Source organism: Burkholderia mayonis, assembly GCF_001523745.2.
GTDB classification, from domain to species: domain Bacteria; phylum Pseudomonadota; class Gammaproteobacteria; order Burkholderiales; family Burkholderiaceae; genus Burkholderia; species Burkholderia mayonis.
The window spans coordinates 1,486,378-1,543,621 of the sequence record NZ_CP013386.1 but is presented as its reverse complement, the minus strand read 5'-3'; the positions used below and the strand labels follow the sequence as shown (position 1 = coordinate 1,543,621).

Sequence of the window (57,244 nt, the reverse complement as noted above, 5' to 3'; positions counted from 1 at the left end):
CACTCGACCTTGCCGCCGAGCTGCACGGCCATCGTCTGCATCCCGTAGCAAATGCCGAGCACCGGCACGCCAAGGTCCCACACCGCCTGCGGCGCGCGAAGCTGCTGGTCCTCATAGGTGCTCGCGTGGCTGCCGGACAGGATCACGCCCTTCGGTGCGAATTCGCGGACGAAGTCGTCGGTGACGTCGTTCGGGTGGATCTCGCAGTAGACGTGCGCTTCGCGGACGCGCCGCGCGATCAGTTGGGTGACTTGCGAACCGAAGTCGAGAATCAGGATTTTGTCGTGCATGGCAGCGGACGGGAAAAAGAACAATGGAATAACAAAAGCAGCGCCCAAGGCGCTGCATCGAATACGTATTCGGGCGATCGTGCGGCCGCGAAGCGCGGCGGCCTGACAGTCGGGAGGACCGGGCCGCTCACGGTTGCGACGGCGGTCGCGCCGCGTCGCCGACGTCGCTCGTCACGGCGCCTGCGCGCTCGGCCGACACCGCGCTCGCCGCGCCCGCTCCCGCCGGCGGCGGCGCGCTCGCGCCCGTTGCCGATGCGGCGCTCGTCGCTCCGGTCGCAACGCCTGCGCGCGACACGCTCGGCTCGATTCGCGCGGCGGCGGACGGCGTCACGGCCGGTTCCGCGGCGCGCTTCGACGCGACGCGCGCATCGGCCGCCTGCGCCTTCTCGCGCCGCCGCACCACGGCCGCGAGCCGCACGCCGCCGAAACCGATCACGAGCAGCACGGCGCCCGCGACCACCGACACGAATTGCCCGAACGCCGACAACTGCGGCGAACGGATCGCGAGCAGCCAGACGAGCGTCACGACGCCCGTCAGCCAGTTCACGTGCCCGACCGCGCGCGCGACGCCCGCGGTCAGATCGCCGTTGAAGGCCGCGTGCATCGACAGCCACGCGAGCCCGAGGAGCGCGATGCCGAACGCCTGCCCGACCATCGCGGGATCGACGGTGACGAGTTGCAGCGCGTCGTACAGCGCTTTCCACGGCGTCAGCACGAACAGGAGGCCGAAGCCGGCAAGCAGTACGGCATCGATGAGAAGAACGGCGCGCAGCAACGGTTTCATCGGCGATCAGTCCACGTGATAGTTGGGGGCTTCCTTCGTGATCTGCACGTCGTGCACGTGCGACTCGCGCATGCCGGCTGCGGTGATCTGGACGAATTCGGCCTTGTCGTGCAGCTCGGCGATCGTCTTGCAGCCGCAGTAGCCCATGCTCGCGCGCACGCCGCCGATCAGTTGGAAGATGATCGCGTTGACCGAGCCCTTGTACGCGACGCGGCCTTCGATGCCCTCCGGCACAAGCTTGTCGATGTTCGCGGAGTTGTCCTGGAAGTAGCGGTCCGCCGCGCCGTCCTTCATCGCGCCGACGGAACCCATGCCGCGGTACGACTTGTACTGGCGGCCCTGATACAGGAACACGTCGCCCGGCGCTTCTTCGGTGCCGGCGAACATGCTGCCCATCATCACGGCGTTCGCGCCGGCGGCGAGCGCCTTCGACACGTCGCCCGAGAAGCGGACGCCGCCGTCGGCGACGCACGGCACGCCCGTGCCGCGCAGCGCGTCCGACACATTCGCGATCGCGCTGATCTGCGGCACGCCGACGCCCGCGACGATCCGCGTCGTGCAGATCGAGCCCGGGCCGATGCCGACCTTCACCGCATCCGCGCCGTATTCGACGAGCGCCTTCGCGGCGGATGCCGTCGCGATGTTGCCGCCGATCACCTCGACCTTCGGGAAATTCTGCTTGACCCAGCGCACACGCTCGAGCACGCCCTTGCTGTGGCCGTGCGCGGTGTCGACGACGATCACGTCGACGCCCGCCTGCACGAGCAGCTCGACGCGCTCTTCGTTGTCCGGACCGACGCCGACCGCCGCGCCGACGCGCAGCTTGCCGTGTTCGTCCTTGCATGCTTCCGGGTGCTCGGTCTGCTTCGTGATGTCCTTGACCGTCATCAGGCCGCGCAGCTCGAACGCCGCGTTGACGACGAGCACGCGCTCGAGGCGGTGGCTGTGCATCAGCGCCTTCGCGTCCGCGAGCGGCGTGCCTTCGGCGACCGTCACGAGGCGCTCGCGCGGCGTCATGATCGACTTGACCGGCTCGTCGAGGCGGGTTTCGAAGCGCAGGTCGCGGTTCGTCACGATGCCGACGAGCTTCGGCCCCTCGACAACCGGAAAGCCCGAGATGCCATGCTGGCGCGACAGCGCGATCACGTCGCGCACCTTCATGCTCGGCGGAACCGTGATCGGATCGCGCACGACGCCGGATTCGAAGCGCTTGACCTTCGCGACTTCGCGGGCCTGCTCGACGGGGGTGAGATTCTTGTGGACGATGCCGACGCCGCCTTGCTGCGCCATCGCGATCGCGAGGCGACCTTCGGTGACCGTGTCCATCGCGGCGGACACGAGCGGCATGTTCAGGGAGATGTTGCGGGTCAGTTGGGTCTTGAGGCTGGTGTCGCGCGGCAGAACGTCGGAGAACGCCGGGACGAGGAGCACGTCATCGAACGTGAGTGCTTTTTGGATCAGACGCATGGCAAATCCTATAGGCGCAAAAGCGAATTATACGCGAAGCTCGGTTAATTTTCACAACACGAACAACAGCTTAGGCGTTTTCGGGCAGTTGGGGCCCCGAATCGTTCGGATCCCGGTTCGAGTCCTTTTCGATCCGGTTTCGTTTCGCGCGGGCGCGCGTCCGTTCGCGCCGGGCCCGGCCACGCGGGGACAGCGGCACGGCGGGCGGCGCGCGATGCGGCGCGAGTGTCCGTGTCGGCGGGCGGGCGGCGCGTCCTCGCCATGCTGTTGCCGGGCGCTCGCAAGCCCGTCGTGTGGCCCGATGACTCGGTGGTCCTGCAGTCCTAGTCCTTGCAGCCTCCGCGCCCCGTTGCCCCGTTGCCCCCGCAACCTCTGCCGACTCCCGAGCCTCGTCCGCGTCAGCCCCGCCGGCAACGCGCCGCGCAAGCGCCCTGCCCGCCCTCGCCCGGCGCCGCCCACATCGCATGGCGTCATCCGATCCCGACCGCTCGCGCAATCAAGATCACCCCCGCCCCGACGATGACGCTCCCGGCGGCTCGCGCAGCACGCTCGCCGGCCGGCGCGAGACGTTCGACGGCGATGGCAGCCGTCACGGCGGCCATCGCACGCAAATCCATGATCCCGATGACGAGCAGGCTCGCGGTGAGACCCGCGCTGCTGCAGCAGCAGTGAAAACCAAAACGCGCACCCTGTCGCCACGCCGCGCCGACGCGCTCAGGCAACGCGCCGCAGCGCCCCGGCGCCGCGCGACAGCACGCCAGATGGCGGGCCTTCCACGCGGTGAACTGAAACGCACCGGCGCTCAGCACGACCGCACCGGCCGCGACCGGAACGGCGCGCGAAAGCGCCGGCGCGCGCATCACGACCGCCGCCAATGCGGCGCCGATCGCGTAGACGACGATGCCCGCCGCGGTCCACACGAAGCCATACCCGGCCGCGACCGACGCGGCCCGCGGCCAGGCGCGCGCTTCGCGCATCCAGCCGGCCGCCCGCGCGCAGCGCCACAGCATCGGCGCGACCGACGGCAGCATCATCGCCGTCATCATCGCGATCCACATGCCGACGAACGACGCCGCCGCGCCGGCCCACGTCCGCCCGCACATCCGCGTCCACACCGCCGACATCGTCCAGCCGCCCGGCATCGGCATCTCGCCCATCGCGGGCATCGACGCAAGCCATGCGACCGCCACCGCGGCACCGGCCGCGAAGACGAGCGCCAACGCGCCCCCAAGGGCTCCCCGCGCACCGCGCGCGGAAATCGCATGCAGCGCGATCCCGCGTTCGTGGCCGCGCCGGCGCCGGCCGCGCGCAGGCTCAGCGCCCGCCGTACTCGTCATGGCGGCGCCACCAGACGCCCGTTTCGTTGCGCCCCTTCGGCGCGCGATCGAGCCACTGGTACATGCCCCAGAGCCCATCGAGCCCGCGCGCGTACGTCGAATACGTGTGATAGACGACACCGTCCTCGAGCACGAACGCGCTCATGCCCGGCCGATCGCGTACGTACGTACGTGCGTCGGTCCCGCAAGCGGCAGCGAACTCGGCGACGGGTGCAGGCGCGGACGTCAAGTCCATCGCATGGCCGCTGCGCCGGTAGTTGTATTCGACGCTCCCGTCGCGCTGCTGCGCGTCGGTGAACGACACGTTGAAGTCGTAGTTGAAATCGCTGTCGAGCGACGATGCCCACGGAAACGTCCATCCCATCCGCTTCCTGTACGTCTGCAGCTTCGCGAGCGGCGCGCGCGACACCGCCGACAGCGTGGCGTCGTGATGCGCGAGATGAACGACGAAGCCGTCGAAGCCGTCCGCGATCGCCGAGCACGACGGGCATCCCGCCGTGTAGTCGGGCCCGAACATGAAGTGGTAGACGAGCAGTTGCGAGCGGCCGCGGAAAAGGTCCGCGAGCGACGCGCTTCCTTCGTCCATCTCGAATCGATACGCCTTGTCGACGCGCACCCAAGGCAGCGCCTGACGTCGCCGCGCGAGCTCGTCGCCGCGCCGCGTGTGCGCTTTCTCCGCATCGAGCAGTTCGAGCCGCGCAGCGAGCCATTCTTCGCGCGTCCCGGTCATATGTGTCGCCATCGCCCGTCCCTCCTTTCCGTGTCGCACGCCGGTCGCTCGATCTCCGATCCCGCGCGCGGGTTGCGTGATCGTGGTGGTAGATTAGTGCCGGGTTTCGAACGGTGGGAGTGACAAGTGTGGCGGGATTCCGATGGACTCGCTGATCACCGCCGCGGCGCGCGCGCTCGCGGCAGGTGATCCGCTCGGCGCGCTGAACCGGGTCGCGCTGCGCGACGACGCGCCCGCGCTCGCGCTGCGCGGCATCGCGATGGCGCAGCTCGGCGATTTCGTCCGCGCGAAGGCGCTCGTGAGGCGCGCCGCGCGCGCGTTCGGCGCGAAGGAAGCCGTCGCCCGCGCGCGATGCGTCGTCGCCGAGGCCGAGATCGCGCTCGCGTCGCGCGAACTCGGCTGGCCCGAAAAGGCGCTCGACGCCGCGCGCACGACGCTCGAAGCGCACGGCGACCGCATCAACGCCGCGCATGCGCGATATCTCGAAGTGCGGCGCCTGCTGCTGATCGGCCGCCTCGACGAAGCCGAGCGCGCGCTCGCCGCGCTCGACCCCGACGCGCTCCCGCCCGCATTGCAGGCCGCGCACGAGCTGATCGTCGCGGGGATCGCGCTGCGGCGCCTCCGGACGCAGACCGCACGCGCGTCGCTCGCGCGCGCCGAACGCGCCGCGCGCGCGGCCGGCATCCCCGCGCTGACGGCCGAAGTCGAACACGCGTCCCGCATCCTCGACGCGCCTGCGGCGCGCCTGATCGCGCGCAGCCAAGAACGGCTGCTGCGGCTCGACGACGTCGAAGCATGGCGCGCGTCGGAATCGCTCGTCGTCGATGCGTGCCGCCACGTCGTGCGCGACGCGCACACGACGGTCTCGCTCGCGAAGCGCCCGGTGCTGTTCGCCCTTGCGCGCGCGCTCGGCGAAGCGTGGCCGGACGACGTGCCGCGCGACGCGCTCGTCGCGCGTGCGTTTCGCGCGAAGCATGCCGACGAATCGCATCGCGCGCGCCTGCGCGTCGAAATCGGGCGGCTGCGCGCGATGCTCGGAACGCTTGTCGATATCCACGCGACGAAGCGCGGTTTCGCGCTGACGCCGCGCCACGCACGCGACGTGGCCGTGCTCGCGCGCCCGGTCGAGGACGCGCATGCGGCGGTGCTCGCCCTCCTCGCCGACGGCGAGTCGTGGTCGAGCTCGGCGCTGGCGCTCGCGCTCGGCGCGAGCCAGCGCACCGTGCAGCGCTCGCTCGACGCGCTCTCGACCGCGGGCAAGGCGCAGTCGTTCGGCCGCGGGCGCGCGCGGCGCTGGACGAGCCCGCCCGTCCCCGGATTCGCGACGACCTTGTTACTCCCGGCCCCGCTGCCGGGCGATTAGGATGGCACCATCGAGCCACCGGGAGACGAAGACATGAAACGAACCGCAGCCGACATCATTCAGGAATACGGCCCGTTTCCGGGCGTCGACGGCGTGCACGGCGTCACGTACGACGGCCGGCAAGTATGGTTCGCCTCGGGCGACAAGCTGAACGCGCTCGATCCGGCGAGCGGGACGACACTGCGGTCGATCGACATCGCCGCGCACGCGGGAACCGCCTATGACGGCCGACATCTGTATCAGATCGCCGAGAACCGCATCCACAAGATCGACCCGGACACGGGCCGCGTGCTGTCGACCATCCCGGCGCCCGGCGGCGGCGCGGACTCCGGGCTCGCGTGGGCCGAGGGCACGCTGTGGGTCGGACAGTATCGCGACCGCAAGATCCGTCAGGTCGATCCCGAAACGGGCGCGATTCTTCGGACGATCGAGTCGAATCGCTTCGTCACCGGCGTCACGTGGGTCGACGGCGAACTCTGGCACGGCACCTGGGAAAGCGACGAGAGCGAATTGCGCCGCATCGATCCCCGGACGGGCGACGTGCTGGAGGCGCTCGCGATGCCGGCCGGCGTCGGCGTGTCGGGGCTCGAGTCCGACGGCGGCGACCGGTTCTTCTGCGGCGGCGGAAACAGCGGGAAAGTGAGAACCGTCCGCCGCCCCGCGCGAAGCGCCGCGGCACAAGACGGCATCGGGCGCGCAGCCGGTTCCTCCGACGAGTAGCCGCGGGCGGCCCGCGCCCGCCGAAAGGACCCGCGGCGCGTTGCGCGAGGACGCGAAGACGCTCCGCGCCGCCCGCCGTCGAACGACGGCGCCGCAGCATCGATACGAAACGAGCACCCGCCCTGCCGAACAAGCTCGACGCGCGTGCCGGCCGTGCATTTGCCGCCGCCCGCGCCCCTTTCCGACCCAGTGCAGGAATGAACAAGACAAACGCCGCCGTACGTCGCTAAGATGCGCGCTCGTCAGTGAAATAAACGGTCGGAGAACGCGATGCAGCGCGGTGTAGCGTACGGAGTGTTGGCAGGCGCCCTATGGGGCATGGTGTTTCTCGTGCCGCGGGTTCTGACCGACTTCTCGCCGTTGTTGCTGAGCGTCGGCCGCTATGCGATGTACGGCCTCGTGTCGCTCGCGGCCGCGTTGCCGGCCGCCCGCTCGCTCGCCGCGCGCCTCACGCGCGAAGATCTCGTCGCGCTCGTCAAGCTCGCGCTCGTCGGCAACGTCGCCTACTACATGCTGCTGTCGAGCGCGGTGCACCTGATCGGCATCGCGCCCAGCTCGCTGATCGTCGGCGTACTGCCCGTCACGGTCACGCTCGCCGGCCTCGGCGATCACGGCGCGGTGCCGCTCAAGCGGCTCGCGGGCCCGCTCGCGCTCGTCGTCGCCGGCATCGCATGCATCAACGTCGATCTGTTCACGTCCGAGGCCGCGCATGCGACGACGCTCGCCCAGAAGCTCGTCGGCATCGCGTGCGCGACGGCCGCGCTCGCGAGCTGGACGTGGTACGCGGTCGCGAACGCCCGCTACCTGCAGCGCCATCACCGGTTCGACGGCAACGAATGGTCGGTGCTGTGGGGCGTCGTCACGGGCCTGATCGGCGGGCTGTGCTGGATCGGCATCGCCGCGCTCCCGGCAGGCACGCTGCAGCCGGCGCTGCCCGCGTCGCGCTGGCAGTTGTTCTGGCTGCTGAATCTCGGCCTCGCGATCGGCGCGTCGTGGCTCGGCAACGGGCTGTGGAACGCGGCGTCGAAGCGGCTGCCGCTCACGCTGTCGGGCCAGTTGATCGTGTTCGAAACCGTGTTCGCGCTGCTGTACGGCTTCGTCTTCGATCATCGGCTGCCGCGCGCGCTCGAGATCGCGGCGCTCGTGCTGCTGCTTGCTGGCGTGTACGGATCGGTGCGCCGGCACGGTGGCGACAAGCGCGCGGCCGACGATCCGCTCAACGCGAACCTCGGCGCGCACTGAGCGCGGCGTTTCGTCGGATGAATCGTGCGCGGCCCGCGCCGCTCAGCGCGAATCCTTCGGCAGCCACTTGCGGCCTTCGATCGAGCCCTCGCGGCGGGTCTTGTCGACGCGGCGCTGCCGCGCGACCTTCGGATCGACGATGAGCGGACGGTAGATCTCGACGCGATCGCCGTCGGCGACGGCCGCGTCGAGCGCCGCGAGCTTGCCGAAGATGCCCGTCTTGAGCTTCGCGAGGTCGATGTCCGGATAAAGCGCGAGCACGCCGCTCGCGTCGATCGCGTCGCGCACGGTCGCGCCAGCCGGCACGTCGACGGCGACGAGCGTCTGCCGCTCCGGCAGCGCATAGCAGACCTGGACCTTCGGCATGTGCATCACCCCTTGCCGTAGCGCTGGTCGGCGCGCTTCACGAACGATTCGACGAACGTGTTCGCGATGTGCGTGAATACGGGCCCGATGATCTTCTCGAGGATCACGCTCGAGAACTCGTAGTGCAGCGCAAATTCGATCTTGCACGCGTCCGCGCGCAGCGGCGTGAAGCGCCAGTAGCCGGTAAACTTGCGAAACGGCCCATCGGTAAACTCCATGTCGATCCGGGTCGGGCGCTGCTGCGTGTTGCGGGTCGCGAAATGCTGCCTGATGCCCTTGAAGTTGATGTCGATCCGCGCCTCCATCCCGGTTTCGTCGCGACGGCGAATCTCGACGCCGCCGCACCACGGCAGGAAGTTCGGGTAATCGGCCACGTCGGTGACGAGGTCGAACATCTGTTCCGCCGAGTGGCGGATCAATACGGTTTTCTGGACATCTGCCATAAATCGCGCGGCATCGCAAAGGTAAACGAGCAAGCCGGGCCAACGCCGCCCCGCTTTGCTAAAATTGTGATTTTAAACGAGTTGGCCATTTCCCTTCATGAGCATCATCGACAATAGAAAAGCGTTCTTCGATTACCACATCGAAGAACGCTACGAAGCGGGGCTCGTGCTCGAGGGGTGGGAGGTCAAGGCGCTGCGCGCCGGGCGCGGACAGATCAAGGAAGGCTACGTCGTCGTGAAGAACGCGGAGATCTACCTGATCGGCACGCACATCAGCCCGCTGCCCGAAGCCTCGACGCACATCAAGCCCGATCCGGTCCGCACCCGCAAGCTGCTGCTGCACCGCGACGAAATCAAGAAACTGATCGGCAAGGTCGAGCAGCGCGGCTATACGCTCGTGCCGCTGAACTTCCACTACAAGGGCGGTCGCGTGAAATGCGAGATCGGTCTCGCGAAAGGCAAGAAGCTCCACGACAAGCGCGAAACCGAAAAGAAGCGCGATTGGGAACGCGAGAAAGCGCGAATCATGCGTTCTGCAACATAACGCGCGGCGCTTTGCCGCACGCCGTCAGCGCAGGCCGCGCCCGATGCGCCGCAATCGAAACGGCCCGCTTCGAACGATTCGGAGCGGGCCGTTTCTTCATCGGGCGACGCGTGACGCTCAGCCCTTGCTCGCGCCCGAGGCGACGCCCCCCGGCGCGGCGCGGTTGACGATCGTCAGGGCCGACGCGATCGCGGTGCTCAAGTCCGACATGTTCGACGGCACGATCAGCGTGTTGCCCGCCTTCGCGAGATTGCCGAACGCGCCGACGTACTGCTCGGCCACCTTCAGGTTCACCGCATCCATCCCGCCCTGCGACTGGATCGCCTGCGCGATCTTCTGGATTGCCTGCGCGTTCGCCTCGGCCACCGCGAGGATCGCGGCCGCCTCGCCCTGCGCCTGGTTGATCGCCGCCTGCCGCTCGCCTTCCGACTTCTGGATCGCCGCCTCACGCGCGCCCGACGCGAGGTTGATCTGCTCCTGCTTGCGGCCTTCCGATGCGGCGATGAGCGCCCGCTTCTCCCGCTCCGCGGTGATCTGCGCCTGCATCGCATGCAGGATTTCCTTCGGCGGCGTCAGATCCTTGATCTCGTAGCGCAGCACCTTGACACCCCAGTTCGCGGCCGCTTCGTCGAGCGCCGACACGATGCTGTGGTTGATGAAGTCGCGCTCCTCGAAGGTCTTGTCGAGCTCGAGCTTGCCGATCACCGAACGCAGCATCGTCTGCGAGAGTTGGGTAATCGCGAGCACGAAGTTGCTCGAGCCGTACGACGCCTTCATCGGGTCCATCACCTGGAAGTACAGCACGCCGTCCACCTGCAACTGCGTATTGTCACGCGTGATGCAGATCTGGCTCGGCACGTCGAGCGGAATCTCCTTCAGCACGTGCCGGTACGCGATCCGGTCGATGAACGGCAGCACGATGTTCAAGCCCGGCGACAGCGTCGCGTGATAGCGGCCGAACCGCTCGAGCACCCACGCATGCTGCTGCGGCACGATCTTCACGGTCTGCGACACGAGCACGAACACGATGATGAGCAGCACCGCCCAGACGATCAATGAATCCATGAAGCTGGTCCTCCTTGTTGGAATTTGAAGACAAACGCGCCGAGGGCGGTCACTTCGCGGATTTCGCCGCGACAACGAGACAATTGCCGCGCACCGAACGCACTTCGTACAGATGCGCGTCCTCGCGCTCGCCGGCGGCGAGCTCGACGTCCCACTGCGCGCCGCGATACTGCGCGCGCGCCCGGCGGTCGTGCCAATGCTTGACCGCGATCGTCGCGCCGATGTCGAGGTTGATGTCGGGATTCGCCGACGCGTCGCGTTTCTGCTTGCGGCCGAGCCCCGAGCGCCTGAGCGCGATCACGGCGACGATCGCGACGAGCGCGGCAGCGGCAAACTGCCAGGCGGCGGGCGCGCCCGCGAGATGCACGAGGCCGCCCGCGAGGAAGCCGAGCGCGATCATCAGCAGGTAGAACGTCCCCGTCAGCAGTTCCGCGACGACGAACACGCCGACGCCGATCCACCAGAAAAACTGCCCTGACACCATCGCCCCTCCCGTTGCACAAAGAAAAACACCCCGGCGTTACCGGGGTGTTTATAGCACGAACCTTGCAATTTGCCTTCATTTGGACGGCGATTCGACGACCGCCGTCCGAACGGGCGATTACCGCCGATTACTGCTTCGACGCAAGCGCCTGCCACGTGGCGATGACCGTGTCCGGGTTCAGCGAGATCGACGCGATGCCTTCGTCGGCGAGCCACTTCGCGAAGTCCGGGTGATCGGACGGGCCCTGGCCGCAGATGCCGACATACTTGTCGAGCTTGCGGCAGGTGTCGATCGCACGCTTCAGCATGAACTTCACGGCCGGATCGCGCTCGTCGAAATCGACGGCGAGCAGTTCCATGCCCGAGTCGCGGTCGAGGCCGAGCGTCAGCTGCGTCAGGTCGTTCGAGCCGATCGAGAAGCCGTCGAAGTGCTGCAGAAATTCTTCGGCGAGGATCGCGTTCGACGGCACTTCGCACATCATGATGAGGCGCAGGTCGTTGTCGCCGCGCTTCAGTCCGAACTTCGCGAGCAGGCCGACGACACGCTCCGCCTGCTTCACGGTGCGCACGAACGGCACCATGATCTCGACGTTCGTGAGACCCATCTCGTCGCGCACGCGCTTGAGCGCGATGCACTCCATCTCGAACGCCTGAGCGAAGTCCTCGGCGATGTAGCGCGACGCGCCACGGAAGCCGAGCATCGGATTTTCCTCGTCCGGCTCGTAGCGCGAACCGCCGATCAGCTTCTTGTACTCGTTCGACTTGAAGTCGGACAGACGCACGATCACGGGCTTCGGATAGAACGCCGCCGCGATCGTCGCGATGCCTTCCGTCAGCTTGTCGACGTAGAACGCTCGCGGCGACGCGTGGCCGCGAGCGACGCTCTCGACCGCCTTCTTCAGATCCGGATCGACGTTCGGATACTCGAGGATCGCCTTCGGATGCACGCCGATGTTGTTGTTGATGATGAACTCGAGGCGCGCGAGACCGACGCCCGCGTTCGGCAGCTGCGAGAAGTCGAATGCGAGCTGCGGGTTGCCGACGTTCATCATGATCTTGACCGGCACGGGCGGCAGCTCGCCGCGCTGCACCTCGGACACTTCGGTCTCGAGCAGGCCGTCGTAGATCTTGCCTTCGTCGCCTTCCGCGCACGACACGGTGACGAGCGCGCCGTCCTTCAGCACGTCGGTCGCGTCGCCGCAGCCGACGACGGCCGGCACGCCGAGCTCGCGCGCGATGATCGCCGCGTGGCAGGTGCGGCCGCCGCGGTTCGTGACGATCGCGGACGCGCGCTTCATCACCGGCTCCCAGTTCGGATCGGTCATGTCGGCGACGAGCACGTCGCCCGGCTGCACGCGTTCCATTTCCGACGGGTCGTGGATCACGCGCACGGGGCCCGCGCCGATCTTCTGGCCGATCGCGCGGCCGGTCGCGAGCACCTGCGACTGGCCCTTCAGCTTGAAGCGCTGCTCGACCTTGCCGTGCGCCTGGCTCTTCACCGTCTCGGGACGCGCCTGCAGGATGAAGATCTTGCCGTCGCGGCCGTCCTTGCCCCATTCGATGTCCATCGGACGCTGGTAGTGCTTCTCGATGATGACCGCGTACTTCGCGAGCTCGATCGCGTCTTCGTCGGTGATCGAGTAGCGGTTGCGCTGCTCGTGCGGCACGTCGACCGTCTTCACGCGGCCCGGCTCGCCCGGCTGCGTGAACTCCATCTTGATCAGCTTCGAGCCGATTGAGCGGCGGATGATCGGGTACTTGTCCTGCGCGAGCGTCGTCTTGAACACGTAGAACTCGTCGGGGTTCACGGCGCCCTGCACGACCGTTTCACCCAGGCCGTAGCTCGCCGTGATGAAGACGGCGTCCTTGAAGCCCGATTCGGTGTCGATCGTGAACATCACGCCGGCCGCGCCGACGTCCGAGCGGACCATCCGCTGCACGCCGGCCGACAGCGCGACTTCGGCGTGCGTGAAGCCCTTGTGCACGCGGTACGATATCGCGCGATCGTTGTAGAGCGACGCGAACACGTGCTTCATCCGGTCGAGCACCTCTTCGATGCCGACGACGTTCAGATACGACTCCTGCTGGCCGGCGAACGATGCGTCGGGCAAGTCTTCGGCGGTCGCCGACGAGCGCACGGCGAACGACAGCTCGCCGGGCGAGCCGTTCTTCAGGATCTCGAACTGCGCGCGGATTTCCTGCTCGAGGCGCGACTGCATCGGCGCGTCGACGATCCACTGGCGGATCTCGGCGCCGGCTTCGGCGAGCGCCTTCACGTCGTCGATGTCGAGCGACTCGAGACGCTGCGCGATGCGTTCGGTGAGCTTGTTGTGTTGGAGGAAGTCGCGGAAGGCAAGCGCAGTCGTCGCGAAACCGGTGGGCACGCGTACGCCTGCCTCAGCCAGCTGACTAATCATTTCGCCAAGCGACGCATTCTTGCCGCCGACGATTTCGACATCGCTCATTCGCAACTGCTCGAACGGAATTACATACGCCTGATCCTTTGCGACGTTTGCTGCGTTAGTCATACAAGCCCCTAAGTGTGAAAAAAATGCTCGATCGTGCAACGGGCTCGAGCGCGGCCGCTTGCAAAAAGCGGGCGCGCATTGCACAACCTGTCGGATAAGCCTTCGCGGGAGCCGGACGATTCCGGCGCGCTTGCAAAAATCCCGGCAGAAAGGCGAATAAAGCAGACAAATCGCCGAACTTGCCGGGAATCCGTAGCGCATCGCGATCAAAGGCGCGGCCGCGCCGCGCTTCTGCCGCAAGGGCTTATCCAACAGGTTCCCGCTATTCTACCGTGCCGGCCAGCGGATGTGGCGCAACCCGCTCGCAATGGGGCTCTAGCGCGCGGTTTCGACGCGGTGGGCGGGCCGTGATGCCTTGCCCGTACGGGCTTGCCGATCTGTCGCTTTCTGCCGGGGCGTTCCGGCACTCCGACACTCCCGCGGCGCCCCGAGCGTCCGGCGGCTATCCTGCCGCGCGATCTCGCGTCGTCGGTCCGGCGTCTTCGTGAACGCATGCCGGGCACGCAGGCCCGCGCCGGGCCGGAATGCCGATGCCCCGCGCGTCAGCGCCCTCCCGCCGGCCCGTCGATCAGCACGTAGCCGCGGCTGCGGCCGCCGTTGTCCGCGTCGGCCGTGTTCATCGCCGCGTACAGATCGGCCGTCTTCACCCAGACAGGCGGATATTTGTAACGGGACACGTCGAGAATCAGGAAGCTGTCGGCCGCGGCGTCGTACGCGCCGAGCGGCGAGATGTGGCCGCCCGTCTGCTGGCCGAGCCGGCTGCGCAGGTAGTTGACGAGCACGTAGCGCCCCGGACGGCCGAGATGCGCGGCCGCGTCCGCGCGAAACGCGTCGACCGACACGTCCGACGCATGGCGCACGTCTCCGCTCGCGCCGAGCGCGTTCGCGAGCGCGCCGAGCTGATCGAGCGTCATTCCGCGCTGCTCGATCTGCGCCCGCGGGCGAATCTGCTCGGTCGTGTCGTTGAGCACGTTGTCCTGCGTGAAATAGTGGAACGGCGGATATTGCGCGGCGGCGGGCGCCGGCACGCGCAGCGCGTTCAGCACCATCACGAGCGACGCGACGCCGCAATAGCGCTCGGTCTTCTGCGTAACGAAATGACTGCCGAGCGGCACGTATGCGCTGCGCGCGCCGCTCTCGGCGAGCATGCGTTCGCCGGCGCCGCTGCCGAGGTCAATCAGGCTGCCGGGCAACGGCAAGGTTTGCGCGGCCGCGCGGCCGATCAGCGCGAGCGCGACGAGCACGACGCCAACGAGTCTTTTTGTCACGATCGTTCCTTGGTCGTTTGACGAGCGGAGCGCCGCGTGCGGGCGCCCGCACGAGCATAGCGCGAAGCCGGCGGCGACGCCGCGCGAGGTGAACGACGCGAACGAGGTGCGCGAGGCGGCACGAAGAGGCGCGTCCCGCCCGCGCCGCCGCCCTACGACGCGCGTCGCGCCGCCGCCCACGCGCCGCGACTCAACGGGCGAAGTCCGCCGTTTTCTTGACGAATGCGGACAGATTCCCGATGTCGAAGCTGCCGAAGCCCGTTACCGGATCCCAGCCGGCACCCGCCTTGTAGCCGTAGCCGCCCGAGCCGTTGTTGCCGGATTTCACGTCGTGCACCAGTGCACCGTTGGACGGAACGTAGCGATAGAGACTCGCGAGCGGAAAGCCGAGCCGATTGCCGTTGTCGGATTGCATGCGCGCCCAGATGCCGGCGAAGATCGGCGCCGCGAGGCTCGTGCCGCCCCACTGCTCGGTCTCGCCGTTCACGTAGACGTGCGCGCCGCTGCGGCCGTCCGCATCGAACGCGACGTCGGGCACCGCGCGCGTCTTGCTCGACGTGCCGAGCACGCCTCGCTGCCAGGCCGGCACCGCTTCGTTCTTGCTGTAGCCACCGCCCGTCGCCCACAGGCGCTGCGTGCCGTCGTAGCTGCCATACGGGTCGTACACGCCGATCGGCTGCAAGCCCTCATTCCACGCGACTTCGCCGGCGTACGCGCCCGTCGACTTGTCTGTCGACAGCGTCGTGCCGCCAACCGCGACGACGTACGGCGACGTCGCAGGCTCGCTCACCGAATAGTCCGACCGCGCCGGCACGCCCTGCCCACCGGAAATGCGGCTCACGCTGCACTCGTACGCACCGGCGTCGCCCGCCGCGACGACGAACGTCTGCCCCTGCGCGACGGCGCTCTTGAAGATCCGGTCATCGGCCGCCTGCGTGCCGGACGAGCGCGCACCCGCCTCGCATACGCCGAGCGACACGTTGATCACCTTCGCGACGTTGTCGACGACCGCGCGGTTGTACGCCTCGGTGATGTCGGTCAACAGCATCGACGGCGCCGCGTAGAACACGAGCCCCTTCACTTCGCCGCCCGCCGCGCCGACGATCGCCTGGCTGTCCATGTCCCACTCGCTCAGGCCCGCGTTGTCGCTGTAGTCGCTGCCGGGGGGCCCGGTGCGCGTGACGGTCGCCGCCACGCGCGCGAGCCCCGCTTTCGCCGTGAACGCATCCAGATCTCGCACCACGGGCCTCGCGTCGCCCGCCATGATGACGCCGACCGTCGTCTGCGACGCCGTCGGCGTCGAGCCCGCGCGATAGATCCGCGAGAACTCGAGCGGATCGTGGCCCGTCAAGACGGGCGTGCCGCTCGCAGCGGCGGTCGCTTCGCTCGCGCGCGCGGCGAGCGACGCCTTCGCGCCGCCGACGGCGCCCGTCACGGCCGCCTGGCGGTTGTACGTGTGTGCGAGCGTCGCGCTGTCGAGCCCGAGCACGGCGCCGACGATGCCGCCGAGTTCGGCCGGCACCTGAGCCGCGTCCTGGTTCGCATACACGCGCCGGCCTTCGAGCGTGAAACTCTTGAGCCGCGTGTTGAACGCCGTCCGGACCGCCTCGGCGGTTCCCGTCGCCGAGATCAGCAGCCGATTCGGCGACACCTGGATGTCGCGAAACCCGGATTTGCGCAAATGCGCTTCGACGAGCGCGACCTGCCGTTGCGTCGGTGCATACTGCGCGGCGAATTCGGCCGGCGTCAGATGCTTGCCGTACGCAGCGCTGCTGGGCGTATGCAGATCGCGCAGAAAGCGGTCGAGCTTCGCCTCGTCGTTGAGATTGAGACTGACGACGACCCGCACCGGCTGGCCGGGCGCCGTATCGATCGCCTTTCCGGCCGCGGACGTTGCCGCGAACGCCTGCGAAGCGGCGAGCGCCTGCTGCGGAAAAGCCGGATACGCGCGGGTCTGCGTGTCGACCCACGCCGACGCCGCGGCGTGCGCCGTCAGCGTCGTCGCGGCTAAAAACGTCGCCGCGTAAATCGCATGCTTCGATTGCGAAGCGCGAGGATTGGCCCATCTTCTTGACGTCATTTCGTCGTTCCTCATTTGATTTGAATAAAGTCAAAACACAATGAAATCGAACCGCCGAACTGCCCGAGCATCACTGCCGCCACGACTGCTGTCCGCACGCAGGAAGGCCCGCTCTCCCGGCCCTGCCTGCGCGACGGCAAGCGAACGCACGCGCCCGACCCTCGGCACTCGCTCCGGACCGATCCGTCGATTCGCTCATTAAGAAGGATTCCGAATCGATTGACGCAATTGAAACGATTCGTTTCACTGAACACCGATACGAGAACAATCGCTTGACGATACGAATCCGGTCAGCGCCGCCGTCTTTCGAACAACATTACGGAATATTACAGATCATTTCAATGAATGCGCGCGTCGACTATTGCTTAATCCGCAAATGCTTATCGTTCAATCCGGATTAATCGTTCGCCGCGAGCGCCGACGGCAGGACGTTTCGTCATCGGCCGCCCCGCGCCGTCATCGCGCCGAACGGCGCGCCCGCGCCTGCTAGAATGGCCGCTTCGGCCGCGCGCGGCCGCCACGCACACGCTCGACGCTTCGATTCATGCTTCCAACCGTATTCATCGTCTCCGACGGCACCGGGATCACCGCCGAAACCTTCGCGCATTCGATCCTGTCCCAGTTCGACCAGAAATTCCGGCTCGTGCGCGTGCCGTTCATCGATTCGCTCGAGAAGGCGTACGGCACCGTCCAGAAGATCAACGACGCCGCGCAGCACGACGGCCGCCGGCCGATCGTGTTCACGACGCTCGTCGACGGCGAATCGAACGAGATCGTCAAACGCTCGGATGCGCTCGTGCTCGACATGTTCCAGCGTTTCGTCGAACCGCTCGAGCAGGAACTACAGTTGAAGTCGAGCCATGCGATGGGGCGCGTCCACCAGAACGCGGACACCGAGGAATACAAGACGCGGATCGAAGCGATCAACTTCTCGCTCGCGCACGACGACGGTCAATCGAACCGCAATCTCGCCGACGCCGACGTGATCCTGATCGGCGTGTCGCGCAGCGGCAAGACGCCGACGAGCCTCTACCTCGCGATGCAGTACGGCGTGAAGGCGGCGAACTATCCGCTGATTCCGGAAGACTTCGAGCGCGGCAAGCTGCCGACGCCGCTGCACCCGCATCGCGACAAGCTGTTCGGGCTGTCGATCGATCCACTACGGCTCTCCGAGATCCGCAACGAGCGCCGCCCCGGCAGCAAATATGCGGCGCCGGAGAACTGCCGCTACGAAATCAACGAGGCAGAAGCGATGATGCGGCGCGAAGGAATCAAATGGCTGTCGTCGACGCACAAGTCGATCGAGGAGATCGCGACGACGATCCTGCAGGAAATCAAGCTCGAGCGGCAGTCGTATTGACGCCGGACCGCGATGCGCGTCACCCGCCGCACAGCCGATCAAAAGCGCGACACCGACTTCACCTGGCATTGCGCCCCGAGCCGTGCGCCGCGCCCACTCGAAACAAAGAAGGAAAATGAAGCGTGCGAGCGTCACGCGCCGTGCACGCGTTGCTGCCGGCACTGCTCGAAAAGACAAATTGCCGCCGCAGCAGCCACGTTCAACGATTCCATCCCGCCCGGCTGCGGAATCGTCACGCGATGCGTCGCCGCGTCGCGCCAGCGCGCGGACACGCCCGCCCCTTCGTTGCCGAACACCCACACGACCGGCCCGGAAAGGTCGCATTCGTAGATTGCGCGCGCGCCATGCGAATCGGTCAGCGCGACCGGAACCGCGAGCCGCTCGATTAGCGTATCGGCGTCGACGTTCTCGTGGATGTCGAGCAGGAAATGCGCGCCCATCGCCGAGCGCAACACCTTCGACGACCACGCGTACGCGGTCCCCGGCGCGCAGAACACCTGCTGCACGCCCGCCGCGGCCGCGCTGCGCAGGATCGAACCGACGTTGCCCGCATCCTGCACGCCATCGAGCACGACCGACGTGTCCGCGACGCGCTCGGGCAGCGCGGGCGCCGGCCGCTCGACGAGCAGCAGCAGGCCGACGCCGTTGACGACGTTCGACAGTTGTCCGAACAACGCATCGGGCAGCGTGACGAGCCGCGCCGGCTCGACGCGCCCGACGATCTCGCGCGCCTCCGCGTGCGCGAGCGCGCCGTCGGTGACGACGCACAGCTCAGGCTGCCCGGCCGCATCGAGGTACGCGCTCGCGAGATGAAGCCCCTCGAGGAGCGCCTGGCCGCCGCGGCGCTGCTGATGGGTCGAGCCCGCGAGCGCCTTCAGACGCTTGTACAGCGGATTGTCACGGGACGTGATCGCTTTCATCGAATCAGATCGAGTGCCTCGCGCACCGGCGCGAACGAACGGCGGTGATGCTCGCACGGACCGTGCTCGCGCAGCGCCGCGAGATGTCGCGGCGTGCCGTAGCCGGCGTGCACGTTGAACCCGTACATCGGGAATAGTTCATGCAGATCGACGAGCATCCGGTCGCGCGTGACCTTCGCGAGAATCGACGCGGCCGAGATGCTCGGCACGAGCGCGTCGCCGCCGACGATCGCCTCGCTGCGAATCGACAGCGTCGGGCAGCGGTTGCCGTCGATCTTCGCGAGCGTCGGCCGCACCGCGAGTCCTTCGACCGCGCGCTTCATCGCGAGCATCGTCGCGTGCAGGATGTTGAGCGTATCGATCTCGTCGACGCTCGCCGATGCGACGCAGTACGCGAGCGAATGCGCGACGATCTCGTCGAAGAGCCGCTCGCGCTTCTTCGCTGACAGCGCCTTCGAATCGTCGAGCCCTTCGATCGGCGCCGCCGGATCGAGCACGACCGCCGCCGCGACGACCGGCCCGGCAAGCGGGCCGCGCCCGGCTTCGTCGACGCCGCAGACGATCTCGCCCGGCGCGTCGAAATCGAGCGCCGGCTGGGCCGTCGCACCGGCCGCGGCCTCACGTGGCTTGCGAGTCGCGGCCATCAGCGCGGCTTCCTGGCTTCGATCACGCGCGCAACGGCCTCGGCCGCGCGCTGCGCGGTGTTCTGGCGCAACGCAAGATGCATGTCGGTGAAGATTTCGGTGAGCGTACGGCGGTTCGCATCGTCGCGCAGCTGGGTGAGCGTCGCGTCAGCGAGTGCGTCGGGCGTCGCGAAATGCTGCAGCAGCTCGGGCACGACGAAGCGGCCCGCGAGAATGTTCGGTAGTCCGACGTACGGCAGATAGCCCTGGCGGCGCATGATCTGCCCCGTCAGCCAGGGCACCTTGTACGAGATCACCATCGGCTTCTTGAGGAGCGCCGCCTCGAGCGTCACGGTGCCGCTCTTCACGAGAATCGCATCGGCCGCAGTCATCGCGACTTGCGCGCGGCCCTCGGTCAGCGTGACCGACAGTTTCGGATGCGCATCGACGAGCGGCTGCAGCAGCTCGCGCAGCGCGGGCGTCGCGGCCGGCACGATGAAGCGCACGCCTGGCTCGCGCTGCTGCATCAGCTCCATCGCCGCGAAGAACGTCGGGCCGATCAGCTCGATCTCCGAGCGGCGGCTGCCCGGCAGCACCGCGATCACGGAGCCGCTTTCCGGCAGGCCGAGCGCGATCCGCGCGCCGTGCATGTCGGGTTCGAGCGGAATCTCGTCGGCGAGTGGATGACCGACGAACGTCGCCGCGACGCCGGCCTTCTCGAGCAACTCGGGCTCGAACGGGAACAGGCACAGCATGTGGTCGACGGCCTTGACGATCTTCTTGATGCGTCCGCCGCGCCACGCCCAGATCGACGGGCACACGAAGTGGATCGTCGGAATGCCGGCGCCGCGCAGCGCCTGTTCGAGACCGAAGTTGAAATCGGGCGCGTCGATGCCGACGAACGCGTCGGGCGGCTCCGCGAGCAGTTGGCGCTTCAGCTCGCCGCGAATGCGCAGGATCTCGGGGATGTGCTTGAGCGCCTCGATGTAGCCGCGCACCGCGAGTTTTTCCATCGGCCAGTGCGCGTCGAACTCGACGGCGGTCATGCGCGGCCCGCCGATCCCGTAATAGCGGGACGATGCGGGCAGCTGCGCGTGCAGCCCGCCGAGGAGCGACGCGCCGAGCAGATCGCCCGACGGCTCGCCCGCGACGAGCGCGACGCGCAGCGGTGTGGGTTGGAACGCCATCGCGTCAGCGAATGATGCCGCGCTGCGACGTTTCGACGAAGTCGACGAGCGCCTTGACGGCCACATCGCCGTCGCCGCCCGCTTGTGCGAGCTCGCGCAACTGGACCTTCGCCTCTTCGAGCGACAGACTGTTCTTGTACAGGATCCGATACGCACTGCGCAGCGCGGAAATCGCATCCGGCGAGAAGCCGCGGCGGCGCAGCCCCTCGACGTTGACCCCGTGCGGCTCGGCCTTGTTGCCCGCAGCGATCACGAACGGCGGAATGTCCTGCACGAGCGCCGACGCGCCCCCCAGCATCGAATGCGCGCCGATCCGCACGAACTGATGGACCCCCGACATCCCGCCGACGATCGCCCAGTCGCCGATTTCGACGTGGCCCGCCATCTGCGCGTTGCTCGACAGGATCACGTGGCTGCCCACGCGGCAGTCGTGGCCGATGTGGACGTACGCCATGATCCAGTTGTCGTCGCCGAGCGTCGTGACGCCCGCGTCCTGCACGGTGCCCGTGTGGATCGTCGTGAATTCGCGAATCGTGTTGCGATCGCCGATCACGAGCTTCGTCGGCTCGCCCTGGTACTTCATGTCCTGCGGGCGGCCACCCACCGACGCGTAATGGCCGATGCGATTGTCTTCGCCGATCGTCGTATGGCCTTCGATCACGCTGTGCGAACCGACCGTGGTCCGCGCGCCGATCGTCACGTTCGGACCGACGACCGCATACGGGCCGATCTCGGCCGTCTCGTGGAGCTGCGCGCCCGGCTCGATGACCGCCGTGGGGTGAATCCTGCTCATGCGCCGTTGCCTCTCAATGTGTGTGTCGCGTTGCGTAGCCGTTGCGTGCCGCGCGCGCTCAGGGCGCCGCGTCGGCCGTCTTGACCGTGCACATCAGCTCGGCTTCCGCCGCGACCTTGCCGTCCACTTCCGCGACGGCCTTGAACTTCCAGATGCCGCGAATGTAACGCTCGAACGTCACGTTCAGGATCAGCTGGTCGCCCGGCTCGACGACGCGCTTGAAGCGCGCGTTGTCGATGCCGACGAAGTAATACAGCGTGTTCTCCGGATCCTTCGGTTCCGCCTCGGCGAACGTGAGGAGCGCGGCCGCCTGCGCGAGCGCCTCGATGATCAGCACGCCCGGCATCACCGGCCGCTTCGGAAAGTGGCCCGTGAAGAACGGCTCGTTGACCGTCACGTTCTTCAACGCTTTGATGGACTTGTGCGGTTCGAGTTCGAGCACGCGATCGACAAGCAGAATCGGGTAGCGATGCGGCAGCAGCGTGAGGATCTTGTGGATGTCGAAGTTGATTTTTTCAGTGCTCATGATGGTTCGTCTCACGCAATGGCTGCGCGGTGATGACTGCAAATGCTGATGCGGGCCGCATCGGGGAAAGCGGCGCGCGGTTCGGTCGATCGGCGCGCCGGGCAGCCTGCGAGCGCTGCCCGGCGCTGCCCGGTCGACGTGAAATCATGCGCCGTCGGCGCCGCCGTCCCGTGCGGTCAGCGCAGTTTCGAGCGCCTTGATCCGATCGCGCAACTTGTCGAGGTTGCGCACGAGCGCCGCGCTCCTGTTCCAGTCGCCGTGCTCGACGGCCGGAAACGCGCTCGTATAGATACCCGCCTTCGGCAACGACTTCGATACGCCCGACTTCGCGGTGACGATCACGTCATCGCCGAGCGTCACGTGCCCGGCGATGCCGACCGCGCCGCCGATCATGCAATGCCTGCCGATCGTCGTGCTGCCCGCGATGCCCGCGCAGCCAGCGATCACGGTGTACGCGCCGATCCGGCAGTTGTGGCCGATCTGCACGAGGTTGTCGATCTTCACGCATTCCTCGATGACGGTGTCCGCCATCGCGCCGCGGTCGATCGTCGTGTTCGCGCCGATCTCGACGTCGGGACCGACCTTCACGCCGCCGACCTGCGGAATCTTGACCCAGGCGCCCGTGCGCGCGTCGCCTTCGCCGACGAAATCCGGCGCGAAGCCGAAGCCGTCGGAGCCGATCACGGCGCCCGAATGGACGATCGCGCGCGGCCCGAGCGTGCAGCCGTAATAGATCGTGACGTTCGGATACAGGTGCGAGTCGTCGCCGATCCGCGTGCCGCGGCCGACGAACGCGTTCGCGTCGAGCTGCACGCGTTCGCCGATCACGGCGCCCGCCTCGACGGTCACGTGCGGGCCGATCACGGCGCTCGCCGCGATTTGCGCGGCGGGATCGATCGTCGCGCTCGGATGCACGCCCGCGGCGCGCTGCGGCGCGGCGAGATCGATGAACATCTGCGCGACGCGCGCGAAATAAGCGTAGGGATTCGGCGTGACGATGAAATGGCGGCCGTTTGCGGCCGCGCCGAGCTTCTCGAGATCGCGCGGCGCGATCAGCACCGCGGCGGCGCGCGTCGTCTCGACCTGCGCCAGATACTTCGGATTCGCAAGGAACGCGAGCTGCTGCGGGCCCGCCTGATCGAGCGGCGCGAGACCGCCGACCTCGCGCCGGCCGTCGCCGACGATCTCGCCGCCGAACCGCGCGACGAGCGCCTCAAGCGTCAATGCCATTCGACGTTCGCTCCGTTCAGTTCGACAGGCTGGAAGGCGATGCGAGCGCCTTCAGCACCTTGTCGGTGATGTCGATGCGCGGACTCACGTACACTGCTTCCTGCACGATCAGATCGTAGTTCTGCTGCTCGGCGATCTGCTTGATCACCTTGTTCGCCTTGTCGAGCACCGCCGCGAGCTCTTCGTTGCGGCGCTGGTTCAGATCCTCGCGAAACTCGCGCTGCTTGCGCTGGAAATCAGTGTCGAGCTGCGAGAGATCGCGCTGCTTCTGTGCGCGGTCGGCGGCCGACATCGCCTGGCCGTTCTTGTCGAGCGAATCGGACAACGACTTCAGGCGCGCGGCCATGTCCTGCAGATCCTTGTCGCGCTTCGCGAACTCGGCCTCGAGTTTCGTTTGCGCGGCCTTCGCGGGCGCCGACTCGCGCAGGATCCGGTCCGAATTGACGGCCGCGATGCGCGCGACGTCCTGCGCATGCGCGACCGTCGCGCCGAGCGCGGTGGCAAGCGCCAGCGCGCACATCACTCGTTTCGAAAACTTACCGGTAAGCAAGATTACCCTCTCGATGCTGTAGTCAGTGCCTGATCGATCAGAACGCCGTCCCGATCTGGAACTGGAATTTTTGATATTGATCGCCTTCGTGCTTCTGCAGCGGGAAACCCAAGCTCAGCTTGAGCGGCCCGATCGGCGAAATCCACGCGAGACCGATACCGTAGCCGTAGCGCAGGCCGTTCGCGCCCGTGCTCGTGCCGCCCGGGGCATTGCCCCAGACGTTGCCGCCGTCGAGGAACGTGAACACGCGCAGCGTACGGTCGTAGCCCGTGCCCGGCAGCGGGAACGTCAGCTCGATGTTGCCGACGATCATCTTCGAGCCGCCGATCGGATCGTTCGTCTTGGTGTCGCGCGGGCCGAGCGAGCTCGGCTCGTAGCCGCGCACGGAGCCGATACCGCCCGCGTAGTAGTTCTTGAAGATCGGGTACGGATTGCCGATGCCGTTGCCGTAACCGCCTTGCAGGTTCAGGCCCAGGATGAAGCCGCGCGCGAACGAATAGTAGTACTGCGCCTGCACGTCCGCTTTGTAGTACTGGATCTTGCCGACCGGCACGCCATATTCGATGTTCGCCTGCGTGAAGTAGCCGCGGCTCGGGATCAGCGCGCTGTCGCGCGCGTCGCGCGACCACGCGACGGTCAGCGGCACCGTGTTCGACACGCGGCCGAACTGCTGCACGTAGTCCTGATACGACTGCGGCGTGTTCGAATCGACATCGAGACGGTTCTGCTCGAAGCCCGCGCCGAAGTACACGGTGTCGGTTTCCGAGAACGGGATGCCGAACTTCAGGTTGCCGCCCGCCGTGATGATCCGGAAGCTCGAATTCGTCGAGTAATAGAGCGGCTGGTACGTGCGGTAGAACACATCGGTGATCCGCTTGATGCCGTCGACCGTGAAGTACGGGTCGACCTGCGTGACGGTCAGCGTGCGGTAGCTCTTCGCGGTGTTCACGTTCACCGAGAGGCTCGTGCCCGAGCCGAACACGTTGTCCTGCGAGATGCCGGCCGACAGCACGACCTTGTCCGTCGACGAGAAGCCCGCGCCGAGCGTGATCGCACCCGTCGGCTTTTCGGCGACCTTCACGTTCACGTCGACCTGGTCGTTCGTGCCTTCGACGGGCACCGTCGTCACGTCGACGTCGGTGAAGTAGCCAAGACGATTGATCCGGTCCTTCGACAGCGCGAGGCGGCCCGAATCGAACCACGAGCTCTCGAGCTGACGCATTTCGCGGCGCACCACTTCGTCGCGCGTGCGCGTGTTGCCGACGATGTTGATCCGGCGCACGTACACGCGCCGGCTCGGATCGACGACGAGCGTGAGGCCCACCTTGTGCGTCGCCTGGTCGATCTCCGGCTGCGCGTTCACTGTCGCGAACGCATAGCCGTATTGACCGAGCTTGTCGACGATCGCCTTCGTCGTCTGCTGCAGTTTCTCCGCCGAGAAGCGGTCGCCCGGCTTGACCTTGACGAGCTTCTCGAGCTCCGCCTGGCGGTCCAGCAGATTGCCCGCGAGCTTCACGCTCGATACCGTGTACGGCTCGCCTTCGTGCAGCGTCACCGTCAGGTACATGTCCTTCTTGTCCGGCGAGATCGACACCTGAGTCGACTCGATGTTGAACTCCAGATACCCGCGGTTCAGGTAGTACGAGCGCACGTTCTCGAGGTCGCCCGTCAGCTTTTCCTTCGAGTACAGATCGTTCTTCGTGTACCACGAAAACCAGTTCGGCGTCGACAGCTGCATCTCGTCGCGCAGCGTACCCGTGCTGAACGTCTTGTTGCCGATGAAGTTGATCTGGCGGATCTTCGCGCTCGGGCCTTCGGCGACCGCGAACAGAATTGACACGCGGTTCGCGTCGACCGGCGTGACCGTCGTCGACACTTCCGCCGCGTAGAAGCCGCGCGTCAGGTACTGGCGCTTCAGCTCCTGCTCCGCCTTGTCGACGAGCGCCTTGTCGTAGTAGCGGCCCTGCGACAGGCCCACGGCCCTCAGCGCCTTGTTCAGGTTGTCCTTGTCGAATTCCTTGATGCCGGTGAAATCGATCGAGGCGATCGCAGGACGCTCCTGCACCTGGACGATCACGACGCCGCCCTGCGTCGCGATCCGCACGTCGTTGAAGAAACCCGTCGCGTACAGCGCGCGAATCGCTTCGGATGCCTTGTCGTCGGTGAACGTGTCACCCTGCTTGATCGGCAGGTACGCGAACACGGAACCCGCTTCGACGCGCTGCAAGCCTTCGATCTTGATGTCCTGCACCACGAAGGGCGCCGTTGCGTGTGCCGCGAGACCATGCGCGGCGAGCGCCGCGGCAGCAACCGTCTTAGGTACGAAGCGATGAGGTTTGAACAACATGCATCCCCAGTGTTTAAGCTTGCATCAGATCAGGCGGCCGCCCTTGCGGCTGCCGCCCGACGCGTCAAAAATGAATTAACCGAGCCAGATCGTTGAACAGCGCGATCGCCGACAATGCGACGATGCAGATCAATCCCGCTCTTTGCAGAATCAGTTGCCAGCGCTCCGATACAGCCTTGCCGGTCGCGGCTTCAACCAGATAATATAACAGATGCCCCCCGTCCAAAACGGGAATCGGCAGCAAGTTCAGCACGCCGAGGCTAATGCTGACAAGGGCGAGAAACGATAGGAACGCCGACCATCCGAGCCGCGCGCTCTTGCCTGCATAGTCCGCGATCGTCACCGGCCCGGACAGATTCTTCAGCGACGCTTCGCCCGTCACCATCCTGCCGAACATCTTCAGCGAGTACACCGCGATGTCCCACGTGCGCCGTGCGCCGAGCTCCACGCTCTCGAGCGCGCCGTAGCGCACGTCGACGGATGGCGTCCTCAATGCGAGCGCCGCGCCGATGCGGCCCACTTCCTTGCCCGTTTCGTCGTCGCGCTTCGCTTGCGGAACGATCGACACCGTGCGCTCGACGCCCGCGCGCTCGATCCGCAGCGACAGCGTGCGGCCCGCGTGCGCCTTCACGTCGTCGATGAAGCGCGTCGAGCCGCCGATGCGCGCGCCGTCCAGCGCGACGAGCTTGTCGCCCGGCTGCAGCCCCGCTTGCTGCGCGGCACCGCCCGGCAGCACCGACGTCACCGTCAGCGAACCGCCGCCCGGCTCGAAGCCGAGATGCGCCATGAAATCGTCGTCGACCTCGCGATCGGCGATGCCGCGCAGATCGACGCGGAAATCGTACGTCGCGCCGTCGGCGCGATTGCGCGCGCCGAGCACGATGTCCTTATGGTCGAATGCGGCGCCGAGCAGCTTCCAGCGCAGCTCGGACCATGAGCGCACCGGCTCCGCCTCGCCGCCACGCGCGTCGCGGATCGACACGATCGTTTCGCCGCCGTCGAGGCCCGCGACCGCAGCGGGCGTGCCGGCCGCGGGCGGCGCGACGATCGCCGCGGGCTCCGTCACGCCGGTCGCGAACACGAGCGAAAAGAGCGCGATCGCAAGCAGGAAATTCGCGATCGGCCCTGCCGCGACGATCGCGATGCGCTTGCCGACCGATTGCCGGTTGAATGCGCGCGGCAGCTCATCCGCGCGAATGCCGTCGCCGGGATCGCGCTCGTCGAGCATCTTCACGTAGCCGCCCAAGGGCAGCGCGGACAGCGTCCACTCGGTGCCCGTCTTCTTGCTGACCCAGCGCGCGACGGGCGCGCCGAAGCCGATCGAGAAGCGCAGCACCTTGACGCCGCACCAGCGCGCGACGCGGTAATGCCCGTACTCATGCACGACGACCAGCACGCCGATCGCCACTGCGAATGCGATCAGTTCGACCAGCACGTTCATGACAGCCCCATTCAGACGGTGCGCTCCACGCCGGGCGCGCTCAGCTTTTCGATGAACGCCATCGCCGCGCGGCGTGCGTCGGCGTCGGCCTCGACGACATCGTCGAGGCCGCTCGGCGTGCGGTTGGAGAGTCCGCTCAGCACGGCCTCGACCGTATGCGCGATCGCCGTGAAGCGGATGCGGCACGACAGGAATGCGTCGACCGCGATCTCGTTCGCCGCATTGAGCGCCGCGCTCGCGACGCCGCCCGCCTCGAGCGCCTGGATCGCGAGCGCGAGACACGGGAAGCGAGCGTAGTCGGGCTTCTCGAACGTGAGCGCCGCGATCTGCGCGAGATCGAGCTGCGCGACGCCCGCGTCGACGCGCTCGGGAAATGCGAGCGCGTGCGCGATCGGCGTGCGCATGTCGGGATTGCCGAGCTGCGCGAGCACCGAGCCGTCGCGATACGACACGAGCGAGTGGATCACGCTCTGCGGATGGATCAGCACGTCGATGCGCTCGCCCGGCAGGCCGAACAACCAATGCGCCTCGATCACCTCGAGGCCCTTGTTCATCATCGTCGCCGAGTCGACCGAAATCTTCCGGCCCATCACCCAGTTCGGATGCTTGCATGCCTCGTCGGGCGTCACGTCGGCGAGCGTCGCGGGCTCGCGCGTGCGGAACGGGCCGCCCGACGCGGTCACGATGATCTTCGCGATCCCGCCGTGCTCGGCCGCGTCGCGCGGCATGCACTGGAAGATCGCGTTGTGCTCGCTGTCGACGGGCAGCAGGATCGCGCCATGGTCGCGCACCGCGTCCATGAAGATCGCGCCCGACATCACGAGCGATTCCTTGTTCGCGAGCAGGACGCGCTTGCCCGCGCGTGCGGCGGCGAGGCTCGGCGCGAGCCCCGCCGCGCCGACGATCGCCGCGACGACCGTGTCGCAGCCGTCGCTCTTCGACACGTCGACGAGCGCCTGCCTGCCGTGCGCGACCTGCGTCTTGCTGCCCGCGGCGCGCAATTGCGCTTCGACCCGTGCAGCGGTTTCGGCGTCGCCGACCACCGCGACGTCGGGCGCAAAGCGCAGACACTGGGCGACGAGCTTGTCGCCGTTGCGGTGAGCCGTGAGCGCGTGAACCGCGAAGCGCTCCGGATGACGCGCGACAACGTCGAGCGTGCTGTCTCCGATCGAGCCCGTCGAACCGAGCAATGTCAGACGTTTTTGCATAATGGTGTCTAGTTTTAACCGAGCAGCAGCAGTGCGAGCGGCAGCACGGGCAGCAGCGCATCGACGCGGTCGAGCACGCCGCCGTGGCCCGGCAGCAGGCCGCTCGAGTCCTTCACGCCCGCCTGGCGCTTCAGCAGCGACTCGAACAAGTCGCCGATCACGCTGAACGCGACGAGGAGCGTCAGCGCCGCAAATGCGCCCGCCGCGCCGTAATGCGCGACGAACGCCGAATAAAGGGTCGGTTCAAAGGCGTGCGCCGCGACGGCCGCGCCAGCGACGATCATCACCGCGAGCCAGCCGCCCGCCGCGCCTTCCCAGGTCTTGCCGGGGCTGACGGACGGCGCGAGCTTGTGCTTGCCGAACCCCTTGCCGGCGAAGTATGCGCCGATATCGGCGAGCCACACCACCAGCAGCAGCGACAATACGAAGGGTACGCCTTCCGCGCGCGCCGCGACGAGTGCATGCCAGCATGCGGCAAAGACGACGAGGCCCGCCACGAGCAGGAACGGCTTCCACGCGCGTTCGGCGAGCGCCGGCTTGCGCCAGAGCGCATACGGGCCGGCCAGCAGCCAGAACACGCCCGCCGCCTCGAAGAGCGGCCGCGCGGCCTGCGCGCCGATGCCGAGCCGCGTGCTCGCCGCGAGCGCGAGCGCCGCGACGATCGCATAGACGACCGAGCCGACTCCGCCCAGCTTCAGCAACCGCCCCCATTCCCACGCGGCGAACACGAGCACGAGTGCGATCAGTGCGCCGAACGCGGAAAGCGGCGCGTACAGCGTCACGGGCAGCAGCACTGCCAGCAGCACGAGCGCCGTGATGACACGGATCTTCAGCATGAAAGAGAGTCGGCGTCCTGAGCCTGGGGTTCGAGCTGCGCGCTCGTGCGGCCGAAGCGGCGTTCGCGGTGCGTGTACGACGCGAGCGCCTCGGCGAGCGCGTTTGCGTCGAAATCCGGCCAGAATTTGTCGGTGAAGTAGAACTCGGTGTACGCGAGCTGCCAGAGCAGGAAATTGCTGATCCGCTGTTCGCCGCCCGTGCGGATGAAGAGATCCGGCTCCGGCGCATAGGCCATCGCCAGATGGCGGGCGAACGCGTCCTCGTCGACTTCGGCCGCGCGCCCTTCTCGCGCCGCCTCGTCGACGAGCTTCTGCGTCGCCTGCAGGATGTCCCAACGGCCGCCGTAGTTCGCGGCGATCGTCAGCGTGAGGCGCGTGTTGCGCGCGGTCTTCGTTTCCGCGCGCCGGATCAGCGCCTGGATGCGCGGTTCGAACTTCGACAGATCGCCGATGACGCGCAGCCGGATGCCGTTCGCGTGCAGTTTGCCGACCTCGCGCTCGAGCGCGGTGATGAACAGGCGCATCAGGAACGACACCTCGTCGTTCGGCCGGCGCCAGTTCTCGGAGCTGAACGCGAAGAGCGTCAGGTATTCGACGCCCGCCCGCGCGCATCCTTCGACGACCGAGCGCACGGCGTCGACGCCGCGCGTGTGCCCTGCGACGCGCGGCAGGCGGCGCTCGGTCGCCCAACGGCCGTTGCCGTCCATGATGATCGCGATGTGACGCGGCACGGCGGCGGCGTCAGGCACGCGAACGGTAGAGCTGGTATAAGTCATGGCCGCTGAGACTGTGGCTGCAGGAAAAAGTGCGACAAGGCGGCGTCAGACCGTCATGATCTCCGCTTCCTTGCTCTGGACGAGCTTGTCGATCTCCGCGACGTGCTTGTCGGTCAGCTTCTGCACGTCGTCGCCCGCGCGGCGCTCGTCGTCCTCGGAGATTTCCTTGTCCTTCACGAGCTTCTTGAGCGCTTCGTTCGCGTCGCGGCGCAGATTGCGGATCGCGACCTTCGCGGTCTCGCCTTCGCTCTTGACGACCTTCGTCAGCTCGCGGCGGCGCTCTTCCGTCAGCGCCGGCATCGGCACGCGGATCAGGTCGCCCGCCGTCGCCGGGTTCAGGCCCAGGTCGGCTTCGCGGATCGCCTTCTCGACCTTCGCGACCATGTTCTTTTCCCACGGCTGCACACCGATCGTGCGCGCGTCGACGAGCGTCAGGTTCGCGACCTGCGAGATCGGCACCATCGAACCGTAGTAGTCGACCTGCACGTGATCGAGCAGACCGGTATGCGCACGGCCCGTGCGGATCTTCGCCAGATCGTTCTTGAACGCTTCGATCGAGCGCTGCATCTTCTGCTCGACGCCCTTCTTGATATCAGCGACACTCATTTCAACCTCCGAACCTTCCGAACTTCAAAACGATGCGGGCAATGGCCAAAGGCGGCGCACGGCGCCGCCGCTTCCCGCATCGGCGAGAGTTTACACGTGGACGAGCGTGCCCTCGTCCTCACCTTGCACGATACGTTTGAGCGCACCCGGCTTGTTGATCGAAAACACGCGAATCGGCAGCTTCTGGTCGCGGCAGAGCGCGAACGCCGTCGCGTCCATCACCTGCAGGTTGCGGCCGATCGCTTCGTCGAAGCTGATCGACGAGTAGCGCGTCGCGGACGAATCCTTCTTCGGATCGGCCGAATAGACGCCGTCGACCTTCGTCGCCTTCAGCACCACTTCGGCGCCGACTTCCGAGCCGCGCAGCGCGGCCGCCGTGTCCGTCGTGAAAAACGGGTTGCCCGTGCCCGCCGCGAAGATCACCACCTTGCCCTCCTCGAGCTGGCGGATCGCGCGCGGGCGGATGTACGGCTCGACCACCTGGTCCATCCGCAGCGCCGACTGCACGCGCGCCTCGATGCCCGCGTGGCGCATCGCGTCCTGCAGCGCGAGCGCGTTCATCATCGTCGCGAGCATCCCCATGTAGTCCGCGGTCGCGCGATCCATGCCGGCCGCACCGCCCGCGACGCCGCGGAAGATGTTGCCGCCGCCGATCACGACCGCGAGTTGCGTGCCGAGACGCACGACTTCCGCGATGTCGGCAACCATCCGCTCGATCGTCGCACGATTGATGCCGAAGGCATCGTCGCCCATCAGCGCTTCGCCGGAAAGTTTGAGGAGGACGCGTTTATAGGCATTGGGCATAGGGACTTCCGAGCGACGAGAGGATGACAAGCACGAACTGTAGGGGCGAAATGCTGATTCGAGCAAGCGCCGCCGGGCCGGGCTGGCTGAAAGCCCCGTCCGGCGGCGCTGCCGGCCGCGGCGGAACGGTCGTCCGCCGCGGGTCAAGCGTACTGCTGGTTACCGCTTTTACGACTGGTTACTGCTGCTTGGCCGCGGCGACCTGCGCGGCCACTTCCGCCGCGAAGTCGTCCTGACGCTTCTCGATGCCTTCGCCGACGACGAAGAGGGCGAACTTCTGCACCGCCGCATTCGCGGCCTTCAGCATCTGCTCGATCGTCTGCTTGTCGTTCTTCACGAACGGCTGGTTCAGCAGCGATACTTCCTTCAGGAACTTCTGGACGCTGCCGTCAACCATCTTCGCGACGATCTCGGCCGGCTTGCCCGATTCCGCGGCCTTCTGCTCGGCGACGCGGCGCTCCTTCTCGATCAGCTCGGCGGGGACTTCGTCAGCCGACAGCGAGACTGGCTTCATTGCCGCGACGTGCATCGCGACGTCCTTGCCGACCTGCTCTTCCGCGCCCGTGTACTCGACGATCACGCCGATGCGGCTGCCGTGCAGGTACGTCGCGAGCTTGTTCGACGTCTCGACGCGCACGAAGCGGCGGATCGAGATGTTCTCGCCGATCTTGCCGACGAGTGCGAGGCGCACTTCGTCGACCGTCTTGCCGTCGAGCGGCAGCGCCGACAACGCGGCGACGTCGGCCGGGTTCTGCGTCGCGACGAGTTCGGCGATGGTCTTCGCGAACGCGTTGAAGTCGTCGTTCTTCGCGACGAAGTCGGTTTCGCAGTTCAGTTCGACGAGCGCGCCCGCATGGGCGCCGACGAACGATGCGACGATGCCTTCCGCCGTCACGCGTGACGCGGCCTTGCTGGCCTTGTTGCCGAGCTTCACGCGCAGCAGCTCTTCAGCCTTGCCCATGTCGCCGTCGGCTTCCGTCAGCGCCTTCTTGCATTCCATCATCGGTGCGTCGGTCTTCGCGCGCAGTTCTGCCACCATGCTTGCGGTAATTGCCGCCATCATTCGCTCCTTGAGTCTGTATTCACAACGCCGCCCGCACTTCGACGCAGGCGGCAGGCATTCGTTTCCGGGCATTCGCGCATTTTTCGCTCGGCGTCGGCCCGGATCGGCCGCCCGAAAAAAAGCGGCTTAAAAAAAGGGGGCCTGTTGAGAGCCCCCTTTTTGCGCCGGCTCGGGGCCGGTTACGCGTTTTCCTCGACGTATTCGTCGTCGCCGCGCGCCGCCTGGACCACTTCGTTGACCGCGTTCGCACGGCCTTCGAGGATCGCGTCGGCCACGCCTTCGGCGTACAGCGCGACAGCCTTGCTCGAGTCGTCGTTACCCGGGATCACGTAATCCACGCCTTCCGGCGAGTGGTTCGTATCGACCACGGCGATGACCGGCACGCCGAGCTTGTTCGCTTCGGTCACGGCGATCTTGTGGTAGCCGACGTCGACGACGAAGATCGCATCCGGAATGCCGCCCATGTCCTTCACGCCGCCGATCGACTTCTGCAGCTTCGCGATTTCGCGTTCGAACAAGAGCGCTTCCTTCTTGCTCATCTTCTCGAGCTCGCCCGCCTCGACCGACGCTTCCATGTCCTTCAGGCGCTTGATCGATACCTTCAGCGTCTTGAAGTTGGTCAGCATGCCGCCGAGCCAGCGTGCGTTCACGTACGGCATGCCCGCGCGCAGCGCTTCCTGGGCGATCGTGTCGCGCGATTGGCGCTTCGTGCCGACGAAGAGGATCGTACCCCGATTCGCTGCGAGCTGACGCACGTACTTCAGCGCGTCGTTGTACATCGGCAGCGTCTTTTCGAGGTTGATGATGTGAATCTTGTTGCGGTGACCGAAGATGAAGGGGGCCATCTTCGGGTTCCAGAAGCGCGTTTGGTGACCGAAGTGGACACCGGCTTCCAGCATTTGGCGCATCGTGATTGCCATTTGTATATTTCTCCACGAGGGTTTGGGTCTTAAGCCGGCTGCCGTATCATGGCGCGACGGCGGGCACTGTCCCGCTCCGTTCGCGCCGCGACACCCTGGGTGCGCCGGCTTGCGATTCGGCGCGCGCCTCGAAAACCACTCGAAAGCTTCGCGCCGCCAGCCTTCGCCGCAACCGCCGCGCCTCGAACGAAAACGCCAACGAACTCCAACCGTTTCCGTGCCAGGCAAAAATAGCGATTTCAGCGCCGACTTAGCCAATAAGTATAGCACGCGGGTATGACGGCTCTCAAGTCGCCCGCCGCCTATCGCCCGCGGACGCCCGCACGGCCCGCCACGCAACGACTTCCGCGCGGCCCGCGCCACCGTGCCGGATTTCGCGCCGCGCCCGCCCGCAAAAGGCTGCGACAGCAGGAATAAGGTGCGATAATTATCAAATTCACCGCATTTCAGGCACCGACTCATGGCCATTACGCTCAAAAACGAACACGACATCGCACAGATGCGCATCGCCTGCCGTCTCGCGAGCGAAGTGCTCGACTACATCACGCCGCTCGTCGTCGCGGGCGTGACGACGGGCGAGCTCGATCGCCTCTGCCACGAGTACATGGTGAACGTGCAAGGCACGGTCCCCGCGCCGCTCAACTACCAGCCGCCCGGCTACCCGCCGTTCCCGAAGGCGGTCTGCACGTCGGTCAACGACGTGATCTGCCATGGCATCCCGGGCGACAAGACGCTCAAGAACGGCGACGCGCTCAACATCGACGTCACCGTCATCAAGAACGGCTATTTCGGCGACACGAGCCGGATGTTCATCATCGGCGAAGGCTCGATCCTCGCGAAGCGCCTCGTGCAGACCACCTACGAATGCATGTGGCTCGGCATCGATCAGGTGAAGCCCGGCGCGCATCTCGGCGACATCGGCCACGCGATCCAGAAGCACGCGGAGGCGCAGGGCTACAGCGTCGTGCGCGAATACTGCGGCCACGGGATCGGCACGGTGTTCCACGAGGATCCGCAGGTCGTCCACTACGGGCGGCCGGGCACCGGCATCGAACTGAAGCCCGGCATGATCTTCACGATCGAGCCGATGATCAACGCCGGCAAGCGCGACATCCGCACGATGCCCGACCAGTGGACCGTCAAGACCCGCGACCGCAGCCTGTCCGCGCAGTGGGAGCATACGATCCTCGTGACGGACACGGGCTACGACGTGCTGACGGTGTCGGCCGGCACGCCCGCGCGGCCGACGTTCGCTGCGCCGGCCGCCGCGGTCTGAGCGCCGCCGCGCGCCGCGTCCCGTTCCGTCCGCTTCGCCCAATTAATTAGCCAGGTAGCCGCCCGCGTCGCCGCGCGCCCCCCGTTCAACCGCCCAATCCGATCGCCGTCCATGAGCGCCTCCGTCGCCGCGCCGCCTCCCGCGCTGTCGCGCAAAGCCGAATTCAAGGCCGCGAAGGCCGGGTTGCTCGCGCGCTTCAAGACCGCGGCCAACGTCACGCCGCTGATGCATGCGCTGTCGCGCGCGACCGACGACGCGCTGCGCCACCTCTGGCAAGCGTGCGGGCTGCCCGCGACGCTCGCGCTCGTCGCGGTCGGCGGCTACGGGCGCGGCGAGCTGTCGCCGCATTCGGACGTCGACATTCTCGTGCTCCTGCCCGACTCGCACGCGAGCGAGCTCGACGAGCGGATCGAGCGCTTCATCGGGATGGCGTGGGATCTCGGGCTCGAGATCGGCAGCAGCGTGCGCACCGTCGATCAATGCATCGAAGAAGCGTCGCAGGACGTCACCGTGCAGACGTCGCTACTGGAAGCGCGCCGCATCGTCGGCAGCACCGCGCTCTTCGAGCGCTTCACGCTGCGCTATCGCGAGGCGCTCGACGCGCGCGCGTTCTTCCAGGCGAAGGTGCTCGAGATGCGCCAGCGCCACGCGAAGTTCCAGGACACGCCGTACAGCCTCGAGCCGAACGTGAAGGAAAGCCCCGGCGGCCTGCGCGATCTGCAGACGATCCTCTGGATCGCCCGCGCGGCGGGCTTCGGCAGCAGTTGGCGCGAGCTCGACACGCGCGGGCTCATCACCGATCGCGAGGCGCGCGAGCTGCGCCGCAACGAAGGTTTCCTGAAGACGCTGCGCGCCCGGCTGCACGTGATCGCCGGGCGCCGGCAGGACATCCTCGTGTTCGATCTGCAAACGCAGGCGGCCGAGAGCTTCGGCTACCGGCCGACGCACGCGAAGCGCGCGAGCGAGCAGCTGATGCGACGCTATTACTGGGCCGCGAAGGCGGTCACGCAGCTCGCGACGATCCTGATCCAGAACATCGAGGCGCAGCTCTTCCCGGCGACGAGCGGCGTCACGCGCGTGCTGTCGCCCGGGCGCTTCGTCGAGAAGCAGGGGATGCTCGAGATCGCCGCGGACGACGTGTTCGAGCGCCACCCGGACGCGATCCTCGAAGCGTTCCTGCTGTACGAGGCGACGCGTGGCGTGAAGGGCCTGTCCGCACGCACGCTGCGCGCGCTCTACAACTCGCGCGACGTGATGAACAACGCGTGGCGGCGCGATCCGCGCAACCGCCGCACGTTCATGCAGATCCTTCAGCAGCCGGAAGGCATCACGCACGCGTTCCGCCTGATGAACCAGACGAGCGTGCTCGGCCGCTATCTGCTGAACTTCCGGCGAATCGTCGGCCAGATGCAGCACGACCTGTACCACGTGTATACGGTCGATCAGCACATCCTGATGGTGCTGCGCAACATCCGCCGCTTCGCGGTCGCCGAGCATGCGCACGAATATCCGTTCTGCAGTCAGCTGATCGTGAACTTCGAGCGGCCGTGGGTGCTGTACGTCGCCGCCCTCTTCCACGACATCGCGAAAGGCCGCGGCGGCGACCACTCGACGCTCGGGATGGCCGATGCGCGGCGCTTCTGCCGCGAGCATGGGATCGCTGGCGACGACGCGGCGCTCGTCGCGTGGCTCGTCCAGCATCACCTGACGATGAGCCAGGTCGCGCAAAAGCAGGACACGAGCGATCCGGATGTGATCAAGCGCTTCGCCGATCTCGTCGGCAGCGAGCGGCGCCTGACCGCGCTCTACCTGCTGACCGTCGCCGACATCCGCGGCACGAGTCCGAAGGTGTGGAATACGTGGAAAGGCAAGCTGCTCGAGGATCTCTATCGCTCGACGCTCGCGGTGCTGGGCGGCGCGCAGCCCGACGCGCATTCCGAGCTGAAGACGCGGCAGGAAGAGGCGCTCGCGCTGCTGCGCCTCGAAACCGTGGCGCCCGATGCGCACCGCGCGCTGTGGGATCAACTCGACGTCGGCTACTTCCTGCGCCACGACGCGGCCGACATCGCGTGGCAGACCCGCGTGCTGTACCGGCACGTCGAAGCCGACACGGCGATCGTCCGCGCGCGGCCGTCGCCCGTCGGCGACGCGCTGCAGGTGCTCGTCTACGTAAAGGACCGCTCGGACCTGTTCGCGGGAATCTGCGCGTACTTCGACCGCAACGGGCTGTCGGTGCTCGACGCGCGCGTGAACACGACGCGCCACGGCTACGCGCTCGACAACTTCATCGTCACGCAGACCGAGCACGACGTGCAGTACCGAGACATCGCGAACCTCGTCGAGCAGCAGCTCGCCGCGCGCCTCGCCGAATCGGCGCCGCTGCCCGAGCCGTCGAAGGGCCGGCTGTCTCGGCTGTCGCGCACGTTCCCGATCACGCCGCGCGTCGACCTGCGGGCCGACGAGCGCGGCCAATACTACATTCTGTCCGTGTCCGCCAACGACCGGCCGGGTCTTCTTTATTCGATCGCGCGCGTGCTGGCCGAGCACCGGGTCGGCGTCCATGCGGCGCGGATCAATACGCTCGGCGAACGCGTCGAGGACGTCTTCATGCTCGACGGTACCGGTTTGTCCGACAATCGTCTGCAGATCCAAGTCGAAACCGAGTTGCTGCGCGCGATCGCAGTGTGAGTGTGTTCCAGCGTTTATGCGCACAAAATTGACCGTCAAGAATCCGCGGCCGGCGACACCCGGCCGCGCCCCCGTCCGCTCCGGCAGCCTCACCGCGCGCAAGGTCGCGCGGCCCGACGCGAAAGCGGCGGGCGAGAAACCCATGGCGCCGAAGTCCGCGGCCAAATCCGCCGGGAAGCCCGCCGCGAAGCCGTCGGCACCGCGAGGCGCCGCGACCGCCGCGCCGAAGCGCGCGGGCGCGCCGTCGCGTCCGACTGCGGCGTCCGAAGGCAAACGCGTCACGAAGCCGCGCACTGCGGATGGCGCGGCCCGCCCGAGCGGCGAGCGTACGTCGGCGAAGCGCGCCGGCGCTCCCGGTGCCGCAGCCGGCGGACGCGCCCGCCGTACGGACACGAAGTCCGAGCGCCGCCCCGCCGATCGCGGCGGGCAACGCGACGAACGACCGTCGCGCAGCACGGACGCACGTTCGTTCGATCCGGGCGCGCGCGGCAAAGGCCGCGCGGAGCGCGACACGACGAAACCCGCCGGCACGCGCGGCGCGGCCGACGCCAAGTTCGGCGGCGCGTCCCGGCCCCCACCGCGCCAGTCCGACGACCGCGCGCCACGCGCGAACGGCCGCACCGCGCGCGATGCCGCACCCTCGTCGTTCGCGGGCAAAGGCGCGGCAGGCGGCAAGCGTGCGCCGCAGCGCGCCGACGATCGCTACGGCGCCCCCGCCAAACGCGCGCCTTCGCGCGCCGCGCACTCCGACGAACGCAAGGCGCCACGCGAGCGCACAGCCGACGATCGCCGCCCCGCCGCCCGGGCAACGACGGGTCCCGCGCTCAAAGTCGCTCAGCCGATCAAGCGTCGCGCGACCAGCTCCGGCGAATCCGCGGCACACGTCGACCGCGGCGACGAAACGGGCCTCGTGCGCCTGTCGAAGCGCATGTCGGAGCTCGGCCTCTGCTCGCGCCGCGAGGCGGACGAATGGATCGAGAAAGGCTGGGTGCTCGTCGACGGCGAGCGCATCGACACGCTCGGCTCGAAGGTGCGCGCCGACCAGCGCATCGAGATCGACTCGAACGCGCGCGCCGCGCAGGCGGCGCAAGTGACGATCCTGCTGCATAAACCGGTCGGCTATGTGTCGGGCCAGGCGGAAGACGGCTACGCGCCCGCCGCGACGCTCGTCACGCGCGAGAACCACTGGAGCGGCGACCGCTCGCCGCTGCGCTTCTCGCCGCTGCACCTGCGCGCGCTCGCGCCCGCAGGCCGGCTCGACATCGATTCGACGGGCCTGCTCGTGCTGACGCAAAACGGCCGTGTCGCGAAGCAGCTGATCGGCGAGCAATCCGACATCGACAAGGAATATCTGGTGCGCGTGCGCTTTGGCGAACGCATGGCCGACGTCGACCAGCACTTCCCCGCCGAGTCGCTCGCGAAGCTGCGCCACGGCCTCGAGCTCGACGGCGCGCCGCTCAAGCCCGCGATGGTCAGTTGGCAGAACGGCGAGCAGTTGCGCTTCGTGCTGCGAGAAGGCAAGAAGCGCCAGATTCGCCGGATGTGCGAGCTCGTCGGCCTCGAAGTGATCGGCCTGAAGCGCGTGCGGATGGGCCGCGTGATGCTGGGAGCGCTGCCGCAGGGCGAGTGGCGCTACCTCGGGCCGGACGAGTCGTTCTGAACGAAGCGGCCGCGCGGCGGGCGGCCGCGCGGTAGTTGCCCGGCTTTCGCCACGAGAAAACGCCCGCAACCGCGGTAATGCCGTTCAGTTGAGATCAAAAAGGCCGCTCCGATTGATACCGGAGCGGCCTTTTTCCGTGGTTCTGCAAGGCTAGGCCACTGCGAACCACGCTTAACTGAACGGCATTACCGCAACCGCGGGCGTTTTCGTTTCCGCTCTGCCATCGTCGCGACGCCCCGGCGCGCGCCGCTTTGCAGCCTCAGTCATCCGACTGCGCGTCGAGCCCCGGAAACAGCACGTCGGTGAAGCCGAACTTCGAGAAATCGGTGATCCGCATCGGATAAAGCTTCCCGATCAGGTGGTCGTACTCGTGCTGGACCACCCGTGCATGAAAGCCCTCCGCGATACGCTCGAGCTTCGCGCCGAACTGGTCGAAGCCGCTGTAGCGCACGCGCCGGTAGCGGCTCACGACGCCGCGCAGCCCCGGCACCGACAGGCAGCCCTCCCAGCCCTCTTCCATGTCGGGCGGCAGATATTCGACCGTCGGATTGACGAGCACGGTCTCCGGCACGGGCGGCGCCTCCGGATAGCGCTCGCTGCTGCCAAAGCCGAAGATGATCACCTGCAGCCCGACACCGAGCTGCGGCGCGGCGAGCCCCGCGCCGTTCGCATGATGCATCGTCTCGAACATGTCCGCGACGAGCGCGTGCAGCTCGGGCGTGTTGAATGCTTCGACCGGCTTGGCGACCTCCAGCAAACGCTGATCGCCCATCTTCAGAATCTCGCGAATCATCGCGCGTGGCCCTCCAGAAGTTTGTGCATGCCCTCTTCGTCCAGCACCGGAATGCCGAGTTCCTCGGCCTTCGCGAGCTTGCTGCCCGCATCGGCGCCGGCGACGACGTAATCGGTTTTCTTCGACACCGAGCCCGCAACCTTCGCGCCCGCCGCCTCGAGCATCTCCTTCGCCGCGTCGCGCGTGAGCGTCGGCAGCGTGCCCGTCAGCACGACGGTCTTGCCCGCGAGCACGCCTTGCGGCGCGCGCGGCGCGGGCGGCCCTTCGGGCCACGTGACGCGGCCCGGCGCGCGCAGTTGCTCGATCACCGTGCGATTGTGCTCCTCGGCGAAGAACTGATGGATCGATTCGGCGACGATCGGCCCGACGTCGTTGACCTCGAGCAACGCTTCGATCGACGCGTCCATGATCGGATCGAGCGAGCCGAAATGCTTCGCGAGATCCTTCGCCGTCGATTCGCCGACGTGCCGGATCCCGAGCGCGTAGACGAAGCGCGCGAGCGTCGTGTGCTTCGCCTTGTCGAGCGAATCGATCAGGTTCTGCGCGGACTTCTCCGCGAAGCGGTCGAGCTCGACGAGCGTCGAGAAACCGAGGTTGAACAGATCCGCCGGCGTGCGCACGAGGTTCTGCTCGACGAGCTGGTCGATGATCTTCTCGCCGAGCCCGTCGATGTCGAGCGCGCGGCGCTGCGCGAAGTGCCACAGCGCCTGCTTGCGCTGCGCGGGACAAAAGAGCCCGCCCGTGCAGCGCGCGATCGCCTCGTCCGGCAGCCGCTCGATCCGCGATCCGCATTCGGGACACGCCGTCGGCATCACGAATTCGCGCGCATCCGCCGGTCGGCGTTCGAGCACAGCCGACACCACCTCGGGAATCACGTCGCCCGCGCGGCGCACGATCACCGTGTCGCCGATCCGGATGTCCTTGCGGCGCACTTCGTCTTCGTTGTGCAGCGTCGCGTTCGTGACGGTCGCGCCGCCGACGAACACGGGCTCGAGGCGCGCGACCGGCGTGATCGCACCCGTGCGGCCGACCTGCACGTCGATCGCGACGAGCTTCGTCAGCGCCTCCTGCGCGGGGAACTTGTGCGCGAGCGCAAAACGCGGTGCGCGCGACACGAAGCCGAGCCGCTCCTGCTCATCGCGACGGTTCACCTTGTAGACGACGCCGTCGATGTCGTACGGCAGCGACTCGCGCCGCGCGCCGACCGCGTGGAAAAACTCGAGGAGACCCGCCGCGCCGCGCACGACCGCGCGCTCGCGGTTCACCGGCAGCCCGAGCGTCTCGTACCAGTCGAGGAGGCCGCCGTGCGTGTCGGGCATGTCGACGCCGTCGAGCATGCCGATCCCGTAAGCGAAGAACGACAGCGGCCGCGACGCGGTGATCTTCGAATCGAGCTGCCGGAGGCTTCCCGCCGCCGCGTTGCGCGGGTTCGCGAACTCGCGCTGGCCCGCCGCGCGCTGACGTTCGTTCAGGCGCGCGAAATCGCGCTTGAACATCAGCACTTCGCCGCGCACGTCGAGCACGCGCGGCACGTGCTTGCCCTTCAGCTTCAGCGGGATCGAGCGGATCGTGCGGATGTTCCGGGTGACGTCCTCGCCCGTCGTGCCGTCGCCGCGCGTCGACGCTTGCACGAAGCGGCCGTCCTCGAAGCGCAGCGAGACCGCGAGGCCGTCGAACTTCAACTCGCACGCGTACTCGACGGGATCGGTCACGGTGCCGGCGAGGTCGGCCGCCTTGTCGAGGCCGTCGGCCACGCGCTTGTCGAACGCGACGACGTCTTCGTCGGCAAAGCCGTTGTTGAGCGAGAGCATCGGCGTGTCGTGCATGACGGGCGTGAAGCCGCTCGCGACTTCGCCGCCGACCCGCTGCGTCGGCGATTCGGGCGTGACGAGATCGGGGTGCTCGGCCTCGATTTGCTGCAGCTCGACGAAGAGGCGATCGTACTCGGCGTCGGGCAGCTCCGGCTGGTCGAGCACGTAATAGGCGTAGTTCGCCCGCTCGAGCTCGGCGCGCAGCCACGCGGCACGCTTCGCCGGCTGGCTGGCGGGCGGTTCAACTGGGGATCGGGCCATGCTGGCGGCACTTTCTCGTGAGGATGATCAGGCGATGATTATCTCAGTTCGAGCCCTTTTCGGCATCGGCTGAATGGCCTGTCGAGCGCAGTGAACGAACGGCGATCGGGAGGTCGAGTCCCGCTGTCTTTGCCGGCCGCTTTGCGGCTTCGCGGGACGACCGGGCGAGGCGGGCTGGGGGATGGGCGGCAGCTCGATCGAATCGGCTGTGGCGGGGCGGCAATCGAAATCCGGCCGGCCGACGTCACGGCGCTTCACGCCCCAAAGCGAAAGCGCCGCAATTCGACCGCCTTGCGCCCGATCGATTCGGGCTACGCAGCGCAACGCGGCGACGCGACCGCAAGCTGCGATCGCGGCCAGCGTAACCGCCCCGCGCCGCAACGCAGCGAAGAAAAACGCTGCGCTTACTGGCTGAACAGCCGCCGCGTGACGGGTGAGCCGGCCGGAATGCCCGCCTCCTCGAGCCGAGCATACAGCTTCATCAACTGCTGCTCGATCGCAAGCAGCGTCGATTCCGGCAGCGGCCGGCGCTGGTCGTCGACGACGCGCGCGCCGATCCGCTCCGACAGCGACTTCGCGTAGTCGCACATCAGCCTGAACGGCAGGATGTCCTCGTCGGCAACGGGCACGTCGAGGACGAGCGTGATCAGATTGCCGCCCTTGTACGTGAGGTCGTCGCGCAGGAAATTCGTGTCGCCGAACTGCAGCATGAAGACGGGATTCTGCTTCGCGTCGAGCTTCACGAAGCGCGTGCCGTCGCGCGACAGCAGGAGTCCGTCCTGCGACGCGACCGCCTGCACGTAGTTCGCCGACCACGGCGCGCCGTCCGACATCACGTTGACCGACAGTTGCGCGTCGCACTGCGCGGCGAAGCCGTCGAGCTCGCGCGCCATCGACACCGTTTCCATCATGTCCGGGAATTCCGGCGCGCCGTCGATCGCATCCGCGAACTGCTGGACGCCCGTCACGAATTCGGAGAACTCGAGCTCGTTGAGCGGGCCGCTGCGGTTTGCGAGCTGCGCGGCCGCGCGCAGCTCTTCGTAGCGCACGCCGTTCTGCAGCAGCTCCCACGCGCCGCCGCCCTCCGGCTTGCCTTCGATGTGCACCGGCTTGCTGCCCGCGCGGCGCAGCCGTTGCGCGGCGGGCAGGATCTTGTCGCCCGCGAGCGCCCCTCCTAGGCGGATCGGCACGATGCAGTCGATCCGGCGATCGACGATCGCGGGCGTCGCCGCGGAGATCGTCGTCGCGGCGGGCAACACCGGCTCGACCGGCTCGACCGGCTCGTCGTGCGCGTGGGCGGGCGCGGCCGCTTCGCCGCCGCTCGTCTCGACGGCGGGCTCGACCGCGCCGTTCGCAATCGTCGCCTCGGCCTGCAGGTCGGCCGGCGTGTCGGCGGGCGCCGCGCCGCCGAACGTCGGCTCGACGCGCGCCGCGCCGTCGCCCTGCTCACCCGCCGCGGTCTCGCGGCGCGCCGGCTGCCGCACCGGTTCGATGAAGGGCGCCTCGTCGTCGCGCTCGTGCCGCGCGGCGGCTTCGGCCGCCTCGGGCGGCATCGGGCGCGGCATCCTGCGACGCACCTTCGCCCCCTGCCATGCGTTGTAGACCACGACGCCGCCCACCACGACGGCGCCCGCGCCGATCAACCCGAGTGTCAACTCGTCCATGCACGCTCCATCAAATTCTTTTTCATTGGACTCGCGGACGGGCGCCCATGCGCCGCGCGCCCGCGGGCCATTCGTCAAACGTCAATTCTGCGCAAAACCCGCGGCGGTTTCCATGTCCACCGCGACGATCCGCGACACGCCCTGCTCCTGCATCGTCACGCCGATCAGTTGCTGCGCCATCTCCATCGCGATCTTGTTGTGCGAGATGAAGAGGAACTGCGTCTTGTCCGACATCGCGCGCACGAGGTTCGCGAATCGCTCGGTGTTCGCGTCGTCGAGCGGCGCGTCGACCTCGTCGAGCAAACAGAACGGCGCCGGGTTCAGCTGGAACATCGCGAACACGAGCGCGGTCGCCGTCAGCGCCTTCTCGCCGCCCGACAGCAGGTGAATCGTCGCATTCTTCTTGCCGGGCGGCTGCGCCATCACCTGCACGCCGGCGTCGAGGATCTCGTCGCCCGTCATGATGAGCTTCGCCTGGCCGCCGCCGAAGAGGCGCGGAAACAGATCGCTGAAATGGCGGTTCACTTCGTCGAAGGTCGCCTGCAGCAGCGTGCGGGTTTCCTGGTCGATCTTGCGGATCGCATCCTCGAGCGTCTCGATCGCGTTCGTCAGGTCGGCCGATTGCGCGTCGAGGAACACCTTGCGCTCGCTCGCCGCCGCGAGCTCTTCGAGCGCCGCCATGTTGACGGGGCCGAGCGCGCCGACCGCGTTGTTGATCCGCGTGACCTCGCCCTGCAGGTACGACGGCTTCATGTCCGGCGTGAGCTTGTCCTTCAGCGCGGCCTCGTCGACCTCGGCCGCCGCGAGCTGCTCGGCGAACTGCTCGCCCGTCATCCGCGCCGCCTGTTCCTTCAGCTGCAGCTCGGTGATGCGATCGCGCAGCGGCTGCAGCGAGCGCTCGGCCGCCAAGCGCGTCTCGTCGGCCGCGCGCAGCTTCGCGGTCAGGTCGTCGAGCTCCGCGCGCGCGGCGCCGAGCGCCTGCTCCTTCGCCGCGCGCACTTCGAGCGCGTCCTGCAGGCCGGTGTGCGCGGTCTGCTCGTTGATCGTCTCGAGCTCCGCGCGCGCGTCCTCGAGCGACGCAGCCACGCGCTCGCTCTGATCGTGCGCGACCTGGATCGTGCGCTTCAGCTCGTCGATCCGGTTCGCCGACTGGCGCGCCGCGAAGCGCGCATCGGTGGCCGCGCGCTCGAGCTCGCGCGCTTCCTGGCGCGCGTTCGTCAGCGCTTCGTCGAGCGCCTCGAACGCGAGCTGGTTGTCCTCGAAGCGCGCCTGCAGCTCGGCGAGCTCGGCGTCGTGACGCTCGAAGTTCGCCTCCGACTCCGCGCGCAGCGCGCGCTGCTCTTCGATCTGCGCGCCGATCTCCTCCAGCTCCTCGCGAATCTGCGTGCTGCGCTGCGAGTAACGCTCGTGCGCCTGCGCGAGCTTCAGCACGTCCATCTGCAGCGCGTGCACGCGCTGCGTCGCGCGCTCGGCCTGCGCGCGCACTTCGGTCAGCGCCTGCGACGCCTGCGTGTGCGCCGCTTCCGCGCGGATCGCCGCCGCCTTCGCTTCGTCCGCCAGGAGCGCCTGCGCGCGCACCTGGCGCGCCAGGTTCTCGATTTCCTGCTGGCGCGCGAGCATCCCCGCCTGCTCGGAATCGGCCGCATACAGCTGCACGCCCGAGCGCGTGACGACGTGGCCCGCCTTCACGACGAACGCGCCGCCCTGCGGCAACTGCGTGCGCGCGGCGAGCGCCTGCGCGAGATCGTCGGCGATGAATACGGTGCCGAGCCAGTCGTTGAGCACCGCGCGCAGGCCCGCGTCGTCGATCCGCACGAGCGACAGGAGCGGCCGCTGCGCGCCCGGCGCGGCGAGCGGCTCGCCCGCGGGCGGCGGCGCGTAGAACGCGAGCTTCGCCGGCGGCGCGTCGGTCGCGAACGCCTTCACCCAGTCGAGATTCGACACTTCGAGCGCCGCGAGCCGCTCGCGCAGCACCGCTTCGAGCGCGGTCTCCCAGCCGGCCTCGACATGCAGCTTCTTCCACAGACGCGGCAGCGCGCCGAGCTCGTGCTTGTCGAGCCACGGCTGAATCTTGCCTTCCGTCTGCACGTTTTCCTGCAACTGCTTGAGCGCGGCCAGGCGCGCTTCGAGCTGATGAATCTGCGCGCTCTCGGCCTGCACGCGCTCGTGCGCGGCACGGCGCTCCGCGTCGAGGCGCGGCAGCGTCTCCTGCGCGTCGGCCAAGCGCGCCTGCGCCTCGGCAAGCATCTCTTCGTGCTCGGCGAGCTGCATCCGCAGCGCTTCGAGCTGCGCCTCGTCGGGCGCGTCGAGACCGCCCGCCTCGGTCTTCAGACGCTCGTGGCGCTGCTGGAGCTGCTGGAGCTGCTGATCGGCGTTGCGCTGGTGCGCGGCTTCGAGCTTGAGCGCCTGCTCGGTCTGCGCGATCCGGCCGCGCTCGTCGTTCAGCCCGGTCTGCGCGTCGCGCCAGCGCGCCTCGAGCGTGGGCAGCGCGTCGTGCTTCGCGGCCGCGTCGTCCTCGGCGAGCGCCGCCTTCTCGTCGGCGACCGCGCGCGCTTCTTCCGCTTCCTCGAGGTCGCCCTGCGCCTTGCCGGCCTGCGCGCGCCACTGCTCCTGCTGCGCGACGAGCGCCGCGATCTGCGACTGCACGCGGTTGCGCGACTCGACGATGAACTTGATCTCGGCCTCGAGGCGGCTCACCTCGGCGTTCGCTTCGTAGAGCGCCCCCTGCGCGCCCTGCATCGCGTCGCTCGCCGAATAGTGCGCGACGCGCAGCGTCTCCAGTTGCGCCTCGACTTCGCGCAGCCTCGCGGTCTGCGCGTCGAGCTCGATCTGCGCGTCGCCGATCGCACGGCGCTGCTTGTCCTGCTCGGCCGCCGCCTCGTTCTTGCGCAGCAGCCACAGCAGGCGCTGCTTCTCCTCGCCGTCGGCGACGAGCTCCTTGTACCTCGTCGCGACGACCGCCTGCGCTTCGAGCTTCTCGAGATTCGAGCCGAGCTCGCGGATGATGTCCTCGACGCGCGTCAGGTTCTCGCGCGTGTCGTGCAGGCGGTTCTCGGTTTCGCGGCGGCGCTCCTTGTACTTCGACACGCCCGCCGCCTCTTCGAGGAACACGCGCAGCTCTTCGGGCTTCGCCTCGATGATCCGCGCGATCATCCCCTGGCCGATGATCGCGTACGCGCGCGGACCGAGACCCGTGCCGAGGAAAATGTCCTGGATGTCGCGGCGGCGCGCGGGCAGGTTGTTGATGTAATAGCTCGACGTGCCGTCGCGCGTCAGCACGCGCTTCACGGCGATCTCGCCGTACTGGCCCCACTGGCCGGCCGCGCGGCCGTCGGAGTTGTCGAACACGAGCTCGACGCTCGCCCGGCTGCCGGGCTTGCGGGCCGTCGAGCCGTTGAAGATGACGTCCTGCATCGACTCGCCGCGCAGCTCGGACGCGCGCGATTCGCCGAGCACCCAGCGCACGGCGTCGATGATGTTGGATTTGCCGCACCCGTTCGGTCCCACCACGCCGACCAGTTGACCTGGGACCTGGAAGTGCGTGGGATCGACGAAAGATTTGAAGCCAGCGAGTTTGATCGAGCTCAGACGCACGGCGGTATCGGTGGTAAAGAGTGTGAAACGGTTGGGAACGTGTGTTGCGCGCCGCGATTCGACCGCGAGGCCCGCGCGCGCGCCGCACGCCCAAGATTCGAAAAACGGGGCCGTGCTGTCAAGCAGTCGGCCCCGCGAATGGGGCCAATCATACCATCGCGCGCGCGCTGTCCCGCGGCTTGCGCGGTTCGCCGTCAGCCGGCCGGGCGCGGTGCACGCGGCTCGACAGCAGGGTCGCGACGACGATGCAGAGGCCGCCCGCCCATTCGCGCGCGGTCGGCACTTCGTTGGCAAAAAGCCACGCCGACAGCGCTGTGACGACGATCTCGAACAGCATGATGATCGATGCGCGGTTCGCCGGCACGCGCGCCAAGCCGTGCTGGACGAGCATGTTGTTCGCCGCGACCGTCACGCCAATCCCGGCGACGAGGAGCGCCGCGAAGCCTAAGTCGTCGCCCACAGGCACCGGCGGCAGGCCCTCGACGAGCGACGCGACGACGCCGAGCGCGGCCGCGCCGCCGAAGAGCGTCGCCGTGCGCATCTCGGGCTTCATCTGCGGCAGCTCACGGCTCGCCTTGACGACGAGCACGTTGCTCATCGCGAAGCTCATCCCGGCCCCGAGCCCCGCCCATTCGGCCGGGTTCGACGGCAGCGGCACGCCGAGCCGCGGCGACCACAGCATCAGCATCGCGCCGGCGAGCGACAGCGCGGCGAGCGCCGCGCCCGCGAACGTGAGCCGCTCGCGCAGGATGAAGTGCGCGTAGATCGCGGTCCACGCGGGCGTCAGATAAAAGAGCAGCATCACGCGCAGCACTTCGCCGTGAATCGTGCCCCAGACGAAGCCGAGATTCGTCACGCCCGCCGCGATGCCGAGCGCGGGCAGCAGCCAGTGCCAGCGCACCGTCGCGATCGACCCGCGCCGCACGATCAGCACGAACGCGCAGGCGACGACGCTCGTCAGCGCGCTCGCCGCCGTGCCCGTCACGCCGAGCGCCGCCAGGAGGCGCAGCGGATACCAGATCAGGCCCCATACCGACGCGCCGATCAGAATCGCGAGCGTCGGCCCGCCGGCGCTCCCTCGTTCATTCATTTGCAAACCGAACCTCTTCTTCCTTCGTCGTACAGCGTCGCGGCGCGCTCGCCGCGCGTTCCGCCGTCCGATGTCACGCTATAATCGAGCGCCGTCGCCGCGCCCAACAGGGCAGGCACGGGCCGGCACGCCGGCATTCCGCGCCGCCATCCGCCGCGCCCCGCTTCGCCCGCGCCCGGCGGCGCCTGCCGCGCCCCTGTTTCGCGCCCGTTTCGCTTAAACCGGCCTGTCCGATCGGCCATCTACCGGCTCCGTCCGTCCAAGCCCGTGAATCCTCGTCTCGATACGCTTCAGCCCTATCCGTTCGAAAAGCTCCGCGCGCTCTTTGCCGGCGTGACGCCGCCCGCGCATCTGCCGCCGATCAGCTTCGGCATCGGCGAGCCGAAGCACGCGACGCCCGCGCTGATCCGCGACGCCGCCGCGGCCGCGCTGGACGGCCTCGCGTCGTATCCGGCGACAGCGGGCACCGACGCGCTCCGCGAGACGGTCGCCCGCTGGCTCGAGCGCCGCTACGGGCTGCCCGCGATCGACGCCGCGACGCAGGTGCTCGCCGCATCGGGCTCGCGCGAGGCGCTCTTCTCGCTCGCGCAGGCGGTGATCGATCCGACCGCCGGCAAGCGCGGCGAGAACGCCGGCCAAAACGGCGAAAGGCCGATCGTACTCTGTCCGAATCCTTTCTATCAAATTTACGAAGGCGCGGCGCTCCTCGCGGGCGCCGAGCCGTACTTCGTCAACAGCGACCCGGCGCGCAACTTCGCGCCCGACTACTCGGTCGTGCCGGACGACGTGTGGGCGCGCACGCAGCTCGTCTACGCATGCTCGCCCGGCAACCCGACGGGCGCCGTGCTGACGCTCGACGACTGGCGCGAGCTGTTCGCGCTATCGGACGAGCACGGCTTCGTGATCGCGTCCGACGAATGCTATTCGGAGATCTACTTCGACGAGTCGAAGCCGCCGATGGGCGGCCTCGAGGCCGCGCACCAGCTCGGCCGCGGCTTCGAACGCCTCGTGATGCTGTCGAGCCTGTCGAAGCGCTCGAACGTGCCGGGCATGCGCTCGGGCTTCGTCGCGGGCGACGCGGCGCTCTTGAAGCGCTTCCTGCTGTACCGCACGTACCACGGCGCGGCGCTGTCGCCCGTCTGGCAGAAGGCGAGCATCGCCGCCTGGGGCGACGAGGCGCACGTGCGCGAGAACCGCGCGCTCTACGCGCAGAAATTCGCGACCGTCACGCCGATGCTCGCCGACGTCGTCGACGTGCGCCCGCCCGACGCCGCGTTCTACCTGTGGGCGAACGTCGCGAGGACCGGCCTGTCGGATACCGAGTTCGCCCGGCGTCTCTTCGCCGACTATAATGTGACGGTCCTGCCCGGCTCGTATCTCGCCCGCGACGCGCATGGCGCGAATCCCGGCCGCGGCTTCATCCGGATCGCGCTCGTCGCCGGCACGGCCGAATGCGTCGAAGGCGCGCAGCGCATCGTCGATTTCTGCCGCGGCCTCGCCAGCTGAACGCGCTTCGAGCGCCCCCGATTCATCCATCATCCACGTCCAGCATAGCCACGAACATGTCGCAACAACTTCAGCAAATCATCGATAACGCCTGGGAAAAGCGCGCCGAACTGTCGCCGAAGGCCGCGTCCGCGGAGATCCGCGAAGCCGTCGCGCACGCGATCGAGCAGCTCGACAAAGGCGCGCTGCGCGTCGCCGAGAAGATCGACGGCGAATGGACCGTGCACCAGTGGCTGAAGAAGGCCGTGCTGCTGTCGTTCCGCCTGGAAGACAACGCGCCGATGCCGGCGGGCGGCTACTCGCAGTTCTACGACAAGGTGCCGTCGAAGTTCGCGAACTACACGGCCGAAGACTTCGCGGCGGGCGGCTTCCGCGTCGTGCCGCCCGCCATCGCGCGCCGCGGCTCGTTCATCGCAAAAAACGTCGTGCTGATGCCGTCGTACACGAACATCGGCGCGTACGTCGACGAAGGCACGATGGTCGATACCTGGGCGACGGTCGGCTCGTGCGCGCAGATCGGCAAGAACGTGCACCTGTCGGGCGGCGTCGGCATCGGCGGCGTGCTCGAGCCGCTGCAGGCGAACCCCGTCATCATCGAGGACAACTGCTTCATCGGCGCACGCTCGGAAGTCGTCGAAGGCGTGATCGTCGAGGAGAACTCGGTGATCTCGATGGGCGTGTACCTCGGCCAGAGCACGAAGATCTACGACCGCGAAACGGGCGAAGTGACGTATGGCCGCATTCCGGCCGGCTCGGTCGTCGTCGCGGGCAACCTGCCGTCGAAGGACGGCACGCACAGCCTGTACTGCGCGGTGATCGTGAAGAAGGTCGATGCGAAGACGCGCGCGAAGGTCGGCCTGAACGAACTGCTCCGAGGCGACTGATGGCGAAGCCTCGCACCGTGGTCGTGTACGGCATTCCGAACTGCGACACCGTGAAGAAGGCCCGCGTGTGGCTCGACGAGCACGGTGTCGAGTTCGAATTTCACGATTTCAAGAAAGCCGGCGTCAGCGCGCCGCTAGTCGAGGACTGGCTGAAGGACGTGCCGCTCGACGCGCTCCTGAACCGGCGCGGCACCACGTGGCGCGGCCTGGCCGACGACATGAAGGCGGCCGCCGAAACGCCGGCCGGCGCGATCGCGCTGATGATCCACAAGCCGTCGGTCATCAAGCGTCCGGTGCTGGTCGTCAACGGCCGCGTGAAGTCGCTCGGCTTCGCGGCCGACCAGTACACGGCGCTGTTTGCCGCGTAGCGCCCGCCTGCGCTGAACGCGCCACAAGCCTCATCGCTGCCGGCCACCGCGCCGGCATTTTTCATCGAAAGTGGTCCGAACCATGTCCGCCACCCTTGCCCTTACCGAACAACTGATCGCGCGCGCGTCCGTCACGCCCGACGATCAACATTGCCAGCACCTGATGATCGAGCGCCTGACCGCGCTCGGCTTCGAGTGCGAAACGATCGCGTCGCACGGCGTGACGAATTTCTGGGCCGTCAAGCGCGGCGCGGCCGGCCGCAAAGGCAAGCTGCTCGCGTTCGCGGGCCATACCGACGTCGTGCCGACCGGCCCGCTCGAGCAGTGGAGCTCGCCGCCCTTCGTGCCGACGCATCGCGACGGCAAGCTGTACGGCCGCGGCGCGGCCGACATGAAGACCTCGCTGGCGGGCTTCGTCGTCGCGACGGAGGAGTTCGTCGCCGCGCATCCGCAGCATCGCGGCTCGATCGGCTTCCTGATCACGAGCGACGAGGAAGGCCCGGCGACGGACGGCACCGTGAAGATCGTCGAAGCGCTCCAGGCGCGCGGCGAGCGGCTCGATTACTGCATCGTCGGCGAGCCGACGTCGACGGCAACGCTCGGCGACGCCATGAAGAACGGCCGGCGCGGCTCGATGTCGGGCGAGCTCGTCGTCAAGGGCGTGCAAGGCCACATCGCGTATCCGCATCTCGCGAAGAATCCGATCCACCTGCTCGCGCCGGCGCTCGCGGAGCTCGCGGCCGAGCAATGGGACGAAGGCAACGAGTATTTCCCGCCGACCACCTGGCAGGTGTCGAACCTGCGCGCGGGCACCGGCGCGACGAACGTGATCCCAGGCCACGCGGATCTGCTGTTCAACTTCCGCTTCTCGACGGCGAGCACCGTCGAAGGCCTGCAGGCGCGCGTGCACGCGATCCTCGACAAGCATCAGCTCGACTATGCGCTGAACTGGTCCGTGAGCGGCCTGCCGTTCCTCACGCCGCGCGGCGAGCTGTCGGACGCGCTCGATGCGGCGATCCGCGCGGAGACCGGCATCTCGCCCGAGCTGTCGACGACGGGCGGCACGTCGGACGGCCGCTTCATCGCACGCATCTGCCCCCAGGTGATCGAATTCGGGCCGCCGAACGCGAGCATCCACAAGATCGACGAGCACATCGAAGTGCGCTTCGTCGATCCGCTGAAGAACGTGTACCGCCGCGTGCTCGAACAACTGATCGCTTGACGAAAGGCGCCCGATGACGACCTCCCCCTCCCCGTTCCGGACCGTCCGCGACCTCGTGCGCTACGCGGTGTCGCGCTTTTCGAAGGCGAAGCTCGCGTTCGGCCACGGCTCGGACAACGCATTCGACGAAGCCGTCTATCTCGTGCTGCACACGCTGCACCTGCCGCTCGACACGCTCGAGCCGTTCCTCGACGCGCGCCTTTCGCCCGACGAGATCGGCGCGGTGCTCGCCGTGATCGAGCGCCGCGCGACCGAGCGCGTGCCCGCCGCGTACATCACGCACGAAGCGTGGATGCACGGCCATCGCTTCTACGTCGACGAGCGCGTGATCGTGCCGCGCTCGTTCATCGGCGAGCTGCTCGACGACGGCCTGCAGCCGTTCGTCGAAGATCCCGCGCTCGTCGGCTCGGTGCTCGAGCTGTGCACGGGCTCCGGCTGCCTCGCGATCCTCGCGGCGCTCGCGTTTCCGAACGCGAGCGTCGACGCGGTCGACCTGTCGGCCGACGCGCTCGAAGTGGCGAAGATCAATCGCGGCGACTATGGGCTCGACGAGCGGATCACGCTCTACCACGGCGATCTCTACGCGCCGCTGCCGCAGTTCAAATGGATCGATCCCGAGCAGCGCTACGACGTGATCATCACGAATCCGCCGTACGTGAACGCGGATTCGATGGCCGAGCTGCCCGCCGAATACCGGCACGAGCCGGAGATGGCGCTCGAGGGCGGCGCGGACGGGATGGACATCGTGCGCCGCATCATCGGCGAAGCGCGCCGGTGGCTGAAAGACGGAGGCGTGCTCGTCGTCGAGATCGGCAACGAGCGCGCGAACGTCGAGGCGGCGTTCGGCGGCCTCGATCTCGTGTGGCTGCCGACGAGCGCGGGCGACGACAGCGTGTTCCTGATCCACGCGAGCGACCTGCCTGCCGTTGCCGGCTGAAGCCGCGCCCGTCCGTGGGGGCCGGCCCGTCCGGTTCGTACGGAGTGGCCGCTCGCACGCACGCTTCGGTAAGATGCGCGTAAGCGGCGCCCGGTCGCGGCGCGCCGCGTGGCCTCCTTCAGGAATCCAACGCGCTCATGACCCTCGATTGGCTCCATCTCGGCACCTTCATCGGCCTCGCACACGTGCTCGGCGTGATCGCGGCCTGCCACGCGATCCTGAATACGCGCACGTCGCAAGGCGCGATCGCATGGGCGGTGTCGTTAACGGCGATGCCGTACCTGACGCTGATCCCGTATCTGTTCCTCGGCCGCAGCAAGTTCTCCGGATACGTCGACGCGCGCCGTCACGAGACCGAGGCGCTGCGCACCCGCGCGCATCCGGCGCCGTGGGACGCCGAGGGCTCGACGCTCGGCGCGCCAAAGGACGCGCTCGGCCTCGCGCGCGTGCGCGCGCTCACGCGCCTCGTCGGGATGCCGTTCGTCGCCGGCAACACGGTGCGCACGCTCGTCAACGGCGACGCGACGTTCTCCGCGATCCTCGCGGCGATCGACGCCGCGCACAGCTACGTGATCGTCCAGTTCTTCATCGTCCGCGACGACGCGCTCGGCGCGATGCTGCGCGATACGCTGATCGCGCGCGCGCAAGCGGGCGTGCGCTGCTATCTGCTGTACGACAGCATCGGCAGCTTCGATCTGCCGTCGAGCTACGTGCATGCGCTGCGCGAAGGCGGCGTCGAAGTGCATCCGTTCGCGACCAACAAGCAGTTCGTCAACCGCTTCCAGCTCAACTTCCGCAATCACCGCAAGATCGTCGTGGTCGACGGCGAGCGCGCGTTCGTCGGCGGACACAACGTCGGCGTCGAATATCTCGGCGGCAATCCGCGCCTTACGCCATGGCGCGACACGCACATCGAGGTGCGCGGTCCCGCCGTCGCGAACATTCAGTACGTGTTCGCCGAGGACTGGCACTGGGCGACGCAGTCGCTGCCGCCGCAGGCGCTGCCGCCCGCGCCCGTTCCCGACGCCGACATGCACTGCCTCGTCGTGCCGATGGGTCCCGCCGACAAGCAGGAGACGGGTTCGCTCTTCTTCGCGGAGGCGATCAACGCGGCGCGCGAGCGCGTGTGGATCACGACGCCCTACCTCGTGCCCGACGAGGCGGTGATCTCCGCGCTGAAGCTCGCGGTGATGCGCGGCGTCGACGTGCGGGTGCTGATCCCGAGCCGGCGCGATCACTACGTCGTGTTCGAAGCGTCGAAGCTCTATGCGCGCGATCTCGTCGACGCGGGCGTGCGGATCTTTCGCTACCGGCCCGGCTTCCTGCATCAGAAGGTCGTGCTGATCGACCGCGCGGCGGCTGCCGTCGGCAGCGCGAACCTCGACAACCGGTCGTTCCGGCTGAATTTCGAGATCATGGTGCTGACCGTCGACGAAGGTTTCGCGACCGAAGTCGAAGCGATGCTAGAACGCGACTTCAATGATGCGTTCGAAGTGGATCTGAGCGAGTACCGGCGCTCGCCCGCGTGGCGGCGCGTCGCGATGCATATCGCGCGGCTGTTCGCACCGATTCTCTGACGTCGGGCGCATCGCGCGCACGCGCGCGCCGTCGGCCCGAGCCGAAGCCTACCTCGCCGAATCGATTCTGGTCCGACAAATGACGGAGGCATCCCGATGAAATGCGTGATGTTCTATCAGATGGCGCCGGACGGCCTCGCGAAGGCCGCCACGCTCGGCGCCGCGCACGTCGCACGGCTGCGCGAATTCCACGCGCGCGGCGCGCTGCTGATGGCAGGACCGTTCGCCGATCCTGCGCAGGGCGCGCTCGGCATTTTCACGAGCCGCGAAGCTGCGGAAGAATTCGCGAGCGGCGATCCGTTCGTGACGGACGGCGCCGTGAGCAATTGGACGCTTCAGGATTGGAACGAAGTGCTGACGTAGCCGCCCGCCGCGGGTCGAACATGCACCGGCGCGCGTCGCGTCTAGGACTGCTCGGGCCTCGGCACCGGAACGCGTTCCATCATGGACGCGCCGCGCCGCTCGCCCACTTCGCAGCAATCGAGCGCGACATCGTGGGACGCAACGTCCGCGACGCCGCGCCGCCGAAGGTGCGCTCACCATGCGCCCCGCTCGGACGCCGCACCGCTACGCCCGCGCGCCGGGAAACGCAGCCGGCCTTCGATCAGCCAATCGGCCACTCGCCCTTTCAACCCCGGCGCATCCGACGCGCGCCGCCGCCCGGCTCAGAGCAGCATCTCGACGTCTTCGGCGATATCGTCGGGCTTCGTCGACGGCGCATAGCGTTTCACGATCTCGCCTTCGCGGTTCACGAGAAATTTTGTGAAATTCCACTTGATTGCCTTGAGGCCGAGAATGCCGGGCGCCTCTTCGGTCAGATAGCGGTACAGCGGATGCGCATTCGCGCCGTTCACGTCGATCTTCGCGAACATCGGAAACGTGACGCCGAAGTTCTTCTCGCAGAACGCGCCGATCTGCGACGCGTCGCCCGGCTCCTGCTTGCCGAACTGGTTGCACGGAAAGCCGAGCACGACGAGCCCGCGTTCGCGAAAGCGGTCGTACAGTTGCTGCAGCCCCCCGTATTGCGGCGTAAACCCGCACTCGCTCGCGGTGTTGACGATGAGGAGCACCTTGCCCCGGTACTGCTCGAGCGACACCTCGCCGCCCGTGAGCGCCTGCGCGCTGAATGAATAAAGTTCCGACATCGGTTCGTTCCTCCCTGTTTTGATAGGGTCATGCCGTCCGCGGAAGTCTAGGCGAATTCGGCGCCATGCGCACACTCTACCGTCCGGACGATCCCCCGCTTGCGGCTCGCAGTCTAGAATAGCGATTTTTCCAAGCATTTTTCGCCGTGATCCGTTTCAATCAGTTCAGCCTCGCCCGCGGTACGAAGCCGCTCTTCGACGCGACCTCGTTCACGCTGAATCCAGGCGAGAAGGCGGGCCTCGTCGGCGCGAACGGTGCCGGCAAATCGACGCTCTTCGCGGTGCTGCGCGGCGAGCTGCACGCGGATGCGGGCGACTTCGCGATGCCGCCGTCGTGGCGCATCGCGCATGTATCGCAGGAGACGCCCGCCGTCGACCGCAGCGCGCTCGACTACACGCTCGACGGCGACGCCGCGCTGCGCGCGATCGAGGCGCGCATCGCGCAAGCGTCCGCCGCGCACGACGGCGCAGCCGAAGCCGAAGCGCATGCGGCGTTCGCCGACGCCGACGGCTACACCGCCCCCGCGCGCGCCGAAGCGCTGCTGCTCGGGCTCGGCTTCACGCTCGCGCAGACACGCGAAAGCGTCTCGAGTTTCTCGGGCGGCTGGCGGATGCGTCTCAATCTTGCGCAGGCGCTGATGTGCCGCTCCGACCTGCTGCTCCTCGACGAACCGACGAACCACCTGGATCTCGACGCGATCGTCTGGCTCGAAGACTGGCTGCATCGCTATCCGGGCACGCTCGTCGTGATCTCGCACGACCGCGAATTCCTCGACGCCGTCTGCGGCGTGACGCTGCACCTGGAGAATCGCCAGGTGAAGCGCTACGGCGGCAATTACTCGCAATTCGAAGTGCTGCGCGCGCAGCA

At 67.7% G+C, this 57,244-nt stretch carries 49 protein-coding genes and 1 pseudogene (2 of these 50 running past the window's edge); 16 read left to right on the top strand and 34 right to left on the bottom strand.

Going from position 1 to position 57,244, the window contains the following annotated elements:
- The 5 genes from guaA to WS70_RS07665 all read right to left on the bottom strand — a co-directional run.
- On the bottom strand, nt 1-290 hold the start of the coding sequence (guaA, locus tag WS70_RS07690; RefSeq protein WP_059597122.1) for a glutamine-hydrolyzing GMP synthase. It extends 1,330 nt beyond the left edge of the window; 290 of the gene's 1,620 nt are visible here — the first part of the coding sequence; it begins with the start codon at nt 288-290; its stop codon lies beyond the left edge, outside the window.
- Nucleotides 291-417: 127 nt separating this feature from the next.
- On the bottom strand, nt 418-1,074 hold the full coding sequence (locus tag WS70_RS07685) for a hypothetical protein (protein ID WP_059597123.1): 657 nt from the start codon (nt 1,072-1,074) through the stop codon (nt 418-420).
- 6 nt (nt 1,075-1,080) lie between these two features.
- Complete coding sequence (gene guaB / locus WS70_RS07680; protein ID WP_059470512.1) at nt 1,081-2,541, bottom strand: IMP dehydrogenase; 1,461 nt, start codon at nt 2,539-2,541, stop codon at nt 1,081-1,083.
- 470 nt (nt 2,542-3,011) lie between these two features.
- Nucleotides 3,012-3,761 (bottom strand): DUF2182 domain-containing protein, encoded by a 750-nt coding sequence (locus tag WS70_RS07670; RefSeq protein WP_059597147.1) that lies wholly within the window; start codon nt 3,759-3,761, stop codon nt 3,012-3,014.
- Between the two features lie 94 nt (nt 3,762-3,855).
- Nucleotides 3,856-4,620, bottom strand: a complete 765-nt coding sequence (locus WS70_RS07665; RefSeq protein ID WP_059470511.1) for a DUF899 domain-containing protein — start codon at nt 4,618-4,620, stop codon at nt 3,856-3,858.
- Nucleotides 4,621-4,750: 130 nt separating this feature from the next.
- On the opposite strand from WS70_RS07665, the gene WS70_RS07660 reads away from it, so the two are divergent.
- From WS70_RS07660 to WS70_RS07650, 3 genes are all read left to right on the top strand, one after another.
- Nucleotides 4,751-5,971, top strand: coding sequence for a hypothetical protein (locus WS70_RS07660; protein WP_059597124.1), 1,221 nt, complete (start codon nt 4,751-4,753; stop codon nt 5,969-5,971).
- 33 nt (nt 5,972-6,004) lie between these two features.
- Nucleotides 6,005-6,691 carry a Vgb family protein gene (locus WS70_RS07655; RefSeq protein ID WP_059470509.1) on the top strand — a complete coding sequence of 229 codons (687 nt, stop codon included), beginning with the start codon at nt 6,005-6,007 and terminating at the stop codon, nt 6,689-6,691.
- A 270-nt stretch (nt 6,692-6,961) separates the two neighbouring features.
- A complete protein-coding gene (locus WS70_RS07650) occupies nt 6,962-7,933 on the top strand; it encodes a DMT family transporter (RefSeq protein ID WP_059470508.1) in 972 nt (323 codons plus the stop codon).
- 42 nt (nt 7,934-7,975) lie between these two features.
- Here WS70_RS07650 and WS70_RS07645 read toward each other — a convergent pair whose 3' ends face one another.
- Together WS70_RS07645 and WS70_RS07640 are read right to left on the bottom strand one after the other, a co-directional pair.
- Nucleotides 7,976-8,299 carry an RnfH family protein gene (locus WS70_RS07645; protein WP_059470555.1) on the bottom strand — a complete coding sequence of 108 codons (324 nt, stop codon included), beginning with the start codon at nt 8,297-8,299 and terminating at the stop codon, nt 7,976-7,978.
- Between the two features lie 5 nt (nt 8,300-8,304).
- Nucleotides 8,305-8,742: a type II toxin-antitoxin system RatA family toxin gene (locus WS70_RS07640; RefSeq protein WP_059470507.1), complete on the bottom strand. Its 438-nt coding sequence runs from the start codon at nt 8,740-8,742 to the stop codon at nt 8,305-8,307.
- Nucleotides 8,743-8,839: 97 nt separating this feature from the next.
- Here WS70_RS07640 and smpB point away from each other — a divergent pair, with 97 nt between their 5' ends.
- On the top strand, nt 8,840-9,286 hold the full coding sequence (gene smpB, locus WS70_RS07635; protein ID WP_059470506.1) for an SsrA-binding protein SmpB: 447 nt from the start codon (nt 8,840-8,842) through the stop codon (nt 9,284-9,286).
- 117 nt (nt 9,287-9,403) lie between these two features.
- Here the strand turns inward: smpB and WS70_RS07630 are convergent, their stop codons facing one another.
- The 5 genes and pseudogenes from WS70_RS07630 to WS70_RS07605 form a co-directional block, all read right to left on the bottom strand.
- A complete protein-coding gene (locus WS70_RS07630; RefSeq protein WP_059470505.1) occupies nt 9,404-10,351 on the bottom strand; it encodes an SPFH domain-containing protein in 948 nt (315 codons plus the stop codon).
- 49 nt (nt 10,352-10,400) lie between these two features.
- A complete protein-coding gene (locus WS70_RS07625; protein WP_059597125.1) occupies nt 10,401-10,835 on the bottom strand; it encodes an NfeD family protein in 435 nt (144 codons plus the stop codon).
- Nucleotides 10,836-10,962: 127 nt separating this feature from the next.
- Nucleotides 10,963-13,362, bottom strand: coding sequence for a phosphoenolpyruvate synthase (ppsA, locus tag WS70_RS07620; protein ID WP_059470503.1), 2,400 nt, complete (start codon nt 13,360-13,362; stop codon nt 10,963-10,965).
- Nucleotides 13,363-13,904: 542 nt separating this feature from the next.
- Nucleotides 13,905-14,716 (bottom strand): annotated as a pseudogene (locus WS70_RS07610) (phytochelatin synthase family protein); the annotation flags it as partial.
- A 104-nt stretch (nt 14,717-14,820) separates the two neighbouring features.
- Complete coding sequence (locus WS70_RS07605) at nt 14,821-16,725, bottom strand: S53 family peptidase (RefSeq protein WP_059597126.1); 1,905 nt, start codon at nt 16,723-16,725, stop codon at nt 14,821-14,823.
- A gap of 529 nt (nt 16,726-17,254) precedes the next feature.
- Here WS70_RS07605 and ppsR point away from each other — a divergent pair.
- Nucleotides 17,255-18,070, top strand: a complete 816-nt coding sequence (gene ppsR / locus WS70_RS07600) for a posphoenolpyruvate synthetase regulatory kinase/phosphorylase PpsR (RefSeq protein WP_059470501.1) — start codon at nt 17,255-17,257, stop codon at nt 18,068-18,070.
- A 131-nt stretch (nt 18,071-18,201) separates the two neighbouring features.
- Here the strand turns inward: ppsR and WS70_RS07595 are convergent, their stop codons facing one another.
- The 16 genes from WS70_RS07595 to rpsB form a co-directional block, all read right to left on the bottom strand.
- Nucleotides 18,202-18,990 (bottom strand): TrmH family RNA methyltransferase, encoded by a 789-nt coding sequence (locus WS70_RS07595; RefSeq protein ID WP_059470500.1) that lies wholly within the window; start codon nt 18,988-18,990, stop codon nt 18,202-18,204.
- Nucleotides 18,987-19,634 (bottom strand): ribonuclease HII, encoded by a 648-nt coding sequence (rnhB, locus tag WS70_RS07590; RefSeq protein WP_059470499.1) that lies wholly within the window; start codon nt 19,632-19,634, stop codon nt 18,987-18,989. Before rnhB ends, WS70_RS07595 begins: the two co-directional genes overlap by 4 nt.
- Nucleotides 19,634-20,800, bottom strand: a complete 1,167-nt coding sequence (gene lpxB, locus WS70_RS07585) for a lipid-A-disaccharide synthase (protein ID WP_059597127.1) — start codon at nt 20,798-20,800, stop codon at nt 19,634-19,636. The genes rnhB and lpxB overlap by 1 nt, the downstream gene beginning before the upstream one ends.
- 4 nt (nt 20,801-20,804) lie before the next feature.
- Nucleotides 20,805-21,593: an acyl-ACP--UDP-N-acetylglucosamine O-acyltransferase gene (gene lpxA / locus WS70_RS07580; RefSeq protein ID WP_059597128.1), complete on the bottom strand. Its 789-nt coding sequence runs from the start codon at nt 21,591-21,593 to the stop codon at nt 20,805-20,807.
- 58 nt (nt 21,594-21,651) lie between these two features.
- The gene (gene fabZ, locus WS70_RS07575) at nt 21,652-22,119 is read right to left on the bottom strand and encodes a 3-hydroxyacyl-ACP dehydratase FabZ (protein ID WP_006026072.1); all 468 of its coding nucleotides are present in this window, start codon (nt 22,117-22,119) and stop codon (nt 21,652-21,654) included.
- 144 nt (nt 22,120-22,263) lie between these two features.
- Nucleotides 22,264-23,349, bottom strand: coding sequence for a UDP-3-O-(3-hydroxymyristoyl)glucosamine N-acyltransferase (gene lpxD, locus WS70_RS07570; RefSeq protein WP_059597129.1), 1,086 nt, complete (start codon nt 23,347-23,349; stop codon nt 22,264-22,266).
- A gap of 16 nt (nt 23,350-23,365) precedes the next feature.
- The gene (locus WS70_RS07565; RefSeq protein ID WP_059597130.1) at nt 23,366-23,869 is read right to left on the bottom strand and encodes an OmpH/Skp family outer membrane protein; all 504 of its coding nucleotides are present in this window, start codon (nt 23,867-23,869) and stop codon (nt 23,366-23,368) included.
- Between the two features lie 67 nt (nt 23,870-23,936).
- On the bottom strand, nt 23,937-26,246 hold the full coding sequence (bamA, locus tag WS70_RS07560; protein ID WP_059470494.1) for an outer membrane protein assembly factor BamA: 2,310 nt from the start codon (nt 26,244-26,246) through the stop codon (nt 23,937-23,939).
- A gap of 64 nt (nt 26,247-26,310) precedes the next feature.
- On the bottom strand, nt 26,311-27,687 hold the full coding sequence (rseP, locus tag WS70_RS07555) for an RIP metalloprotease RseP (RefSeq protein WP_059470493.1): 1,377 nt from the start codon (nt 27,685-27,687) through the stop codon (nt 26,311-26,313).
- Nucleotides 27,688-27,698: 11 nt separating this feature from the next.
- Nucleotides 27,699-28,895 carry a 1-deoxy-D-xylulose-5-phosphate reductoisomerase gene (locus WS70_RS07550; RefSeq protein WP_059597131.1) on the bottom strand — a complete coding sequence of 399 codons (1,197 nt, stop codon included), beginning with the start codon at nt 28,893-28,895 and terminating at the stop codon, nt 27,699-27,701.
- 14 nt (nt 28,896-28,909) lie between these two features.
- Nucleotides 28,910-29,731: a phosphatidate cytidylyltransferase gene (locus WS70_RS07545; RefSeq protein WP_059597132.1), complete on the bottom strand. Its 822-nt coding sequence runs from the start codon at nt 29,729-29,731 to the stop codon at nt 28,910-28,912.
- Nucleotides 29,725-30,507 carry an isoprenyl transferase gene (locus WS70_RS07540; protein WP_059470490.1) on the bottom strand — a complete coding sequence of 261 codons (783 nt, stop codon included), beginning with the start codon at nt 30,505-30,507 and terminating at the stop codon, nt 29,725-29,727. Before WS70_RS07540 ends, WS70_RS07545 begins: the two co-directional genes overlap by 7 nt.
- Before the next feature lie 45 nt (nt 30,508-30,552).
- Nucleotides 30,553-31,113 (bottom strand): ribosome recycling factor, encoded by a 561-nt coding sequence (gene frr / locus WS70_RS07535; protein ID WP_059470489.1) that lies wholly within the window; start codon nt 31,111-31,113, stop codon nt 30,553-30,555.
- 90 nt (nt 31,114-31,203) lie between these two features.
- Nucleotides 31,204-31,917, bottom strand: coding sequence for a UMP kinase (gene pyrH / locus WS70_RS07530; RefSeq protein WP_010104618.1), 714 nt, complete (start codon nt 31,915-31,917; stop codon nt 31,204-31,206).
- A 178-nt stretch (nt 31,918-32,095) separates the two neighbouring features.
- Complete coding sequence (gene tsf, locus WS70_RS07525) at nt 32,096-32,977, bottom strand: translation elongation factor Ts (protein ID WP_059470488.1); 882 nt, start codon at nt 32,975-32,977, stop codon at nt 32,096-32,098.
- Between the two features lie 182 nt (nt 32,978-33,159).
- Complete coding sequence (gene rpsB / locus WS70_RS07520; RefSeq protein ID WP_059470487.1) at nt 33,160-33,900, bottom strand: 30S ribosomal protein S2; 741 nt, start codon at nt 33,898-33,900, stop codon at nt 33,160-33,162.
- Nucleotides 33,901-34,360: 460 nt separating this feature from the next.
- Here rpsB and map point away from each other — a divergent pair, with 460 nt between their 5' ends.
- The 3 genes from map (at nt 34,361) to WS70_RS07505 (ending at nt 39,524) form a co-directional block, all read left to right on the top strand.
- Nucleotides 34,361-35,176, top strand: a complete 816-nt coding sequence (gene map, locus WS70_RS07515) for a type I methionyl aminopeptidase (RefSeq protein ID WP_059470486.1) — start codon at nt 34,361-34,363, stop codon at nt 35,174-35,176.
- A 111-nt stretch (nt 35,177-35,287) separates the two neighbouring features.
- A complete protein-coding gene (locus tag WS70_RS07510; RefSeq protein WP_059470485.1) occupies nt 35,288-37,864 on the top strand; it encodes a [protein-PII] uridylyltransferase in 2,577 nt (858 codons plus the stop codon).
- Nucleotides 37,865-37,880: 16 nt separating this feature from the next.
- Complete coding sequence (locus WS70_RS07505) at nt 37,881-39,524, top strand: pseudouridine synthase (protein ID WP_108033912.1); 1,644 nt, start codon at nt 37,881-37,883, stop codon at nt 39,522-39,524.
- Between the two features lie 259 nt (nt 39,525-39,783).
- Here the strand turns inward: WS70_RS07505 and def are convergent, their stop codons facing one another.
- The 5 genes from def to WS70_RS07475 form a co-directional block, all read right to left on the bottom strand.
- Nucleotides 39,784-40,317 (bottom strand): peptide deformylase, encoded by a 534-nt coding sequence (gene def / locus WS70_RS07500; protein ID WP_059470484.1) that lies wholly within the window; start codon nt 40,315-40,317, stop codon nt 39,784-39,786.
- The gene (gene ligA, locus WS70_RS07495; RefSeq protein ID WP_059596513.1) at nt 40,314-42,389 is read right to left on the bottom strand and encodes an NAD-dependent DNA ligase LigA; all 2,076 of its coding nucleotides are present in this window, start codon (nt 42,387-42,389) and stop codon (nt 40,314-40,316) included. The genes def and ligA overlap by 4 nt, the downstream gene beginning before the upstream one ends.
- Nucleotides 42,390-42,793: 404 nt before the next feature.
- Nucleotides 42,794-44,053 carry a cell division protein ZipA C-terminal FtsZ-binding domain-containing protein gene (locus tag WS70_RS07485; RefSeq protein ID WP_059596514.1) on the bottom strand — a complete coding sequence of 420 codons (1,260 nt, stop codon included), beginning with the start codon at nt 44,051-44,053 and terminating at the stop codon, nt 42,794-42,796.
- 81 nt (nt 44,054-44,134) lie between these two features.
- On the bottom strand, nt 44,135-47,647 hold the full coding sequence (gene smc, locus WS70_RS07480) for a chromosome segregation protein SMC (RefSeq protein ID WP_059596515.1): 3,513 nt from the start codon (nt 47,645-47,647) through the stop codon (nt 44,135-44,137).
- Nucleotides 47,648-47,795: 148 nt separating this feature from the next.
- Nucleotides 47,796-48,743, bottom strand: a complete 948-nt coding sequence (locus tag WS70_RS07475; RefSeq protein WP_082716065.1) for a DMT family transporter — start codon at nt 48,741-48,743, stop codon at nt 47,796-47,798.
- Nucleotides 48,744-49,004: 261 nt separating this feature from the next.
- On the opposite strand from WS70_RS07475, the gene dapC reads away from it, so the two are divergent.
- From dapC to WS70_RS07435, 7 genes are all read left to right on the top strand, one after another.
- Nucleotides 49,005-50,243, top strand: a complete 1,239-nt coding sequence (gene dapC / locus WS70_RS07465; RefSeq protein WP_059596516.1) for a succinyldiaminopimelate transaminase — start codon at nt 49,005-49,007, stop codon at nt 50,241-50,243.
- A gap of 56 nt (nt 50,244-50,299) precedes the next feature.
- Nucleotides 50,300-51,127, top strand: coding sequence for a 2,3,4,5-tetrahydropyridine-2,6-dicarboxylate N-succinyltransferase (gene dapD, locus WS70_RS07460; RefSeq protein WP_059470478.1), 828 nt, complete (start codon nt 50,300-50,302; stop codon nt 51,125-51,127).
- Nucleotides 51,127-51,495, top strand: coding sequence for an ArsC family reductase (locus tag WS70_RS07455; protein WP_059470477.1), 369 nt, complete (start codon nt 51,127-51,129; stop codon nt 51,493-51,495). Before dapD ends, WS70_RS07455 begins: the two co-directional genes overlap by 1 nt.
- 82 nt (nt 51,496-51,577) lie before the next feature.
- A complete protein-coding gene (dapE, locus tag WS70_RS07450; protein WP_059596517.1) occupies nt 51,578-52,717 on the top strand; it encodes a succinyl-diaminopimelate desuccinylase in 1,140 nt (379 codons plus the stop codon).
- Nucleotides 52,718-52,730: 13 nt separating this feature from the next.
- The gene (gene prmB, locus WS70_RS07445; RefSeq protein ID WP_059596518.1) at nt 52,731-53,654 is read left to right on the top strand and encodes a 50S ribosomal protein L3 N(5)-glutamine methyltransferase; all 924 of its coding nucleotides are present in this window, start codon (nt 52,731-52,733) and stop codon (nt 53,652-53,654) included.
- Between the two features lie 137 nt (nt 53,655-53,791).
- The gene (cls, locus tag WS70_RS07440; RefSeq protein WP_059470474.1) at nt 53,792-55,231 is read left to right on the top strand and encodes a cardiolipin synthase; all 1,440 of its coding nucleotides are present in this window, start codon (nt 53,792-53,794) and stop codon (nt 55,229-55,231) included.
- Between the two features lie 96 nt (nt 55,232-55,327).
- Nucleotides 55,328-55,594 carry a YciI family protein gene (locus tag WS70_RS07435; protein ID WP_059470473.1) on the top strand — a complete coding sequence of 89 codons (267 nt, stop codon included), beginning with the start codon at nt 55,328-55,330 and terminating at the stop codon, nt 55,592-55,594.
- Between the two features lie 302 nt (nt 55,595-55,896).
- Here the strand turns inward: WS70_RS07435 and WS70_RS07430 are convergent, their stop codons facing one another.
- Nucleotides 55,897-56,376, bottom strand: coding sequence for a glutathione peroxidase (locus WS70_RS07430; RefSeq protein ID WP_059470472.1), 480 nt, complete (start codon nt 56,374-56,376; stop codon nt 55,897-55,899).
- 146 nt (nt 56,377-56,522) lie between these two features.
- On the opposite strand from WS70_RS07430, the gene WS70_RS07425 reads away from it, so the two are divergent.
- On the top strand, nt 56,523-57,244 hold the start of the coding sequence (locus tag WS70_RS07425) for an ATP-binding cassette domain-containing protein (protein WP_059596519.1). 1,216 nt of this gene lie beyond the right edge of the window; 722 of the gene's 1,938 nt are visible here — the first part of the coding sequence; its start codon is at nt 56,523-56,525; the stop codon falls past the right edge of the window.

What these genes read in the sequence shown, in the direction of transcription:
- WS70_RS07685 (WP_059597123.1), bottom strand. Translation starts at nt 1,074, where the DNA reads ATGAAACCGTTGCTGCGCGCCGTTCTTCTCATCGATGCCGTACTGCTT.
- guaB (WP_059470512.1), bottom strand. Translation starts at nt 2,541, where the DNA reads ATGCGTCTGATCCAAAAAGCACTCACGTTCGATGACGTGCTCCTCGTC.
- WS70_RS07665 (WP_059470511.1), bottom strand. Translation starts at nt 4,620, where the DNA reads ATGGCGACACATATGACCGGGACGCGCGAAGAATGGCTCGCTGCGCGG.
- WS70_RS07660 (WP_059597124.1), top strand. Translation starts at nt 4,751, where the DNA reads ATGGACTCGCTGATCACCGCCGCGGCGCGCGCGCTCGCGGCAGGTGAT.
- WS70_RS07655 (WP_059470509.1), top strand. Translation starts at nt 6,005, where the DNA reads ATGAAACGAACCGCAGCCGACATCATTCAGGAATACGGCCCGTTTCCG.
- WS70_RS07650 (WP_059470508.1), top strand. Translation starts at nt 6,962, where the DNA reads ATGCAGCGCGGTGTAGCGTACGGAGTGTTGGCAGGCGCCCTATGGGGC.
- WS70_RS07645 (WP_059470555.1), bottom strand. Translation starts at nt 8,299, where the DNA reads ATGCCGAAGGTCCAGGTCTGCTATGCGCTGCCGGAGCGGCAGACGCTC.
- WS70_RS07640 (WP_059470507.1), bottom strand. Translation starts at nt 8,742, where the DNA reads ATGGCAGATGTCCAGAAAACCGTATTGATCCGCCACTCGGCGGAACAG.
- smpB (WP_059470506.1), top strand. Translation starts at nt 8,840, where the DNA reads ATGAGCATCATCGACAATAGAAAAGCGTTCTTCGATTACCACATCGAA.
- WS70_RS07630 (WP_059470505.1), bottom strand. Translation starts at nt 10,351, where the DNA reads ATGGATTCATTGATCGTCTGGGCGGTGCTGCTCATCATCGTGTTCGTG.
- WS70_RS07625 (WP_059597125.1), bottom strand. Translation starts at nt 10,835, where the DNA reads ATGGTGTCAGGGCAGTTTTTCTGGTGGATCGGCGTCGGCGTGTTCGTC.
- ppsA (WP_059470503.1), bottom strand. Translation starts at nt 13,362, where the DNA reads ATGACTAACGCAGCAAACGTCGCAAAGGATCAGGCGTATGTAATTCCG.
- WS70_RS07605 (WP_059597126.1), bottom strand. Translation starts at nt 16,725, where the DNA reads ATGAGGAACGACGAAATGACGTCAAGAAGATGGGCCAATCCTCGCGCT.
- ppsR (WP_059470501.1), top strand. Translation starts at nt 17,255, where the DNA reads ATGCTTCCAACCGTATTCATCGTCTCCGACGGCACCGGGATCACCGCC.
- WS70_RS07595 (WP_059470500.1), bottom strand. Translation starts at nt 18,990, where the DNA reads ATGAAAGCGATCACGTCCCGTGACAATCCGCTGTACAAGCGTCTGAAG.
- rnhB (WP_059470499.1), bottom strand. Translation starts at nt 19,634, where the DNA reads ATGGCCGCGACTCGCAAGCCACGTGAGGCCGCGGCCGGTGCGACGGCC.
- lpxB (WP_059597127.1), bottom strand. Translation starts at nt 20,800, where the DNA reads ATGGCGTTCCAACCCACACCGCTGCGCGTCGCGCTCGTCGCGGGCGAG.
- lpxA (WP_059597128.1), bottom strand. Translation starts at nt 21,593, where the DNA reads ATGAGCAGGATTCACCCCACGGCGGTCATCGAGCCGGGCGCGCAGCTC.
- fabZ (WP_006026072.1), bottom strand. Translation starts at nt 22,119, where the DNA reads ATGAGCACTGAAAAAATCAACTTCGACATCCACAAGATCCTCACGCTG.
- lpxD (WP_059597129.1), bottom strand. Translation starts at nt 23,349, where the DNA reads ATGGCATTGACGCTTGAGGCGCTCGTCGCGCGGTTCGGCGGCGAGATC.
- WS70_RS07565 (WP_059597130.1), bottom strand. Translation starts at nt 23,869, where the DNA reads ATGTGCGCGCTGGCGCTTGCCACCGCGCTCGGCGCGACGGTCGCGCAT.
- bamA (WP_059470494.1), bottom strand. Translation starts at nt 26,246, where the DNA reads ATGTTGTTCAAACCTCATCGCTTCGTACCTAAGACGGTTGCTGCCGCG.
- rseP (WP_059470493.1), bottom strand. Translation starts at nt 27,687, where the DNA reads ATGAACGTGCTGGTCGAACTGATCGCATTCGCAGTGGCGATCGGCGTG.
- WS70_RS07550 (WP_059597131.1), bottom strand. Translation starts at nt 28,895, where the DNA reads ATGCAAAAACGTCTGACATTGCTCGGTTCGACGGGCTCGATCGGAGAC.
- WS70_RS07545 (WP_059597132.1), bottom strand. Translation starts at nt 29,731, where the DNA reads ATGCTGAAGATCCGTGTCATCACGGCGCTCGTGCTGCTGGCAGTGCTG.
- WS70_RS07540 (WP_059470490.1), bottom strand. Translation starts at nt 30,507, where the DNA reads ATGACTTATACCAGCTCTACCGTTCGCGTGCCTGACGCCGCCGCCGTG.
- frr (WP_059470489.1), bottom strand. Translation starts at nt 31,113, where the DNA reads ATGAGTGTCGCTGATATCAAGAAGGGCGTCGAGCAGAAGATGCAGCGC.
- pyrH (WP_010104618.1), bottom strand. Translation starts at nt 31,917, where the DNA reads ATGCCCAATGCCTATAAACGCGTCCTCCTCAAACTTTCCGGCGAAGCG.
- tsf (WP_059470488.1), bottom strand. Translation starts at nt 32,977, where the DNA reads ATGGCGGCAATTACCGCAAGCATGGTGGCAGAACTGCGCGCGAAGACC.
- rpsB (WP_059470487.1), bottom strand. Translation starts at nt 33,900, where the DNA reads ATGGCAATCACGATGCGCCAAATGCTGGAAGCCGGTGTCCACTTCGGT.
- map (WP_059470486.1), top strand. Translation starts at nt 34,361, where the DNA reads ATGGCCATTACGCTCAAAAACGAACACGACATCGCACAGATGCGCATC.
- WS70_RS07510 (WP_059470485.1), top strand. Translation starts at nt 35,288, where the DNA reads ATGAGCGCCTCCGTCGCCGCGCCGCCTCCCGCGCTGTCGCGCAAAGCC.
- WS70_RS07505 (WP_108033912.1), top strand. Translation starts at nt 37,881, where the DNA reads ATGCGCACAAAATTGACCGTCAAGAATCCGCGGCCGGCGACACCCGGC.
- def (WP_059470484.1), bottom strand. Translation starts at nt 40,317, where the DNA reads ATGATTCGCGAGATTCTGAAGATGGGCGATCAGCGTTTGCTGGAGGTC.
- ligA (WP_059596513.1), bottom strand. Translation starts at nt 42,389, where the DNA reads ATGGCCCGATCCCCAGTTGAACCGCCCGCCAGCCAGCCGGCGAAGCGT.
- WS70_RS07485 (WP_059596514.1), bottom strand. Translation starts at nt 44,053, where the DNA reads ATGGACGAGTTGACACTCGGGTTGATCGGCGCGGGCGCCGTCGTGGTG.
- dapD (WP_059470478.1), top strand. Translation starts at nt 50,300, where the DNA reads ATGTCGCAACAACTTCAGCAAATCATCGATAACGCCTGGGAAAAGCGC.
- WS70_RS07455 (WP_059470477.1), top strand. Translation starts at nt 51,127, where the DNA reads ATGGCGAAGCCTCGCACCGTGGTCGTGTACGGCATTCCGAACTGCGAC.
- dapE (WP_059596517.1), top strand. Translation starts at nt 51,578, where the DNA reads ATGTCCGCCACCCTTGCCCTTACCGAACAACTGATCGCGCGCGCGTCC.
- prmB (WP_059596518.1), top strand. Translation starts at nt 52,731, where the DNA reads ATGACGACCTCCCCCTCCCCGTTCCGGACCGTCCGCGACCTCGTGCGC.
- cls (WP_059470474.1), top strand. Translation starts at nt 53,792, where the DNA reads ATGACCCTCGATTGGCTCCATCTCGGCACCTTCATCGGCCTCGCACAC.
- WS70_RS07435 (WP_059470473.1), top strand. Translation starts at nt 55,328, where the DNA reads ATGAAATGCGTGATGTTCTATCAGATGGCGCCGGACGGCCTCGCGAAG.
- WS70_RS07430 (WP_059470472.1), bottom strand. Translation starts at nt 56,376, where the DNA reads ATGTCGGAACTTTATTCATTCAGCGCGCAGGCGCTCACGGGCGGCGAG.